General features: G+C 72.3%; 46 protein-coding genes and 2 pseudogenes (1 of these 48 running past the window's edge). 29 read left to right on the top strand and 19 right to left on the bottom strand.

What is annotated here, in order from left to right; all coding sequences use genetic code 11:
• Both ABZY12_RS25195 and ABZY12_RS25190 read left to right on the top strand, forming a co-directional pair.
• A protein-coding gene (locus tag ABZY12_RS25195) for a TetR/AcrR family transcriptional regulator (protein ID WP_356894047.1) crosses the window boundary here: on the top strand, positions 1–311 show its 3' portion. Its footprint begins 277 nt before the window's first position; the window shows 311 of its 588 coding nt (coding positions 278–588); its start codon lies off the left edge, out of view; the stop codon is at positions 309–311.
• Positions 312–382: 71 nt separating this feature from the next.
• Complete coding sequence (locus ABZY12_RS25190) at positions 383–1,165, top strand: phosphatase (protein WP_356894045.1); 783 nt, start codon at positions 383–385, stop codon at positions 1,163–1,165.
• A gap of 47 nt (positions 1,166–1,212) precedes the next feature.
• On the opposite strand, the gene ABZY12_RS25185 is transcribed toward ABZY12_RS25190, so the two are convergent.
• From ABZY12_RS25185 to ABZY12_RS25170, 4 genes are all read right to left on the bottom strand, one after another.
• Positions 1,213–2,136, bottom strand: a complete 924-nt coding sequence (locus tag ABZY12_RS25185) for a cation diffusion facilitator family transporter (RefSeq protein WP_356894043.1) — start codon at positions 2,134–2,136, stop codon at positions 1,213–1,215.
• A gap of 22 nt (positions 2,137–2,158) precedes the next feature.
• Positions 2,159–3,019 (bottom strand): acyl-CoA thioesterase II, encoded by an 861-nt coding sequence (locus ABZY12_RS25180; protein ID WP_356894041.1) that lies wholly within the window; start codon positions 3,017–3,019, stop codon positions 2,159–2,161.
• Entirely contained in the window at positions 3,020–4,177 is a 1,158-nt protein-coding gene (locus ABZY12_RS25175) for an acyl-CoA dehydrogenase family protein (RefSeq protein WP_356894039.1), read from the bottom strand.
• A gap of 78 nt (positions 4,178–4,255) precedes the next feature.
• Positions 4,256–5,440: a helix-turn-helix transcriptional regulator gene (locus ABZY12_RS25170; RefSeq protein ID WP_356894037.1), complete on the bottom strand. Its 1,185-nt coding sequence runs from the start codon at positions 5,438–5,440 to the stop codon at positions 4,256–4,258.
• 163 nt (positions 5,441–5,603) lie between these two features.
• Here ABZY12_RS25170 and ABZY12_RS25165 point away from each other — a divergent pair, with 163 nt between their 5' ends.
• Positions 5,604–6,209 (top strand): hypothetical protein, encoded by a 606-nt coding sequence (locus ABZY12_RS25165; protein WP_356894035.1) that lies wholly within the window; start codon positions 5,604–5,606, stop codon positions 6,207–6,209.
• Positions 6,210–6,226: 17 nt separating this feature from the next.
• Here the strand turns inward: ABZY12_RS25165 and ABZY12_RS25160 are convergent, their stop codons facing one another.
• Positions 6,227–7,672: a PucR family transcriptional regulator gene (locus tag ABZY12_RS25160; protein ID WP_356894033.1), complete on the bottom strand. Its 1,446-nt coding sequence runs from the start codon at positions 7,670–7,672 to the stop codon at positions 6,227–6,229.
• A 184-nt stretch (positions 7,673–7,856) separates the two neighbouring features.
• Here ABZY12_RS25160 and ABZY12_RS25155 point away from each other — a divergent pair, with 184 nt between their 5' ends.
• The 3 genes from ABZY12_RS25155 (at position 7,857) to ABZY12_RS25145 (ending at position 12,754) form a co-directional block, all read left to right on the top strand.
• Positions 7,857–9,338 carry a sodium:solute symporter gene (locus ABZY12_RS25155; RefSeq protein WP_356894031.1) on the top strand — a complete coding sequence of 494 codons (1,482 nt, stop codon included), beginning with the start codon at positions 7,857–7,859 and terminating at the stop codon, positions 9,336–9,338.
• Positions 9,339–9,541: 203 nt separating this feature from the next.
• A complete protein-coding gene (speB, locus tag ABZY12_RS25150; RefSeq protein ID WP_356894029.1) occupies positions 9,542–10,537 on the top strand; it encodes an agmatinase in 996 nt (331 codons plus the stop codon).
• A 534-nt stretch (positions 10,538–11,071) separates the two neighbouring features.
• Entirely contained in the window at positions 11,072–12,754 is a 1,683-nt protein-coding gene (locus ABZY12_RS25145; RefSeq protein WP_356894027.1) for a thiamine pyrophosphate-binding protein, read from the top strand.
• Positions 12,755–12,819: 65 nt separating this feature from the next.
• Here the strand turns inward: ABZY12_RS25145 and ABZY12_RS25140 are convergent, their stop codons facing one another.
• A complete protein-coding gene (locus ABZY12_RS25140) occupies positions 12,820–13,191 on the bottom strand; it encodes a hypothetical protein (RefSeq protein ID WP_356894025.1) in 372 nt (123 codons plus the stop codon).
• 233 nt (positions 13,192–13,424) lie between these two features.
• Here ABZY12_RS25140 and ABZY12_RS25135 point away from each other — a divergent pair, with 233 nt between their 5' ends.
• The 4 genes from ABZY12_RS25135 to ABZY12_RS25120 all read left to right on the top strand — a co-directional run bounded on the left by ABZY12_RS25135 (position 13,425) and on the right by ABZY12_RS25120 (position 19,678).
• Positions 13,425–17,159 carry an ABC transporter ATP-binding protein gene (locus tag ABZY12_RS25135; protein ID WP_356894023.1) on the top strand — a complete coding sequence of 1,245 codons (3,735 nt, stop codon included), beginning with the start codon at positions 13,425–13,427 and terminating at the stop codon, positions 17,157–17,159.
• Positions 17,160–17,231: 72 nt separating this feature from the next.
• Positions 17,232–17,651 (top strand): hypothetical protein, encoded by a 420-nt coding sequence (locus ABZY12_RS25130; RefSeq protein WP_356894021.1) that lies wholly within the window; start codon positions 17,232–17,234, stop codon positions 17,649–17,651.
• A gap of 65 nt (positions 17,652–17,716) precedes the next feature.
• On the top strand, positions 17,717–18,124 hold the full coding sequence (locus tag ABZY12_RS25125) for a hypothetical protein (RefSeq protein WP_356894019.1): 408 nt from the start codon (positions 17,717–17,719) through the stop codon (positions 18,122–18,124).
• 87 nt (positions 18,125–18,211) lie between these two features.
• The gene (locus ABZY12_RS25120) at positions 18,212–19,678 is read left to right on the top strand and encodes an aminopeptidase (protein WP_356894017.1); all 1,467 of its coding nucleotides are present in this window, start codon (positions 18,212–18,214) and stop codon (positions 19,676–19,678) included.
• Between the two features lie 61 nt (positions 19,679–19,739).
• Here ABZY12_RS25120 and ABZY12_RS25115 read toward each other — a convergent pair whose 3' ends face one another.
• A complete protein-coding gene (locus tag ABZY12_RS25115) occupies positions 19,740–21,554 on the bottom strand; it encodes a glycoside hydrolase family 3 protein (protein WP_356894015.1) in 1,815 nt (604 codons plus the stop codon).
• A gap of 127 nt (positions 21,555–21,681) precedes the next feature.
• Positions 21,682–21,807, bottom strand: a pseudogene (locus tag ABZY12_RS25110) (LysR family transcriptional regulator); the annotation flags it as partial.
• Positions 21,808–21,817: 10 nt separating this feature from the next.
• On the opposite strand from ABZY12_RS25110, the pseudogene ABZY12_RS25105 reads away from it, so the two are divergent.
• The 3 genes and pseudogenes from ABZY12_RS25105 to ABZY12_RS25095 form a co-directional block, all read left to right on the top strand.
• Positions 21,818–21,910, top strand: a pseudogene (locus ABZY12_RS25105) (EamA family transporter); the annotation flags it as partial.
• A gap of 380 nt (positions 21,911–22,290) precedes the next feature.
• Entirely contained in the window at positions 22,291–22,821 is a 531-nt protein-coding gene (locus ABZY12_RS25100; protein ID WP_356894013.1) for a hypothetical protein, read from the top strand.
• Positions 22,822–22,868: 47 nt separating this feature from the next.
• Positions 22,869–23,438: an AAA family ATPase gene (locus tag ABZY12_RS25095; protein WP_356894011.1), complete on the top strand. Its 570-nt coding sequence runs from the start codon at positions 22,869–22,871 to the stop codon at positions 23,436–23,438.
• Between the two features lie 221 nt (positions 23,439–23,659).
• Here ABZY12_RS25095 and ABZY12_RS25090 read toward each other — a convergent pair whose 3' ends face one another.
• Positions 23,660–24,715, bottom strand: coding sequence for a LacI family DNA-binding transcriptional regulator (locus ABZY12_RS25090; RefSeq protein WP_356894009.1), 1,056 nt, complete (start codon positions 24,713–24,715; stop codon positions 23,660–23,662).
• A gap of 123 nt (positions 24,716–24,838) precedes the next feature.
• Here ABZY12_RS25090 and ABZY12_RS25085 point away from each other — a divergent pair, with 123 nt between their 5' ends.
• The 5 genes from ABZY12_RS25085 (at position 24,839) to ABZY12_RS25065 (ending at position 31,742) form a co-directional block, all read left to right on the top strand.
• Positions 24,839–25,990, top strand: coding sequence for a Gfo/Idh/MocA family oxidoreductase (locus ABZY12_RS25085; RefSeq protein WP_356894007.1), 1,152 nt, complete (start codon positions 24,839–24,841; stop codon positions 25,988–25,990).
• Positions 25,987–27,144, top strand: a complete 1,158-nt coding sequence (locus tag ABZY12_RS25080; protein WP_356894005.1) for a dihydrodipicolinate synthase family protein — start codon at positions 25,987–25,989, stop codon at positions 27,142–27,144. The genes ABZY12_RS25085 and ABZY12_RS25080 overlap by 4 nt, the downstream gene beginning before the upstream one ends.
• A gap of 29 nt (positions 27,145–27,173) precedes the next feature.
• Positions 27,174–27,947 carry a sugar phosphate isomerase/epimerase family protein gene (locus ABZY12_RS25075; RefSeq protein ID WP_356894089.1) on the top strand — a complete coding sequence of 258 codons (774 nt, stop codon included), beginning with the start codon at positions 27,174–27,176 and terminating at the stop codon, positions 27,945–27,947.
• A 71-nt stretch (positions 27,948–28,018) separates the two neighbouring features.
• The gene (locus ABZY12_RS25070) at positions 28,019–30,238 is read left to right on the top strand and encodes an ATP-dependent RecD-like DNA helicase (RefSeq protein WP_356894003.1); all 2,220 of its coding nucleotides are present in this window, start codon (positions 28,019–28,021) and stop codon (positions 30,236–30,238) included.
• Positions 30,239–30,452: 214 nt separating this feature from the next.
• Entirely contained in the window at positions 30,453–31,742 is a 1,290-nt protein-coding gene (locus ABZY12_RS25065) for a citrate synthase (RefSeq protein WP_352190558.1), read from the top strand.
• 394 nt (positions 31,743–32,136) lie between these two features.
• On the opposite strand, the gene ABZY12_RS25060 is transcribed toward ABZY12_RS25065, so the two are convergent.
• The 3 genes from ABZY12_RS25060 to ABZY12_RS25050 all read right to left on the bottom strand — a co-directional run bounded on the left by ABZY12_RS25060 (position 32,137) and on the right by ABZY12_RS25050 (position 35,699).
• On the bottom strand, positions 32,137–34,398 hold the full coding sequence (locus ABZY12_RS25060) for a heavy metal translocating P-type ATPase (protein ID WP_356894000.1): 2,262 nt from the start codon (positions 34,396–34,398) through the stop codon (positions 32,137–32,139).
• Positions 34,399–34,471: 73 nt separating this feature from the next.
• Positions 34,472–34,783, bottom strand: a complete 312-nt coding sequence (locus ABZY12_RS25055; protein ID WP_356893998.1) for a heavy-metal-associated domain-containing protein — start codon at positions 34,781–34,783, stop codon at positions 34,472–34,474.
• Between the two features lie 109 nt (positions 34,784–34,892).
• A complete protein-coding gene (locus tag ABZY12_RS25050; protein WP_356893996.1) occupies positions 34,893–35,699 on the bottom strand; it encodes a TetR/AcrR family transcriptional regulator in 807 nt (268 codons plus the stop codon).
• 163 nt (positions 35,700–35,862) lie between these two features.
• On the opposite strand from ABZY12_RS25050, the gene ABZY12_RS25045 reads away from it, so the two are divergent.
• Positions 35,863–38,187 (top strand): MMPL family transporter, encoded by a 2,325-nt coding sequence (locus ABZY12_RS25045; protein WP_356893994.1) that lies wholly within the window; start codon positions 35,863–35,865, stop codon positions 38,185–38,187.
• Between the two features lie 52 nt (positions 38,188–38,239).
• On the top strand, positions 38,240–39,295 hold the full coding sequence (locus ABZY12_RS25040; protein WP_356893992.1) for a zinc-dependent alcohol dehydrogenase family protein: 1,056 nt from the start codon (positions 38,240–38,242) through the stop codon (positions 39,293–39,295).
• 103 nt (positions 39,296–39,398) lie between these two features.
• Here ABZY12_RS25040 and ABZY12_RS25035 read toward each other — a convergent pair whose 3' ends face one another.
• Together ABZY12_RS25035 and ABZY12_RS25030 are read right to left on the bottom strand one after the other, a co-directional pair.
• A complete protein-coding gene (locus tag ABZY12_RS25035) occupies positions 39,399–39,596 on the bottom strand; it encodes a MerR family transcriptional regulator (RefSeq protein ID WP_356893990.1) in 198 nt (65 codons plus the stop codon).
• A gap of 253 nt (positions 39,597–39,849) precedes the next feature.
• Positions 39,850–40,761 (bottom strand): sugar phosphate isomerase/epimerase, encoded by a 912-nt coding sequence (locus tag ABZY12_RS25030; protein ID WP_356893988.1) that lies wholly within the window; start codon positions 40,759–40,761, stop codon positions 39,850–39,852.
• Between the two features lie 128 nt (positions 40,762–40,889).
• Between ABZY12_RS25030 and iolC the strand changes: the two genes are divergently transcribed.
• From iolC to ABZY12_RS25000, 6 genes are all read left to right on the top strand, one after another.
• Positions 40,890–41,927, top strand: a complete 1,038-nt coding sequence (iolC, locus tag ABZY12_RS25025; protein WP_356893986.1) for a 5-dehydro-2-deoxygluconokinase — start codon at positions 40,890–40,892, stop codon at positions 41,925–41,927.
• Between the two features lie 377 nt (positions 41,928–42,304).
• Positions 42,305–43,189, top strand: a complete 885-nt coding sequence (locus ABZY12_RS25020; RefSeq protein ID WP_356894087.1) for a deoxyribose-phosphate aldolase — start codon at positions 42,305–42,307, stop codon at positions 43,187–43,189.
• Positions 43,186–43,992, top strand: a complete 807-nt coding sequence (gene iolB / locus ABZY12_RS25015; RefSeq protein WP_356893984.1) for a 5-deoxy-glucuronate isomerase — start codon at positions 43,186–43,188, stop codon at positions 43,990–43,992. The genes ABZY12_RS25020 and iolB overlap by 4 nt, the downstream gene beginning before the upstream one ends.
• Positions 43,983–45,845 carry a 3D-(3,5/4)-trihydroxycyclohexane-1,2-dione acylhydrolase (decyclizing) gene (gene iolD, locus ABZY12_RS25010; protein WP_356894085.1) on the top strand — a complete coding sequence of 621 codons (1,863 nt, stop codon included), beginning with the start codon at positions 43,983–43,985 and terminating at the stop codon, positions 45,843–45,845. Before iolB ends, iolD begins: the two co-directional genes overlap by 10 nt.
• A 22-nt stretch (positions 45,846–45,867) precedes the next feature.
• Positions 45,868–47,370 carry a CoA-acylating methylmalonate-semialdehyde dehydrogenase gene (gene mmsA, locus ABZY12_RS25005; RefSeq protein WP_356893982.1) on the top strand — a complete coding sequence of 501 codons (1,503 nt, stop codon included), beginning with the start codon at positions 45,868–45,870 and terminating at the stop codon, positions 47,368–47,370.
• A 66-nt stretch (positions 47,371–47,436) separates the two neighbouring features.
• Positions 47,437–48,033 carry a DUF4291 domain-containing protein gene (locus ABZY12_RS25000; RefSeq protein WP_356893980.1) on the top strand — a complete coding sequence of 199 codons (597 nt, stop codon included), beginning with the start codon at positions 47,437–47,439 and terminating at the stop codon, positions 48,031–48,033.
• Here the strand turns inward: ABZY12_RS25000 and ABZY12_RS24995 are convergent.
• On the bottom strand, positions 48,030–49,217 hold the full coding sequence (locus ABZY12_RS24995; protein ID WP_356893978.1) for a S8 family peptidase: 1,188 nt from the start codon (positions 49,215–49,217) through the stop codon (positions 48,030–48,032). The genes ABZY12_RS25000 and ABZY12_RS24995 overlap by 4 nt on opposite strands.
• Positions 49,218–49,348: 131 nt before the next feature.
• On the bottom strand, positions 49,349–49,774 hold the full coding sequence (locus ABZY12_RS24990) for a GNAT family N-acetyltransferase (protein WP_356893976.1): 426 nt from the start codon (positions 49,772–49,774) through the stop codon (positions 49,349–49,351).
• A gap of 136 nt (positions 49,775–49,910) precedes the next feature.
• On the opposite strand from ABZY12_RS24990, the gene ABZY12_RS24985 reads away from it, so the two are divergent.
• Both ABZY12_RS24985 and ABZY12_RS24980 read left to right on the top strand, forming a co-directional pair.
• The gene (locus tag ABZY12_RS24985) at positions 49,911–52,865 is read left to right on the top strand and encodes an alpha/beta fold hydrolase (RefSeq protein WP_356893974.1); all 2,955 of its coding nucleotides are present in this window, start codon (positions 49,911–49,913) and stop codon (positions 52,863–52,865) included.
• Positions 52,862–53,728, top strand: coding sequence for an ABC transporter permease (locus ABZY12_RS24980; protein ID WP_356893972.1), 867 nt, complete (start codon positions 52,862–52,864; stop codon positions 53,726–53,728). The genes ABZY12_RS24985 and ABZY12_RS24980 overlap by 4 nt, the downstream gene beginning before the upstream one ends.
• A 28-nt stretch (positions 53,729–53,756) precedes the next feature.
• Here ABZY12_RS24980 and ABZY12_RS24975 read toward each other — a convergent pair whose 3' ends face one another.
• A complete protein-coding gene (locus ABZY12_RS24975) occupies positions 53,757–54,467 on the bottom strand; it encodes a DNA-binding response regulator (RefSeq protein WP_356893970.1) in 711 nt (236 codons plus the stop codon).
• Positions 54,468–54,808: 341 nt separating this feature from the next.
• On the opposite strand from ABZY12_RS24975, the gene ABZY12_RS24970 reads away from it, so the two are divergent.
• Positions 54,809–55,276 carry an anthrone oxygenase family protein gene (locus ABZY12_RS24970; protein ID WP_356893968.1) on the top strand — a complete coding sequence of 156 codons (468 nt, stop codon included), beginning with the start codon at positions 54,809–54,811 and terminating at the stop codon, positions 55,274–55,276.
• 151 nt (positions 55,277–55,427) lie between these two features.
• On the opposite strand, the gene ABZY12_RS24965 is transcribed toward ABZY12_RS24970, so the two are convergent.
• Together ABZY12_RS24965 and ABZY12_RS24960 are read right to left on the bottom strand one after the other, a co-directional pair.
• Positions 55,428–56,681 carry a transposase gene (locus tag ABZY12_RS24965; RefSeq protein WP_356893966.1) on the bottom strand — a complete coding sequence of 418 codons (1,254 nt, stop codon included), beginning with the start codon at positions 56,679–56,681 and terminating at the stop codon, positions 55,428–55,430.
• Positions 56,682–56,993: 312 nt separating this feature from the next.
• A partial coding sequence (locus tag ABZY12_RS24960; RefSeq protein ID WP_356893964.1) for an LLM class flavin-dependent oxidoreductase occupies positions 56,994–57,671 on the bottom strand: 678 nt, incomplete at its 5' end.

Here is a 57,671-nt window from a genome sequence, read left to right as displayed (position 1 = left end):
TCGACGGGCACATCGACTTCGCGCTCGACGACCGGCCGCTGATCACCCTGCACGACCGGGAGCTGGACCGGCTCAAGGACGAGGACCGCAAGCGGGTGCGGCAGCTGCAGCGGCAGTACGTCGAGCTGTGGGTGGCGGTGGTACGCGAGCTGTACCCGGCGTCCTCCGAGAGCGAGGCGCGGGCGGCGGTGCACGCGGTGTTCGGCCTCCTCAACTCGACGCCGCACCTCGGCGCCCTCGGACGCATGGCCATGGAGGAGCTGCTCAGGCGCCTGGCGCACGGGGCTTTCGGGGCGCTGGCGACGGCGTAGGGGCGCGCCCGGCCGTTCCAGCCGGTGGGACCGGTCTGGCGCCCCCCGGTGAGCCCGGCACAATGAGCACCATGCCGATACTCAGCCGCCCCGCCCTTGTCGAGCACCTTGTCCGGACCCGGATCGCGGGAGACGTCGCCACCCCGCGCGACAACAACCTCTCCCACTACCGCAAGCTCGCCAACGGCGACCGGCACTACTGGCTGGGCCTGGAGCTGGGAGACCGGTGGACCGACGAGCAGGACGTGCTCGCCGTGATGGCCGAGCGGTGCGGCGTGAACGACGATCCCGCCCACCGGGCCGGACAGGACACCATCGACCCCGAGCTGACGGTCGACGGTCTCGACCGGATGGCCGCCCGCCTGCGCAAGGCGGCCGCGGGCAAGGAGCGGGTGCTGTTCGCGACCGGCCACCCGGGCGCGCTGATAGACGTCCACAGCCGGGTCGCCGCCGGGCTGCGGGCGGCGGGCTGCGAGATCGTGCGGATCCCCGGCGGGCTCACGGCCGACGAGGGGTACGTCGTGCAGTTCGCCGACGTCGCCGTCTTCGAGCGGGGCGCGACCCTCTGGCACACGCACTCGCCGGAACCCATGAACGCGGTCCTCGACGGCCTGGAGCTCATGGGCGAGCCGCGGCCGGATCTCGTGGTCGCCGACCACGGCTGGGCCGGCCGCGCGGCACAGCGCGGCATCGACTCCATCGGCTACGCGGACTGCAACGACCCGGCCCTCTTCCTCGGCGAGGCCGAGGGAACCATGCAGGTCACCGTCCCGCTCGACGACCACGTCATCGACCCCCGCTACTACGAGCCGCTGACGGCGTACGTCCTGGACGCGGCGGGCCTGATGGCCTGACGGCCGGCATCTCACCTTGCCCACAACGGTGACGGGGCGGAGGTCCCTCATGGGCGGCGGGTCGGCGTGGGGTCGAGGTACACCCGGCGGATCGCCGGGAAGCGTTCGCGCAGCTGCTGGTCCGCCTCCTCGCAGGCCCATTCGATCTGTTCCGCCGACGCCACGTCCCGGAAGTCGATCTTCGCCGCGATCATGACCTCGTCCGGCCCCTGGATCAGCGTCGTCAGATCGAGGACGTCCATGATGTGCGGCACGGACAGCAGCTCCTCGCGGACCTCTTCCCGCATCCGCCCCGGCAGCGGGCGGCCGATCAGCAGCTCCGCGTTCGAGCGGCCCAGCACCCACGCGACGTACACCAGCAGCGCGCCGATCAGGAGGGACGCGATGCCGTCCCAGACCCCCGAGCCGGTGATCTGGCCACCCAGCAGACCGGCGGCCGCCAGCATCAGCCCCGCCAGCGCGGCCGAGTCCTCCATCACCACGGCCTTGACGGTGGTGTCGGGGGTGAGCCGCAGATAGCGGCCGAAGGGCGCCCTCACCCGGGTCGCCTCGCCCTTGACCTGCCGGATCGCGGTCCGCAGCGAGAAGCTCTCCAGGACGAAGGCGATGCCGAGCACGACGTACGAGACGAGCGGGTCGCCCAGCTCCTCGCCGTGGGCGAGCGTGTGGACACCGTCGTAGACGGAGAACACGGCGCCGCCGACGAAGGTGGCGACGGCGGCGAGCATCGCCCAGACGTAGCGCTCGCCGCCGTACCCGAGCGGATGGTCCTCGTCGGCCGGTTTCCCGCTCCGCCTGAGCGCGGTCAGCAGCATGACCTCGGTGACCGTGTCGGCGATCGAGTGGGCGGCCTCGGAGAGCATCGCGCTCGAGCCGCTGATGACACCCGCGACGGCCTTGGCGGCGGCGATCCCGAGGTTCGCCGCCGCCGCCACGATCACCGTGAAAGTGCTTTCGCCGTTCTCGGCCACGCTTGGACGGTATGTCCGATCATCAGCGCGGGACGCGAACGACACCCTCCTGGATGACGGAGATCGCCAGCTGCCCGTCGCGGGTGTAGATCCGCGCCTGGCCCAGGCCGCGGCCGCCCGAGGCGGACGGCGACTCCTGGTCGTACAGCAGCCATTCGTCGGCCCGGAACGGACGGTGGAACCACATCGCGTGGTCCAGGGACGCACCGACCACGTCGCCTACCGCCCAGCCGCCCCGCCCGTGGGCGAGGAGCACCGAGTCGAGCAGCGTCATGTCGGAGACGTACGTCGCCAGACAGACGTGCAGCAGCGGATCGTCGGCGAGCTTGCCGTTGGTACGGAACCACACCTGGGAGCGCGGTTCGCGCGGCTCCCCGACGCTGCCCCACGGGGGCGTGTCGACGTACCGCAGGTCCACCGCCGCCCGCGCCTCGATCAGCCGCTCGGCGACCGGGCCCGGCAGATGGCGCGGCAGCGTCTCGGCCGCCGTCGGCAGGGTCTCCGGATCCGGCGCGGCCGGCATGCCCGCCTGGTGCTCCAGCCCCTCCTCGTACGTCTGGAAGGACGCGGAGAGGTGGAAGATCGGCTGCCCGTGCTGGACCGCGACGACCCGGCGGGTGGTGAAGGAGCGGCCGTCGCGGATGCGGTCGACCGTGTAGACGATCGGCGCGCCCGGGTCCCCGGCGCGCAGGAAGTACGCGTGCAGGGAGTGGGCGAGCCGGTCCTCGGGAACGGTCCGGCCCGCCGCGACCAGCGCCTGGGCGGCCACCTGGCCGCCGAAGACGCGGGGTACGACGGCCGAGCGGGACCGGCCCCGGAAGAAGTTCTGCTCGATCTGCTCCAGGTCGAGCAGATCGAGCAGAGCGTCCAGAGCTTCGGGCACTTACAGACCCATCGACTTGGCGATGATCGACTTCATGATCTCGCTGGTGCCGCCGTAGATGCGGTTGACGCGGTTGTCGGCGTACAGGCGGGCGATCGGGTACTCGTTCATGTAGCCGTAGCCGCCGTGCAGCTGGAGGCAGCGGTCGATGACGCGATGCGCGACCTCGGTGCAGAACAGCTTGGCGGAGGCGGCCTCGGCCGGCGTCAGCTCGCCCGCGTCCAGGGCCTCCAGGGCGCGGTCGGCGACGGCCTCGGCGGCGTCCACCTCGGCCTGGCAGGCGGCCAGCTCGAACTTGGTGTTCTGGAAGTGCGCGACCGGCTTGCCGAAGACCGTGCGCTCCTGCACGTACTGCTGCGCGAACCGGACGGCGGCCTTGGCCTGCGCGTACGCCCCGAAGGCGATGCCCCAGCGCTCGGAGGCGAGGTTGTGGCCGAGGTAGTAGAAGCCCTTGCCCTCCTCGCCGAGCAGGTCCTCGACCGGCACCTTGACGTCGACGAACGCCAGCTCGGCGGTGTCGGAGGTGCGCAGGCCGAGCTTGTCCAGCTTGCGGCCGATGGAGTAGCCCTCGGACTTGGTGTCCACGGCGAAGAGCGAGATGCCGAAGCGGCGGTCCTCGGCGGTGGGCGCGGAGGTGCGGGCGCAGACGATCACACGGTCGGCGTGCACACCGCCGGTGATGAAGGTCTTGGCGCCGTTGAGGACGTAGTGCGTGCCGTCCTCGGAGAGCTTGGCGGTGGTCTTCATGCCCGCGACGTCGGAGCCGGTGCCCGGCTCGGTCATCGCGAGGGCCCACATCTCCTCACCGGAGACGAACTTCGGGAGGTAACGCTTCTTCTGCTCGTCGGTGGCGAGCATCTTGAGGTACGGCAGGGCGAGCAGCACGTGCACGCCGGAGCCGCCGAACTGGACGCCCGCGCGCGCGGTCTCCTCGTAGAGGACGGCCTCGAACTTGTGCGTGTCCAGGCCCGCGCCGCCGAACTCCTCGGGGACGTTGATGCCGAAGATGCCCAGCTCGCCGAGCTTGTCGTAGAACTCGCGCGGCGCCTGGCCCGCGGCGAACCACTCGTCGTAGACGGGGACGACCTCGGCCTCGATGAAGGCGCGGATGGTCTCCCGGAACGCCTCGTGGTCCTCGTTGAATACGGTACGGCGCACGGTACGACTCCTCCGATGTGCGGGGCCCAGTTGTCTAAGCGCTTGCTCAGTAGCCTGAACAGCTAAGTTACCCAGCGGTCACCCACCCTGTCCAGACTCCTCAACTGTGATCCAGGCCCGCCCCACGGAGTCGTACGCGTACACGGGCCGCCCCTTCGCCCCGCTCGTCCGGAAGGGTGCGCCGTCCTCGTCCCCGATCCGGACCGTGCCCCGGCGCCCCTCCGAGCTCCACTCCAGCTCCAGGTACCAGCGGCAGTCGCACCCCGCCGCCCCCGCCGAGACCAGCAGCTCCTCCGGCTCGGCGGCGCTGACCGCGTACGGGAAGGAGACCGCCGGGAGCGTCCGGCCCTCCTGCCCGGAGGCGTCGTACCCGTCCAGCGCCCGCGCCACCGGCCGCGGCCGGTCCAGGTCCACCTCGAAACGGCGCGGCGTCACCGCCCCGCCGCACCCCTCGTCCATCCGGTACCCCGCCCACGGCAGCGGCGCGCCCCGCTCCACCACCCGCACGTGCAGCGCCTGGAGCACCACCGCCGCCGTGCCCTTCCCCTGCACCGACACCCGCACCAGCGTCTCCCCGCCGTCCACGGCCCCCTGCGCCGCCGCCCAGCTCCGCGCGTCGGCCGCCTCCGGCGGGGGAGGGGGCGTCCGCTCCATGAGGTAGGTGTGCCCGCACCCGTTCTTCCAGATGTGCGAGGCGATCGTCCACGTCAGCGGCGCCGGTGGTTCGGCGGCCCGCTCCCGGGTCTTCCCGGGCAGGAGTACGGCTCCGAGCGTCACCGTCCCCACGACCGCCAGCGCCCCGCCGACCAAGCCCACCCACCCCCACCGGCGCCTCCGCCGCTCGGACGGGAGGCCCGGCACGCGCGCGTGCACGGGTTTCAGCTCGGGCTCGGACGCAGGCTCCGGGGCCGGCTCGGGCTCTGGCGCCGGCTTCGGTTCCGGGCCGGGCCCGGGCTCCGCGTCGGGCTCCGGGGCCGGCTCGGGCTCCGCGTCGGGCTCCGGCACCGGAGGGCGACGGGTGCGGGCCGCGCGACTCCAGGCCACCTCCAGGGCCCGCCGCTCCTCCTCGTCCGCCCCGCACAGCAGGGCGAGGCGGTCGACCACGGCGAACTCCTCCGGGACGGTCGCGCCCGAGCAGTAGCGGTGGAGGGTGGACGCGCTGACGCTCAGGCGCCGGCCCAGCGCCTCGTAACTGCGCCCGTCCCGCGCCTTCAGCGCGCGCACGCGCCCCGCGAACTCCCCGACGGCGGCGTCCTTCGGCATTCCATCCCCCTCGACCCTGCGTCCCACCCTTTACATCCCTGCACGTCAGCGGGGGTGGAATGGTTCCGGGACGGAGGGTGGGCGCGTCACCGTTGCAGGCGGCGGGCGCCGGCCCGACGCTGGTCGAGCACTGACCGAACGACCCGACGGGGGATCCACCACCATGAACAAGCTCCGTACCGCACTCGCCACCGCCGCCGCTGCCGCCCTGGGCCTCGCGGCCCTCGCCACGGCCCCGGCGCAGGCCGCTGCCCAGCCCGCTTTCCTCGCCGCCTCCCAGATGCCGCCGTCGTCGACGCCGTGGACCGCCACCCAGGTCTTCACCGGCATCCCGGAGAACGGCGGCGCCCTCTGCGCCCCGTACAAGATCCCGGCGCAGAACACCCGCTACCGCGAGTTCAGCACCGAGCTCGACACCAACGGCGTCCAGATCACCACCGTCGCCCGCACCGAGGCCGACGCCGTGAAGCTGGTCGACACCCTCCGCAAAGCCCTCGCCGGCTGCGGGCCCCTGCTGGAGCGGCAGAACCCGGGCCTGAAGGCCGTCAGCGCCTCCCACGGCAAGCTCGCCGTCGAGGAGGGTGCCTGGGTCTACAGCCTGGACACCGCCGACCCGCAGATCGGCATCACCGACATCCACCTCTTCTCCGTCGGCCGCGACGGCCGCACCGTCACCCTCGTCCGCTGGGGTCAGATGGGCGACTTCAAGGACGCCCCGCTGACCGCCTTCCGCACCACGACGAAGACCGCCGTCAACAAGCTCCACTGATCCGCTGATCCACGGCCTCACCTGAGCGCGAACCACAGCTCCATCCGTACGTCCGCGTCGTCCAGGTCCCTGTCCAGGAGCGTGGCGCAGCGGGCGATGCGCTGGCGGACGGTGTTGCGATGGATGTCCAGGGCGACGGCCGTGCGGTCCCAGTTGCCGTGCAGGGAGAGCCAGGCGCGCAGGGTCTCCGTCAGCGGCTCGGAGAGGGGCGCGAGGAGGGTCCGGGCGTACGTCGCCGCCTCCCCCTGGTCCATCAGCCCGGCGAAACCGGCGGGCCGGTGGCGTACGAGCGCCGCGCGGGTCGCCTCCGCCCGCCGGAGCGCCCGCGCGGCCTGCGCGTCGGCGGCGGCGAGGTCCCCGGCCTCGACGGGGGCACTGGCCCCGAGGATCCAGTCCGGCTGGGGCTCGGCCTCCCGCCCGGCGGGGAGCAGGAGCCGTACCGCTCCCTCGGCCGGCGCGTCGACCAGCGGCGTGCCGAGGGCGGACGCCAGCGTGGCCGCGGCGAAGGGGGTGCCGTCGCCGCCGTGGGAGTCGCCGTGGGCGTGGGCGTGGACCACGGTCCAGGGGCCCGGGCCCAGGGCGGGGGCCGCCTCGGCCGGTGCCGCGCCGAGCAGCAGCCGGACCAGGGCCGCGTCCCGGGCCGAGACGTCGGCGCCCCGGTGGGGAGCGGTCAGCAGCGACAGCAGAACCACCGCCACCCCGGCGATCGTGTGGTCCGCCGCCTCCCGGCGCTCGGCCGCGAGGCCCAGGGCCAGCCCCTCGCCGCCGCCCAGCGCGTACGCCGCGAGCCGCAGCCCGCCCCCGTCGCCGCTCGCGGAGGCCGGTCCGCCCGGGCGCGGGCCCACCACCCCCACCAGATCCCGCAGCGCGTCACTCGCCTCCGGTGGCACCGCGCGGCCCGCCGCCGCGTACTCCGTGCCGTCCGCCGTGAAGAGCGCCGCCCGCCCGCCGAGCCGGGACGCCAGCGCGCCGAGCACCGCCGGGACGGGGGCGGGCCGCGCGGCCGCCGTCGCCAGCGACTGCTGCGCCTCGGTCACCCGGCGCAGCTCGTGGTGGCGGGCCTCCGCCATCAGCCGCCAGACCGCCCGGGCCACCGCCGTGAACGGCGTGTGCGGAGGCACTTCGAGCAGCGGCAGCCCATGGCGCTCGCACGCCTCGACGAGCGCCGCCGGGACCGTGTCGTACACCGGCGTGACGCCGAAACCGAGCGCCGCCGCCCCGGCCTCCACCACCCGCTCGACGTACCGCGCCGGGTCCGTGAGCTGCACGCCCGCCGTCATCAGCAGCTCGCCGCCGAGCAGATACGGATAGGGGTCGGCCATCTCCGAGGTGTGCACCCAGTGGACGGAGGCGTCCTCCGGCCCGGCGAGCAGGCGCAGGCCGAGGTCCCGCCGGCCGAGCAGCGCGGCCAGCGAGACCGGTGGCGCCGGGGGAGTGGAGGTGGGCTCCTGCGTAGCGGGCATCGCCATGGATCCTTCGTACATCCGGAGCGTGAACGATGGATGAAACGTACACTTCAGCGTCGCTTTCCGGCCACCTACTGTCGTGGCATCCAGCGGCCGCGGGTACGGGCGGATGTCCCCGCGATCAGTCACTGGAGTCACTCCACCCGCACGACACGCCACCGAAGCGAACGAGGGAGGGCCCATGGCCGTCGACTACACAGTGATCGTCCTGTACCTGGCCGGCATGCTCGCGATGGGCTGGTGGGGCATGCGCCGCGCCAAGTCCAAGAGCGAGTTCCTGGTCGCGGGCCGTCGGCTCGGGCCCTGGATGTACTCCGGGACCATGGCCGCCATCGTCCTCGGCGGCGCCTCCACCATCGGCGGCGTCGGCCTCGGCTACAAGTACGGCCTCTCCGGCGCCTGGATGGTCTTCACGATCGGCCTCGGCCTGCTGGCCCTCTCCGTCTTCTTCTCCGCCCGGATCGCCCGGCTGAAGGTCTACACCGTCTCCGAGATGCTCGACCTGCGCTACGGCGGCCGGGCCGGTGTCATCTCCGGTGTGGTCATGTGGGCGTACACGCTGATGCTCGCGGTCACCTCGACCATCGCGTACGCCACCATCTTCGACGTCCTGTTCGACCTGCCCCGCACGATCGCGATCGTCCTCGGCGGCGCCATCGTCGTCGCCTACTCGACGCTCGGCGGCATGTGGTCCATCACCCTCACCGACATGGTGCAGTTCGTGGTGAAGACCATCGGCGTGCTGATCCTGCTGCTCCCCATCGCGGTCATCAAGGCCGGCGGCTTCGCCGAGATGAAGGCGCAGCTGCCCACCGAGTACTTCGCGCCGCTCGGCATCGGCGGCGAGACGATCTTCACCTACGTGCTGATCTACACCTTCGGCATGCTCATCGGTCAGGACATCTGGCAGCGCGTCTTCACCGCCCGGACCGACAAGGTCGCCAAGTGGGGCGGCACCGTCGCCGGTACGTACTGTCTGGTGTACGCGCTCGCCGGCGCCGTCATCGGCACGGCCGCCAAGGTGCTGTACCCGAAGCTGCCCAGCGCCGACGACGCCTTCGCGACCATCGTGAAGCACGAACTGCCCATGGGCGTGCGCGGACTCGTGCTCGCGGCGGCGCTCGCCGCCGTCATGTCCACCTCCTCCGGCGCGCTCATCGCCTGTGCCACCGTCGCCAACAACGACATCTGGTCGCGGCTGCGCGGCGCGGTGTCGTCGAAGGGGGACGACCACGACGAGGTGAAGGGCAACCGCCTCTTCATCCTGATCATGGGCATCGCCGTCATCTGCATCGCCATCGCCCTCAACGACGTGGTGCAGGCCCTGACCGTCGCCTACAACCTGCTGGTCGGCGGATTGCTCGTGCCGATCCTGGGCGGCCTGCTGTGGCGCCGCGGCACCGTGCAGGGCGCACTGGCCGGGGTCACCGTCGGCGGCCTCTCCGTCATTGGCTTGATGGGGGCTTACGGAATCTTGGCAAATGAGCCTGTTTACTATGGTTTGTTGGCGTCGCTTGCCGCCTATGTGATCGTTTCCCTGGCGACCCGCCCGACGGACGCCGCCGTACTGGCGACATGGCGGGCGCGGCTCGCGGGGGAGTCCCCGACGGAGCCGGACGCCGACCCGGCGTCCGCGTCCCCGCCCGCGACCGTGACCAGCTGACGACGTCGGCCGGGCCCCGAACGGGCCCGGCCACGCCACCCGCCCGCCCCGGACCCGTCCGGGGCTACCGGACCCCGTCAGGGAGCCGGACCCGTCCGTGACCCGGACACCCCGGACCCCGTCAGGGAGCCGGACCCCGTCCGTGACCCGGACACCCGGACCCCGTCCGGCAGACCACCGATACACCCCAGGAGGACCCGACCATGAGCAGCAGCGACCAGAGCGCTTTCCGAGGCCCGATCGACTCGTCCCGCATCCCGCGGTACGCCGGTCCCGCGACGTTCGCCCGGCTGCCGCGGCTCGACGAGGTCGGCACCGCCGACATCGCCGTGGTCGGCATCCCCTTCGACAGCGGCGTCTCCTACCGGCCCGGCGCCCGCTTCGGCGGCAACGCGATCCGCGAGGCGTCCCGCCTGCTCCGCCCGTACAACCCGGCGCAGGACGCCTCGCCGTTCGCCCTCGCGCAGGTCGCCGACGCCGGTGACATCGCCGCCAACCCGTTCAACATCAACGAGGCCGTCGAGACCATCGAGGCCGCGGCCGACGACCTCCTCGGCACCGGCGCCCGCATGATGACCCTCGGCGGCGACCACACCGTCGCCCTGCCGCTGCTGCGCTCCGTCGCCAAGAAGCACGGCCCGGTCGCCCTGCTCCACTTCGACGCGCACCTCGACACCTGGGACACGTACTTCGGCGCCGAGTACACCCACGGCACGCCGTTCCGCCGCGCCGTCGAGGAGGGCATCCTCGACACCTCCGCCCTGTCGCACGTCGGCACGCGCGGCCCGCTGTACGGCAAGCAGGACCTCACCGACGACGAGAAGATGGGCTTCGGCATCGTCACGTCGGCCGACATCTACCGCCGCGGCGCCGACGAGGTCGCCGACCAGCTGCGCCAGCGCATCGGCGACCGCCCGCTGTACATCTCCATCGACATCGACTGCCTCGACCCGGCCCACGCGCCCGGCACCGGCACCCCCGAGGCGGGCGGCATGACCTCCCGCGAGCTCCTGGAGATCCTGCGCGGCCTGTCCTCCTGCAACCTGGTCGGCGCCGACGTCGTCGAGGTCGCCCCCGCCTACGACCACGCCGAGATCACCGCCGTCGCCGCCTCGCACACCGCGTACGAGCTGACGACGATCATGTCCCGCCAGATCGCGTCGACCCGCGCGGCGGGTGCGGAACAGCCGGCGAAGTAGACCCTCGCCAGGACGGACGGGGGCCGGCCCGGCCCGGACGGGCCTGGCTTGGACAGGCTTCGCCCGGACGAGCTTGGGCCGGCCTGGCCTGGCGTGGATCGGCCCTGGCTTGGGTCGGCCCTGGCTCGCGCCCGGCTCGGCTCGCGCCCGGCTCGGCGAGTGGCGCGCAGCGCTGGTCCCCGAGCCGGGAGGCCTGCCGGCCGTCGGCCGAGGGCCGGTGGCCCGTGGTCGGCGCCGGGCCGGTCCCCGCCGGGCCGGCCGCGGTGCCCGGACCGGACGCCATGGCCGGACCGGCCCACCCGGACCGCGGCCCCGAAGGCCGACAGGGCGCTCGCGCCCGCCCGTGGTCGCGCTCTCGGGCGTTCGCCCGAGAATCGACCGCGCCGGCGCGCGCGCCGACCCTCCGGGCCCGGGAGCCGACCACACCGTGCCCGCCGCGCACGCGCTCGCCGGGCCGGTCGAGAATCGACCGCACCCCGCCGTACCGCCGCCCCCTCGCGGACGGCGGGCGGTACGCGACGGAAGGGACACCTCATGACTCACGACCACGACCTGGTGCTGCGGCCGACGGCCGCGCAGACCGAGGCCGCGCTCAACCCGCCCGCCGGGCGCAACGGCGGCGACCTCGTCGTCGAGACCCTCTCCGGCCTCGGTGCGACCACCGTCTTCGGGCTGCCCGGCCAGCACGCGCTCGGCATGTTCGACGCGCTGCGCCGCTCCTCGCTCACGTACGTCGGGCTGCGCGTCGAGAACAACGCCGGCTTCGCGGCCGACGCCTACGGCCGGATGACCGGCGAGGCGGCCCCGCTCCTGCTTTCCACCGGCCCCGGCGCGCTGATGTCGCTCGCCGCGCTCCAGGAGGCGGCCGCGGCCTCCGCCCCCGTCCTCGCGATCGGCAGCCAGGTCCCGGTGGCCGGGCTCGGCGGCGGGCGGCACGGCTATCTGCACGAGCTGCGCGACCAGCAGGCGTCCTTCCGGGACATCGTGAAGTCCGTCCACACCGTCCGTACGCAGTCCCAGATCCCGTCCGCGATCGCGGCCGCCTGGGAGTCGGCACTGACCGCCCCGCACGGGCCGGTCTGGGTGGAGATCCCGCAGGACGTGCTGCTGGCCGAGACGTCGATCCCCGCCGTCACGGCGATGGACGCCACCCCCGAGGACGTCGTCCCGCGCCCCGAGCTGACGGCAGTCGCCGCGGACCTGCTGTCGAAGGCCGCCCGTCCGGCGATCATCGCCGGCGGCGGAGTCGTCCGCTCCGACGCGTCCGGCAAGCTGCTGGCGCTCGCCGAGCGGCTCGACGCCCCCGTCGTCACCACGTTCGGCGGCAAGGGCGCCTTCCCGTGGGAGCACCCCCTGTCGCTCCAGTCCTGGCTGGAGGACCGGCACACCACCGACTTCCTGGAGGACGCGGACGTCCTCCTCGTCGTCGGCTCCGGCCTCGGCGAGCTGTCCTCGAATTACCACACCTTCGCCCCGCGCGGCCGGGTGATCCAGATCGAGGCCGACGCCGGGAAGCTGGAGTCCAACCACCCCGCCCTCGGCATCCACGCGGACGCGCGCCTCGCCCTCCAGGCCCTCCTGGAGACGACGGAGGCACGCCGGGACCCGACCGCCCCCGAGCGGGTGCGGGCCGTCCTGACCAAGGTGAGGGACCGGATCGCGGCCCAGGACCTCGGCCTGGAGCAGCGGATCGTGGCGTCGGTCCGCGAGGCCCTCCCGGACACGTCCCCCAGCTTCTGGGACATGACGATCCTCGCCTACTGGGCCTGGTCGGCCTTCGACGCGCGCCACCCCAACACCATGCACTCGGCCCAGGGCGCCGGCGGCCTCGGCTACGGCTTCCCGGCGGCCCTCGGCGCGGCCGCGGCCGACCCGACCCGCCCGGTCCTCGCGGTCTCCGGCGACGGCGGCGCGATGTACTCGATCGCCGAGCTGGCGACGGCGAAGCAGTACGGCTCCGACGTCACCTGGCTGATCGTCGACGACGGCGGCTACGGCATCCTGCGCGAGTACATGACGGACGCCTTCGGCGAGGCGACGGCGACGGAGCTGTCCCGCCCGGACTTCGTCGCCCTGGCCGAGTCCTTCGGTGTCCCGGCGGTCCGCACGACCCCGGAGTCCCTCACCGCCGACCTCGCGAAGGCCCTGGCGACGCCCGGCCCGTCGGTGGTCGTCCTCCCGGCCCTCCTGCGCATGTTCGAGCCGACGCATCTGTGACCACGCATCTCTGACCCAAGCGTCCGGTCCCGGAGTGATCCGCTCCGGGACCCGGACGCCGCGTGTCACACGAACAGCGCGCCGTACTTCTCCTTGTACACGCTGAGCTGCTCGTTGTACCCGTCGCTGAACAGCGCGGATTCCCGGTTGTCGAGGGCGCCCGACGGTATGCCCTTCGCCGGGATGAACGCCGGTATGCCCTGGAAGACCTCCCGCGCCGCCGTCGCGTGCGCCCCACCCCGGGCCACGGCCGCCAGGATGTGTTCTCCCGCCGCCTTGAGGTGCTTTCGCAGTTCGTTCTGCGGCGACCGGGCCGCCTGGTAGAGCGAGTGCGCCTCCGCCAGTTTGTTGGTCCGCGCCCCGATGGTCTCCAGCGCGCGCAGCGCCGCGTGCAGCTGCCCGCACAGATACGCCGGCCTGTGTTCCGTCTCCGACACGCTCGCCCCTCCCGACGTTCCCCCCGGCCGTCGCACGGCGGCCCGTGACTTCCTACCCGCCTCGCGCGCGGCGGGAACCCCGGGCGAGGTGCGCCGGGGGCACACCCGGCGCAGGACGGCGCAGGGTCCTAGGACCATGGACCGGACCTGTGCGCGAATTCGTTGCGGCGGGATGAAATCCCACTTCACCCGTGTTGGGCCTTCCGGTAGAGCAGGACGACGGGAGGCACCACGTGGCGGCGGGGCGGAAACAGGCCGGACAGGCCGGGCAGGAGCAGCAGGGCTGGGCGCGCAGACTGGCCGGGTACGCGTGGCGGTACCGGGCGAACGTCGTGCTCGCGCTCGGATCCTCGCTCGCCGGGATGGCCGTTCTCGCCCTCGTCCCGCTCATCACCAAGGTGATCATCGACGACGTCATCGGGGCGGGCACGCGATCCCTCACCGTCTGGACCGGCCTCCTCATCGCGGCCGCCGTCGTCGTCTACGCCCTCACCTACATCCGCCGCTACTACGGCGGACGGCTCGCCCTCGACGTCCAGCACGACCTCCGTACCGAGATGTACGGCACCATCACCCGGCTCGACGGCCGGCGGCAGGACGAGCTGTCCACCGGTCAGGTCGTCGGACGGGCGACCAGCGACCTCCAGCTCATCCAAGGGCTCCTCTTCATGCTCCCTATGACGATAGGGAACATCCTGCTCTTCCTGATCTCGCTGGTCGTCATGGCCTGGCTGTCGATCCCCCTCACCCTCGTCGCCCTCGCCGTCGCCCCCGCCCTCTGGTACATCGCCAAGCTCAGCCGCACCCGCCTCCACCCCGCCACCTGGTACGCCCAGGCCCAGGCCGCCACCGTCGCCGGTGTCGTCGACGGGGCCGTGACCGGCGTCCGGGTCGTCAAGGGCTTCGGGCAGGAGGACCAGGAGACCGGCAAGATCCGTGACGCCAGCCGCAGGCTCTTCGCCGGGCGGATGCGTACGATCCGGCTGAACTCGAGGTACACCCCCGCCCTCCAGGCCGTTCCCGCCCTCGGCCAGGTCGCCGTCCTCGCGCTCGGCGGCTGGCTCGCCACCCGGGGCGAGATCACCCTCGGCACCTTCGTCGCCTTCTCCTCCTACCTCGCCTCGCTCGTCGGTCCCGTCCGCATGCTCGCCATGGTCCTCACCGTCGGTCAGCAGGCCCGCGCCGGCGTCGACCGCGTCCTGGAGCTGATCGACACCGAGCCGGTGATCGAGGACGGTACGAAGGAACTGCCCGCCGACGCCGACGCGACCGTCGAGTTCGACGACGTCGGCTTCGCCTACGAGGACGGCCGCCCCGTCCTCGACGGCTTCTCCCTGGAGATCCGCTCCGGCGAGACCGTCGCCGTCGTCGGTGCCTCCGGCAGCGGCAAGTCGACCGTCTCGCTCCTCCTGCCCCGCTTCTACGACGTGAGCCACGGCGCCGTCCTCGTCGGCGGCCACGATGTCCGGGAGCTCACCCTCGACTCGCTGCGCGCCGCCATCGGACTCGTACCGGAGGACAGCTTCCTCTTCTCCGACACCGTCCGCGCCAACATCGCGTACGGCCACCCGGACGCCACCCGGGAGCAGATCGAGACCGCCGCCCGCGCCGCCCAGGCGGACCGTTTCATCGCCGAACTGCCCGAGGGCTACGACACCAAGGTCGGGGAGCACGGCCTCACCCTCTCCGGCGGCCAGCGCCAGCGCATCGCGCTCGCCCGCGCGATCCTCACCGACCCCCGGCTGCTCCTCCTGGACGACGCCACCTCCGCCGTCGACGCGCGCGTGGAGCACGAGATCCACGAGGCCCTCGCCTCGGTGATGGCCGGCCGCACCACCCTCCTCATCGCCCACCGGCGCTCCACCCTCAACCTCGCGGACCGCATCGCGGTCCTCGACGACGGCCGGCTCTCCGACATCGGCACCCACGAGGAGCTGGAGGCGCGTTCCGCGCTCTACCGGAAGCTGCTCACCGACCCCGACGAACTCGGCGGCGTCTCGCCCGGTCACACCGTCGCGGTGGAGCTTCCCGAGGACCGCACGCTCCGCGCCGAGCTCGACGCCGAGTTCGACGCCGAGCGCGGCATCACCCCCACCCTGTGGGTACGGGACGAGGCGGACCCCGAGGAGTCACAGGCCCCAGGAGCCACCCCCGAACTGCTCGCCGCCGTCGAGGCGCTGCCGCCCGCCACCGACGCCCCCGACGTCGACGAGGCCCAGGCCGTCACCCCGGAGAAGTCGTACGGACTGCGCCGGCTGCTGCGCGGGTTCGGGGTGCCGCTGCTCATCAGCCTCGGCCTGGTCGCGGTCGACGCCGGCATGGGCCTGCTGCTGCCCGTCCTGATCCGTCACGGCATCGACGACGGCGTCAACCGGCTCGCCCTCGGCGCCGTCTGGGCCGCCTCCGGGCTCGCCCTGCTGACCGTGCTCGTGCAGTGGGTCGCGCAGACCGCCGAGATCCGGATGACCGGCCGCACCGGCGAGCGGGTGCTCTACGCCCTCCGTCTGAAGCTCTTCGCCCAGCTCCAGCGGCTCGGCCTCGACTACTACGAGCGCGAGCTGACCGGCCGGATCATGACCCGGATGACGACGGACGTGGACGCGCTGTCCACGTTCCTCCAGACCGGTCTCGTCACGGCCTTCGTCTCCGTCGTGACCTTCTTCGGCATCATGGTCGCGCTGCTCTTCCTCGACCTCCAGCTCGCCCTGGTCGTCTTCGCGACGCTCCCGGTCCTCGCGGTCGGCACGTACTTCTTCCGCCGCTCCAGCGTGAAGGCGTACGAGCTGGCCCGTGACCGGATCAGCGTCGTCAACGCCGACCTCCAGGAGTCCGTCTCCGGCCTGCGGATCGTCCAGGCGTTCCGCCGCGAGCACTCGGGAGCGGCCCGGTTCGCCGAGCGCAGCGACGCGTACCGCGCGGCCCGCGTCCGCGGACAGTGGCTGATCTCGATCTACTTCCCCTTCGTCACCCTGCTGTCCTCCGTGGCCGCCGCGGCCGTCATGATCGTCGGCGCGAACCGCATCGAGGCCGGCACGCTGACCACCGGCGCGCTCGTCGCCTACCTCCTCTACATCGACCTCTTCTTCGCCCCCGTGCAGCAGCTGTCCCAGGTCTTCGACGGCTACCAGCAGGCCACGGTGTCGCTGAAGCGGATGCAGGAGCTCCTCCAGGAGCCGACGTCGACGGCCGCCGCCGACGAGCCCCGGGACGTGCCGTCGCTGCGGGGCGAGATCGCCTTCGAGGACGTCTCCTTCGCCTACAACGCCGAGGAGGCCGCCCTCACCGGGGTCGACCTGCGCATCCCCGCCGGGCAGACCGTCGCCTTCGTCGGCGAGACGGGCGCGGGCAAGTCGACGCTGGTCAAGCTGGTCGCCCGGTTCTACGACCCGACGGGCGGCCGGGTCACGGCCGACGGCACCGACCTGCGGGACCTGGATCTCACGGCGTACCGCCACCGGCTCGGGGTCGTCCCGCAGGAGGCGTACCTCTTCGCCGGGACGATCCGCGACGCCATCGCGTACGGCCGCCCCGACGCGACCGATGCCGAGGTCGAGGCGGCCGCCCGCGCGGTCGGCGCCCACGACATGATCGCGACCCTGGAGGGCGGCTATCTCCACGAGGTCGCCGAACGCGGCCGCAACCTCTCGGCCGGTCAGCGCCAGCTGATCGCGCTGGCCCGCGCGGAGCTCGTCGACCCCGACGTCCTGCTGCTCGACGAGGCGACGGCCGCCCTCGACCTGGCCACCGAGGCCCAGGTCAACCAGGCCACCGACCGCCTCGCGGGCCGTCGTACCACCCTGGTCGTCGCCCACCGGCTCACCACCGCCGCCCGCGCGGACCGCGTGATCGTCATGGACCGCGGCCGGGTAGCGGAGGACGGCACCCATGACGAGCTGCTGGCCAGGGGCGGTCTGTACGCGGCGCTCTGGCGGACGTTCGTCGGCGAGGAGGAGCCGGAGCGGGTGTGAGTACACGGCACCCGTGGGGATGAGTACACCGGCGCATGCACCGGCCGGGCGGGGCGCGGTTGAATCGCACACATGAGCAACGACCAGCCCGGCCCGGCGCACCCGCCCGACGCCTCTCCCTCGGACGCCCTCGCCCCCGACGTCCGTGCCCGTGCCACGGCCGCCGTCGAGATCCGCCCGAACGAGGCCCGTCGCTTCCGCACCCGCGCCCTGTGGGCCGGGCTGCTGCTGATGCCCGCGACGATCGTGGCCGGGGTCCTGGGCCTCATGTCGGAGAACGCCGGCCGCTGCCTCGGTTACGGCGAGGGCTGCTCGGACACCCCGGGCTGGGTCCACCTCACCGCCCTCGCCGTCGCCGGCGCGGCCTGGATCCACGCCCTCTGCACCCCGGACGGGGAGTCCCAGCCCGCCCCCGCCCGGAAAGCCGCGTTCTGGACGATGATCGGCGCCGAGTGCGCCTTCCTGCTGCTCGTCCTGACCTACTTCGGCTGAACGCAACCGTCACGGCCTCCGCCGCGTCGTACGCATGTACGGCACAGAGGCGGGAGGGGAAGCGTATGTTCGGTGGGACCACGGGGAGAGCGCACGGCACGAGGCTGCTGGCGCACCTGCTCACGCTGCTGCTCGCCGCCGGCGCCCTCACCCTCGCCGGCCCCGGCACGGCATCCGCCGCCGCGGCCTCCCTCTGCGCCGGCCGTCCCACGAAGACGATCCCCTTCGCCACCGGCGAGCTGCGCCTCTACAAGAGCCGCCAGTACGTGTGCGCGCTCACCGTCGCCAAGTCTCCCGGCGTCCGCCGCCCGATGTCCGTCTCGCTCCAGCCCCGGGGCGGCCGCGCCGCCGTCGACAGCGGCCGCTTCACCCGCCAGGCCGGCCCCGTGACCGTCCACGCCCTCAACCGCTGCGTCCGTGCCTCCGGTTCCGTCGCCGGCCGGAGCGGATCGACGGGATGGATCCTGTGCTGACACAGAGGTAAGGGCCAACCAGGTCTGGCGGTACGCACGTTGCCCCCGCTAGGTTCGCGACACCGTTGTGAATCAAGGGGAGGGTGAATGCGCAAGTCGCTGAGATGGCTGCTGTCGCTCACGGTGCTCATAGGCACCGTCGGTGCGACCGGTGCGGCTACCGCCGCGGAGCCGGCCACCGGCACGTTCGGCGGAGCGTCGGCCGACCGTACGTCCGCCACCGCGAACAGTACGGACATCAAGGACCGGATCCTGGCGATCCCCGGGATGAGCCTGATCGAGGAGAAGCCGTACGCCGGGTACCGCTTCTTCGTCCTGGAGTACACCCAGCCGGTCGACCACCGACGCCCGTCGGCGGGCACCTTCAAGCAGCGGCTCTCCCTCCTCCACAAGGACACGAGCCGCCCCACCGTCTTCCACACCAGCGGATACGGCCTGAGCACCACCCCCAGCCGGCGCGAGCCCACCCGGATCATCGACGGCAACCAGGTCTCCATGGAGTACCGCTACTTCACGCCGTCCCGCCCGCAGCCCGCCGACTGGTCCAAGCTGGACATCTGGCAGGCCGCCAGCGATCAGCACCGCATCTTCACGGCCCTGAAGACGGTCTACGGGCAGAAGTGGCTCTCCACCGGTGCCTCCAAGGGCGGCATGACGGCCACGTACTACGAGCGCTTCTACCCGCGTGACATGGACGGCGTGGTCGCCTACGTGGCCCCCAACGACGTGGTCAACAAGGAGGACTCGGCGTACGACCGGTTCTTCGAGACCGTCGGCACGAAGGAGTGCCGCGACCGGCTCAACGCCATGCAGCGCGAGGCGCTGATCCGCCGGGAGCCGCTGCAGAAGAAGTACCAGGAGTGGGCCGCGTCCGAGGGCGCCACCTTCCGGACCGTCGGTTCGCTGGACAAGGCGTACGAGGCCGTCGTCCTCGACTTCGTCTGGGGCTTCTGGCAGTACTACGGCGAGGACGTCTGCGGCTCCGTCCCGGACGCGCGGACGGCGAGCGACGACGAGGTCTACGACACGATCGACGCCTACTCCGGCTGGTCCTTCTACACGGACCAGGGCCTGGCGCCGTACACCCCGTACTTCTACCAGGCGGCGACCGAACTGGGCTCGCCCACCATCAAGCAGCCGCACCTGGAGGGCCTGTCCCGGTACGGCTACCAGCCCGCCCGGAACTTCGTGCCGCGCGAGATCCCGATGAAGTTCAAGCCGTGGGTGATGCGCGACGTGGACGACTGGGTCCGCAAGAACGCCCACCAGATGATGTTCGTGAACGGCGGCAACGACCCCTGGAGCGCGGAACCGTTCCGCCTCGGCAAGGGCGCGCGTGACAGCTATGTCTACACCGCCCCGGGCGCCAACCACGGAGCCAACGTCGAGGCCCTCGTCGAGGACGAGCGCGCCAAGGCCACGGCACGCATCCTCGCCTGGGCCGGCGTCGACGCGCAGACCGCCCAGGCGGCGCGACCGCTGGCCCGCTTCGACGCCCGGCTCGACAAGCCGGCCGACGAGGAGCTGAGCCGGGAGCACGGCCTGCGCCCTTGACGCAGGCGGTGGGCCGCGCCCGGGGGCTGTGCAAGCTCCCGGGCGCGGCCCTTTCGCCGTACTACGTGTACGACAGGCCGTGACCGACGGGGTACAGCACCTTCGCCGGGTCGTCCGCCCGCTGTATGGCGACGGGCAGCCGGCCCTGGGGCCGGGCCGCGCCCGCGATGACCCGGACGGCGGCCCGCAGTTCGACATCGGTCCAGGAGTAGGCGGCGAGGGTGGCCCGCTGCCCGGTCAGCCGGGCGATGTCGTACGGGTTGCGGATCGCCACCGTCACGACCGGGACGCCCGTCGCCACCAGCCGGGAGACCAGCGTGCGCTGCGGGCTGGTCGCGCCGACGTTGTACGTGCCGACGACGACCACGTCCTTGCCGGCCGCCGCGGCCACCGCCTCGTCGATCTTCGCGGCGGTCGGTGTGATGCCGGTGGACAACGCCCTCGCGGTGAAGCCGAGTTCGTCGAACGCCTGGGCGAGGGTGGTGGTAGGCGGCCCGGTGGTGCCGGACGGTGAGGCCGGGTCGGCGCCGACGACCAGCACGTTGCCGTGGGTGCGCCGGCTGATCGGCAGGAATCCGCCCTCGTTGAGGAGGAGGGTGGTGGTCTCCTCGGCGATCCGGTCCGCGTGGGCCAGATGGGCGGGGATGCCGACCGTCCGGTCCACCCCGGCGTGTGTGACGTACGGATCCTTGAAGAGGCCCAGCTTCGCCTTGAGCCGCAGAATCCGCAGGATCGATTCGTCGAGCCGGTCCTCGGTCAGCTCACCGTTCTTGACGGCCCGGAGGACGGCGTTCCAGGCGATGTCCAGCTTCGGCGGGTTGAGCAGCTGGTCGACACCGGCCTTGAGCGCGAGGACGGGCACGCGTTCGTCGCCGTACTTCGTCCGGACTCCCTCCATGCCGAGCGAGTCCGTCACCACCACGCCGTCGTAACCCAGCTTCTCGCGCAGGATGCCGGTCAGGATGGGACGGGACAGGGTCGCCGGGTCCTCGCTCGGGTCGAGCGCGGGCACCACGATGTGCGCGGTCATGACCGAGTCGATCCCGGCGGCGATCGCGGAGCGGAACGGCGGCGCGTCCAGCTCCGCCCACTCCTCGGGGGTGTGGGTGATGGTCGGCAGGCCGTAGTGGCTGTCGACGGCCGTGTCGCCGTGGCCCGGGAAGTGCTTGGCGGTCGCCGCTACCCCGGCCCGCTGGTAGCCCTTGACCTGGGCGGCGACCAGAGCGGCGACGGCCCGCGGGTCGGAGCCGAAGGAGCGCACGCCGATGACGGGGTTGGCGGGGTTGACGTTCACGTCGGCGTCCGGGGCGTAGTTCTGCCGGATACCGACGGCGGCCAGTTCGGCGCCCGCGATCTGGGCGGCCTTGCGGGCGTCGGAGCGGGAGCCTCCGGCGCCGAGCGCCATCGCGCCGGGGAGGAGGGTGGCGGGTTCGCCGACCCGGCAGACGATGCCGTGCTCCTGGTCGGTGGAGATGAGCAGGGGGAGGGGCGTGGGCTGGGCCAGACCGGCCTTCTGGATGCCGTTGGAGAGATCGGCGATCTGGTGCGGGTCGCGGGTGTTGTGGGCCCAGGTGAAGTAGATGATCCCGCCGACGTGGTACCGCTCCACGAGCTCGGCGGCGGTACGGACGCCGATCTCCTTGAGGTTGGCGTCGATGTCGGCCTGGTCGGGGGAGGTGGCGGAGTGGCCGTAGACCCGCATGACGAAGAGCTGGCCGACCTTCTCCTCCAGCGACATGCGGGAGATGAGCCGGCGAAGGTCGCGGTCGTCGGTCCCCGCGTGTGCGAGCGGTGCTGTCGCTCCGGTGACGGCGGCGGCCGCGGCGGCGGCGGTGACGGTGAGGAGGGTGCGTCTGGAGGTGGCGCGGTGGTGCACTGATGCTCCTTCCGGCCGTGCAAGGTTGAAGGAAACTTCCAAGGAGTCACGGATAGCCCGAAAGTAACTGCCAGGTCAAGCACCTGCGCAGGATCCGCGTCGCGCACGCCGGTCGCGGGAGAGTGCGTCAGACGGCCTCGGAGGGGACCGCCGCCGCCACCGCCGGCCACAGCTCCTGGAGCGCGCGGACCGTCCCCGTGATCGCCGGGCGGCGGGCCGCGCCGCTCCTCGAGACGTACCTCCGCCGGGATGGACCTCGGTGCCCCGCCGGACTCTCCTCCCTGGTCCTGCGGATCCAGGCGGTCTTCACGCTCCTGTTCGCCTTCGTCGCGCTCGGCGAACGGCCCGGCCGGCTGAACGGAGCGGCGCTGACGTCCTACGGGCGGGGGCCGGGGAGGCCGGCGAGGCCCGGACGTGAGCATGGCGAACCTGCCGCTAAGGTGCTGGTTCCGACGACGAACGGGGACCCCGCACCATGACGTTTCCGCATCCGCAACAGCAACCGCACCCTTCCGCCCAGGGGTATCCGCAGCCGCACCCGTATCCGAACACGCATCCCTATCCGAGCGCGCAACCGTATCCGCAACCGCACGCGTACCAGGGACCGTACGGCTCCCCGGGGCAGTTCCCCGGGCAGCCGGGGCCGCCCGGCCCGGCCGGGCACGTCTGCCAGGTCTGCGGTGCTCAGCCCGCGGCCGGCGTGACCATCCGTTCCCATCAAGGCGTGGTCGTCATCATGCGCACGGTCACGCGGCGGGGCGTCTTCTGTCGTACGTGCGGGCTCTCCCTCTACCGGCAGATGACCTCCGACACGCTGGTGACCGGCTGGTGGGGCCTTCTCTCCTTCTTCGTCACGCCCTTCGTGGTCCTCGGGAACGTCCTCGGCGCCCGCGGCGCGCTGCGCCGGCTGCCCGAACCGTACGGAGCCTCCCGGCAGCCGCTCGACCCGGGCAAGCGAGTCCTGTTCCGCGGGCCGGCGATGCTGATCCTCACCCCCATCGCGCTGTTCCTGCTGGCGATTCCGGCGCTCGTGGTCATCGGCCTGGTCGTCGGGGACGGCGACAAGCCGGTCGCGCTGTCCGTGGGCGATTGCGTACGCAACTCGGCGGAGTGGCCCGAGCAGCGACTGGAGAAGGTGGGTTGCGGCTCTCCGCTGGCCGAGTACCGGGTGGCGGAGTCGGCGTCGTGCGGCCCGCGCGACTACCTGCTGCACGCCGAGTACATCGTCGACTCCCCGAATCCGGGCTCCTGCGTCAAGCGCCTGTAGCCGTACCCTGACGGCGTCCGCACCGACCTCGATCCCAAGGCCCCCGCATGTCCCTGGATCTCGTCCCGATCGACCGTGAGCCCGCTCCCGGGGTCGTCCTCCTGAGCGGTATCCCCGGCAGCGGCAAGTCGACGGTCGCGGCCGCGCTGGCGGCGCGGTTCGCGAGATCCGCGCACATCGAGGTCGACGAGCTCCAGGAGCTGATCGTGCGGGGCGGCCGCCGGCCGAGCCCCGAACACGACCCGGAGGCCGACCGGCAGATCTTCCTCCGCGCCCGCAACGCCTGTGCGCTCGCGGACAGTTTCACGGCGGCCGGCTTCCTCCCGGTCGTCGACGACGTCGTCGTGCGCCGCACCCATCTCGACTTCTACCGGTCCGCCCTGGGGTCCGGACCGCTCCACACGGTCTTCCTGGCCCCGGGCCCGGACACCGCCTGGGAGCGCAACAACGCCCGCGCCAAGCGCCTGACGACCAACTGGGCCTTCCTGGACGAGGCGATGCGTGCGGAACTGTCGGGCGACGGCGTCTGGATCGACAACGCGGCCCTCTCCGTCGACGAAACGGTCGACGCGGTCCTCAGGGCCACGGGCCTGACACCGCGGACCTCGCCGGCGTAGCCGGGGCACCGGGGTGGCCCGGGGTCCGGCATGCGGGCTCCCGAGCCCCCGGCCCTCCGGGGCCCGGCCGAGGGTCTCCTGGGCTCCTGGTCCCCGTGGCTCTCCGGGGCCCGGCCCAGGGCCTCCTGGGCTCCTGGTCTTCCCCGGCCCTCCAGAGTGCGGCCGAGGGTCTCCTGGGCTCCTGGTCCCCGGGGCCGCCGGGGTTCCCGCCCGGGCTCCCGTCACTCCCGTGGCGGCGCCGTCGAGTCCCGGACCATCAGCTCTCCCGCGATCGTCGCGATGCCGCCCGGCGGTGTCGCCTCCGTGCCCATCGCCAGGCGACCCGCCCGGGCACCCGCCTCGTGCAGCGGCAGCCGTACGGTCGTCAGCGCGGGCACCGCGTCCAGCGAGAAGGGCAGGTCGTCGAAGCCCGCCACCGAGACGTCGCCCGGGATGCTCAGGCCCCGGTCCCGCAGCGCGGCGCACGCGCCCAGCGCCACCGTGTCGTTCGCCGCGACGACCGCTGTCAGCGACGGTTCCCTGCGCAGGAGTTCGAGCGTCGCGTCGTAACCGGAACGCCGGTCGTACGACCCGTGGACCGTCAGCCCCTCCGCCCCCTCGTCCAGCTCCGCCGCGATCATCGCCTCCCGGTGCCCTTCCAGCCGCTCCCGGGTCGTCGTCCGGTCCGCCGGCCCCGCCACGTAACCGATCCGCCGGTGGCCGAGCCCCAGCAGGTGCTCGGTCAACCGCCTCGCCCCCGCCCGGTTGTCGAAGGTGAGCGCCGCCGCGCTGGCGTCCCCCGCCACCGGCGGCCGCCCGCACAGCACGACCCGGGTCCCCGCGTCCGCCAGCTTCGTCAGCTTGGCCGCCACCGCCGCCATGTGGTCGGGCAGCTCCAGCGATCCGCCGGTCAGGATGACGGCCGCGGCCCGCTGGCGCTGGAGCAGGGTCAGATAGGTGAGCTCGCGCTCGGGGGAGCCGCCGGTGTTGCAGACGACGGCCAGTTTCTCGCCACCGGCCCGGCCCGAGGCGCCCTCCCCGATCGCGCTCTGCGCCGCGCCGGCCATGATCCCGAAGAAGGGGTCGGCGATGTCGTTGACGAGGATGCCGACCAGGTCGGAGGTGGCGGCGGCGAGCGAACTCGCGGGCCCGTTCAGTACGTAGTCCAGTTCGTCCACCGCCCGCAGCACCCGTTCCCGCGTCGACGCGGCGACCGGGTAGTTGCCGTTCAGGACGCGGGAGACGGTCGCGGGGGACACCTGGGCCCGCGCGGCCACATCCGCGAGCGTGACGGTCATCGCGTACCTCCGAGGTGACGGGGGCCGACCCCTTGTCCGGCGTGTTGTCGGCAGGCTAGCGTCATCTCGTGTAGAAAGCGCTTTCTATCGCGCTGATCCATTCTGGTGTGGAGGGGAAACTTCGTGACACGCAGGACGGTCCGGATCGCCATGAACGGCGTCACCGGACGCATGGGCTACCGCCAGCACCTCGTCCGCTCGATCCTCGCCCTGCGCGAGCAGGGCGGTCTCGACCTCGGCAACGGCGAGACCCTCTGGCCCGAGCCCGTGCTCGTCGGCCGCCGCGAGCACGCGCTGCGCGCGCTCGCCGAGCGCCACGGCCTCACCGAGTGGTCGACCGACCTCGACGCCGTACTCGCCGACGACACGGTCGACCTCTACTTCGACGCCCAGGTGACCTCGGCCCGTGTCGAGGCCATCAAGAAGGCCATCGCCGCCGGCAAGCACGTCTACACCGAGAAGCCCACGGCCACGGACGTCGACGGCGCCCTGGAACTCGCCCGCCTCGCGCGCGACGCCGGAGTCCGGCACGGCGTCGTGCAGGACAAGATCTTCCTCCCCGGCCTGCTGAAGCTGAAGCGGCTCATCGACGGCGGGTTCTTCGGCGAGATCCTCTCCGTACGCGGCGAGTTCGGCTACTGGGTCTTCGAGGGTGACTGGCAGGAAGCCCAGCGCCCCAGCTGGAACTACCGCGCGGAGGACGGCGGCGGCATCGTCGTCGACATGTTCCCGCACTGGGAGTACGTCCTGCACGAGCTGTTCGGCCGGGTCACCAGCGTCACCGCGCACGTCGCCACGCACATCCCGCAGCGCTGGGACGAGCGGGGCAAGCCGTACCAGGCGACCGCCGACGACGCCGCGTACGGCATCTTCCAGCTGGAGGGCGGGGTGGTCGCCCAGATCAACTCCTCCTGGACGGTCCGCGTCAACCGCGACGAACTGGTCGAGTTCCAGGTCGACGGCACGCACGGCTCGGCCGTCGCCGGTCTGCGCAACTGCCGCGTCCAGCACCGCTCGGCCACCCCCAAGCCGGTCTGGAACCCGGACATCCCCGTCACCGAGTCCTTCCGCGACCAGTGGCAGGAGGTGCCGGACAACGCCGAGTTCGACAACGGCTTCAAGGCGCAGTGGGAGCTGTTCCTGCGCCATGTCGTCCTGGGGGAGCCGTACCACTGGGACCTGCTCGCGGGCGCGCGCGGTGTGCAGCTCGCGGAGCTGGGCCTGCGGTCGGCCGCCGAGGGCCGCCGCCTGGAGGTCCCGGAGATCGCGCTGTGATCCGCCTGCCGCGGCCGGGGGGAGGCGTACGGGAGTACACGCCGCGCCCCGCACAGGCGCCGGCCCCTGCCGGGACCGGGCCGCTGACCTCCCGTACCGTCTTCTCCGCCGCCCATGTCGTCGCCGACCCGTACGCCGACACCACCCCCGACTCGCCCGCCGCCGTCGACTGGGACGCCACCCTCGCCTTCCGCCGCCACCTGTGGGCCCAGGGCCTCGGCGTCGCGGAGGCGATGGACACCGCCCAGCGCGGGATGGGCCTGGACTGGGCCGGGGCCGCCGAGCTGATCCGCCGCTCGGCCGCCGAGGCCAAGGCGGTGGGCGGCCGGATCGCCTGCGGCGTCGGGACCGACCAGCTCGCCGCCGCCAGCGCCGACCTCGTGACGGTCCGCCAGGCGTACGAGGAGCAGCTCGCCCTCGTCGAGGAGACCGGCTCCCAGGCCATCCTCATGGCCTCGCGCGCCCTGGCGGCCGCCGCCGAGGACCCGGACGACTATCTGGACACGTACGCCCATCTGCTGCGACAGGCGTCGGAGCCGGTGATCCTGCACTGGCTGGGGCCGATGTTCGACCCGGCGCTCGACGGCTACTGGGGCTCGGCCGACCTCGACACCGCGACCGAGACCTTCCTGGAGGTCATCGCGGCCCACCCGGACAAGGTCGACGGCATCAAGGTCTCCCTCCTCGACGCCCAGCGCGAGATCGACCTGCGCCGCCGTCTCCCGGAGGGCGTGCGCTGCTACACGGGCGACGACTTCCACTACCCCGAGCTGATCGCCGGTGACGACCAGGGGTTCAGCCACGCCCTGCTCGGCATCTTCGACCCGCTGGGGCCGCTCGCGGCGCGGGCGGTACGCGTCCTGGACACCGGCGACGTGAAGGGCTTCCGGGAGATCCTGGACCCGACGGTCGAGCTGTCCCGCCACCTCTTCCAGGCCCCGACCCGCTTCTACAAGACGGGTGTGGTGTTCCTCGCCTGGCTGGCCGGCCACCAGGACCACTTCACGATGGTCGGCGGCCTGCAGTCCGCCCGCTCCCTTCCGCACCTCGCCCGCGCGTACGAACTGGCCGACGGCCTCGGCCTGTTCCCCGATCCGGAGCTGGCCGCATCCCGGATGGCGTCCCTGCTCACGGTGTACGGAGTTCCTCAGTGACCGACCTCTCCCGCTTCAGCGTCAACCAGATGACGGTGAAGCAACTGACCCTGCCCGAGCTGGTGGAGCAGTGCGTACGGCTCGGCGTCCCGGGCATCGGCCTGTGGCGCGAGCCGGTCCAGGCGTACGGAATCGAGGCCACGGCCAAGCTCGTACGGGACGCGGGGCTCGCCGTCACCACCCTGTGCCGGGGCGGCTTCTTCACGACCGCCGAGTCGCTGGACGACAACCGGGCGGCGATCGACGAGGCCGCGCTCCTCGGCACCGACACCCTGGTCCTGGTCTCCGGCGGGCTGCCCCCGGGCAGCCGCGACCTGCCGGGGGCCCGGGCCAGGATCGCCGACGCGATCGCCGAACTCGCCCCGTACGCGGGGGAACGGGGCGTCCGCCTCGCCATCGAGCCCCTGCACCCGATGTACGCGGCGGACCGCTGCGCGGTCTCGACCCTCGACCAGGCGCTGGAGATCGCCGAGCGCTTCCCGGCTGAGCAGGTCGGCGTGGCCGTCGACACGTACCACATCTGGTGGGACGACCGGGCCCCCGCGGCGGTGGCCCGGGCGGGCGCCTCGGGCCGTATCCACACCTTCCAACTCGCCGACTGGACCACCCCCCTCCCGGCGGGCGTCCTCACGGGCCGGGGCCAGCTGGGCGACGGCGCGATCGACCTTCGCTGGTGGTGCGACCTCGTCGACAAGGCGGGGTACGACGGCCCGATCGAGGTGGAACTCTTCAACGACGACCTGTGGGCCGGGGACGGGGTGGAGGTCCTGGAGGAGACGGCGAGGAGGTATCTGGCGATCTGACAAGGTCGGGGCGGGCGCTGCCCGCTCCTTCCCGAGGTCCCGTTGTCCGACCCGTTCGCTACCGTCGGCGCATGTCCCATCTGGCAGTGCTCGAAGGCGTTCTCGAGCGGATCACCTACGCCAACGAGGAGAACGGCTACACCGTCGCCCGGGTCGACACCGGCCGTGGCGCCGGGGATCTCCTCACGGTGGTCGGCTCGCTGCTCGGCGCGCAGCCGGGCGAGTCGCTGCGGATGGAGGGCCGTTGGGGCTCCCATCCGCAGTACGGCAAGCAGTTCACGGTCGAGAACTACACGACCGTTCTGCCCGCCACCATCCAGGGCATCCGCCGCTATCTCGGTTCCGGTCTCATCAAGGGCATCGGGCCGAAGATCGCCGAGCGGATCGTCGAGCACTTCGGCACCGACACCCTCGACGTCATCGAGCGGGAGCCGAAGCGGCTCATCGAGGTGCCCGGGCTGGGTCCCAAGCGGACGAAGCTGATCGGGGCGGCCTGGGAGGAACAGAAGGCGATCAAGGAGGTGATGGTCTTCCTCCAGGGTGTCGGGGTCTCCACCTCCATCGCCGTGCGGATCTACAAGAAGTACGAGGACGCCTCGATCTCCGTCGTGCGGAACCAGCCCTACCGGCTGGCCGCCGACGTCTGGGGCATCGGCTTCCTGACCGCCGACAAGATCGCCCAGTCCGTCGGCATCCCGCACGACAGCCCCGACCGGGTCAAGGCCGGGCTGCAGTACGCCCTGTCGCAGTCCACGGACCAGGGGCACTGCTTCCTGCCCGAGGAGCAGTTGATCGCCGACGCCGTGAAGCTGCTCCAGGTCGACACCGGCCTGGTCATCGAGTGCCTCGCCGCGCTCGCGGAGGACCCCGAGGGGGTGGTGCGCGAGCCGGTGCCCGGCCCCGAGGGGCGGCCGGTCACAGCCGTCTATCTGGTTCCGTTCCACCGCGCCGAGATCTCGCTGGCCGCCCAGATCGGCAGGCTGCTGCGGACCGAGGAGGACCGGATGCCGGCCTTCCGTGACGTGGCCTGGGACAAGGCCCTGGCGTGGCTGGCCGACCGCACCGGGGCCTCTCTGGCGCCCGAGCAGGAGGAGGCGGTCCGGCTCGCGCTGACCCGCAAGGTCGCCGTCCTGACGGGCGGGCCGGGGTGCGGCAAGTCGTTCACCGTCCGGTCGATCGTGGAGCTGGCCCGGGCGAAGCGGGCGAAGGTGGTCCTGGCCGCGCCCACCGGCCGGGCCGCGAAGCGGCTCGCCGAGCTGACCGGCGCCGAGGCGTCCACCGTCCACCGGCTTCTGGAGCTGAAGCCGGGCGGCGACGCGGCCTTCGACCGGGACCGCCCCCTGGACGCCGATCTGGTCGTGGTGGACGAGGCGTCCATGCTCGATCTGCTCCTCGCCAACAAGCTCGTGAAGGCCGTGGCACCCGGTGCCCACCTCCTCCTGGTCGGGGACGTCGACCAGCTGCCCTCGGTGGGCGCGGGGGAGGTCCTCGGCGATCTGCTGGCCCCGGACAGCCCGGTGCCGGCGGTCCGGCTGACCCGGATCTTCCGTCAGGCCCAGCAGTCGGGTGTGGTCACCAACGCCCACCGGATCAACGCCGGGCTTCCGCCCGTCACGAACGGCCTGCCGGACTTCTTCCTCTTCGCGGAGGACGAGACGGAGGACGCGGCGCGGGTCGCCGTCGAGGTCGCGGCACGACGAATTCCCGCCAAGTTCGGCCTCGACCCCCGCCGGGACGTGCAGGTTCTCGCCCCGATGCACCGGGGCCCGGCAGGCGCCGGCGCGCTCAACGGACTCCTCCAGCAGGCCGTCACCCCGGCCCGCCCGGACCTCCCCGAGAAGCGTTTCGGCGGCCGTGTCTTCCGCGTGGGCGACAAGGTCACGCAGATCCGCAACAACTACGAGAAGGGCGCCAACGGCGTCTTCAACGGCACCGTCGGCGTCGTGACCTCGCTCGACACCGTGGAGCAACGGCTGACCGTGCGCACGGACGAGGACGAGGAGGTGCCGTACGACTTCGACGAGCTGGACGAACTCGCCCACGCCTACGCCGTCACCATCCACCGATCGCAGGGCAGCGAGTACCCGGCGGTCGTGATCCCCGTCACCACCAGCGCCTGGATGATGCTCCAGCGGAATCTGCTCTACACCGCTGTCACTCGCGCCAGGAAGCTGGTGGTCCTGGTCGGCTCCCGGAAGGCGATCGGCCAGGCCGTCCGTACGGTTTCCGCGGGCCGACGCTGTACGGCGCTGGCCCATCGGCTCGCCGGCGCCGGCTCCGCCGCCCGGTGACGCGAAGGGGCGTTCTCGGGCCTCCGGTCGTGTGAAAGGGCACCCCGGACTACCGGAAGCGGGGCGAAGGGGGCAAGATGAGCAGGTTGGCGGCACTGAGTGCCGCCAAATGGCCCAATGGTCGACCCCGAGTGCACTCTCCTGAGCCAAATGGGGGATGGTAGAGACAGTCAGGGCACCTCGAAGAAGAGGCACTACGTCGGTGAGGGATGACGTGAGCGACAACTCTGTAGTACTGCGGTACGCGGACGGTGAATACACCTACCCGGTGGTCGAAAGCACCGTCGGCGACAAGGGCTTCGACATCGGGAAGCTCCGAGCCCAGACCGGTCTGGTGACCCTGGACAGCGGATACGGCAACACCGCCGCCTATAAATCCGCGATCACCTACCTCGATGGCGAGCAGGGCATTCTGCGGTACCGCGGCTACCCCATCGAGCAGCTGGCCGAGCGCTCCACCTTCCTCGAGGTGGCGTACCTGCTGATCAACGGTGAGCTGCCCAAGGTCGACGAGCTCGCGACCTTCAAGAACGAGATCACCCAGCACACGCTGCTGCACGAGGACGTCAAGCGCTTCTTCGACGGCTTCCCGCGCGACGCCCACCCGATGGCGATGCTGTCCTCGGTGGTCTCGGCGCTGTCCACGTTCTACCAGGACAGCCACAACCCGTTCGACGAGAAGCAGCGCCACCTCTCCACGATCCGGCTGCTGGCCAAGCTGCCGACCATCGCGGCGTACGCGTACAAGAAGTCGATCGGCCACCCCTTCGTCTACCCGCGCAACGACCTCGGGTACGTCGAGAACTTCCTGCGCATGACCTTCTCGGTCCCGGCACAGGAGTACGAGCTGGACCCGGTCGTGGTCTCCGCGCTCGACAAGCTGCTGATCCTGCACGCGGACCACGAGCAGAACTGCTCGACGTCGACCGTCCGTCTGGTCGGTTCGAGCCAGGCGAACATGTTCGCCTCGATCTCCGCCGGCATCTCCGCCCTGTGGGGCCCCCTGCACGGTGGCGCCAACCAGTCGGTCCTGGAGATGCTCGAGGGCATCCAGGCCAACGGCGGCGATGTCGACTCCTTCATCAACAAGGTGAAGAACAAGGAGGACGGCGTCCGCCTGATGGGCTTCGGCCACCGGGTGTACAAGTCCTTCGACCCGCGCGCCAAGATCATCAAGGCGGCGGCGCACGACGTCCTCTCGGCCCTCGGCAAGTCCGACGAGCTGCTGGACATCGCGCTCAAGCTGGAGGAGCACGCGCTCTCCGACGACTACTTCGTCTCGCGCAACCTCTACCCGAACGTGGACTTCTACACGGGTCTGATCTACCGCGCGATGGGCTTCCCGACCGAGATGTTCACCGTGCTCTTCGCGCTCGGCCGTCTCCCGGGCTGGATCGCCCAGTGGCACGAGATGATCAAGGAGCCGGGTTCCCGCATCGGCCGCCCGCGCCAGATCTACACGGGCGAGGTCCTGCGCGACTTCGTTCCGGTCGAGGGCCGCTGACCTTCGGGCCCGCCGCGCCTCGGGCCCCGGGCCTCTCGGGCGACGAAAAGCGCCCCGCCACCGATCCCCCCACGGGTCGGTGAGCGGGGCGCTTCCCATATCCCCGGTGCGGATTCCCCCCACGGGATCCGGGCCGGGCGTCTGCCGGGTTCAGCAGAAGCTACGCGGGTCGGCGCGGTCCGCCGGGGTACGTACGGGAGGGCCGCTCAAAGCTCCCCGTGCACGTGCCCCGGCCAACGCTTGCCTGGGACATCCCCCAAGACGTCCCATGAACGTCCCCCAAGACGTTCTTGGCATCGCCCACTTAGACTCGCGAACAGCCCGAATGGTTACCCCTAAATATCTGTGATCTAGGTCTCTTTGTGAAGGTCCTGTGCGTCACGTGTAGGTGAATTCACGTGAACCGCCGCAGACGAAGGCTGTTCGTCACGACGAAAACGGACGAGAACGCCATCGCCAGTCCCGCGATCATGGGGTTGAGCAATCCGGCGGCTGCCAGGGGCAGGGCCGCGACGTTGTAGCCGAAGGCCCATCCAAGGTTGCCCTTGATCGTCGCCAGGGTGCGACGGGAGAGGCGGATGGCGTCCGCCGCGACCCGCAGGTCCCCTCGTACGAGAGTGAGGTCACCGGCCTCGATGGCGGCGTCCGTGCCCGTGCCCAGCGCCAGGCCCAGATCGGCGGTGGCGAGCGCGGCGGCGTCGTTCACGCCGTCGCCGACCATCGCGACCGTCCGGCCCTCCGCCTGGAGACGCCGGATCACGTCGACCTTGTCCTGCGGCAGCACCTCGGCGAAGACCCGGTCCGCGGGGATGCCCACCTCGGCCGCCACCGTCTCGGCGACCGACCGGTCGTCCCCGGTCAGCAGGACCGGTGCCAGGCCGAGGGCGCGCAGCCGGGCCACCGCCTCGGCGCTGGTGTCCTTGACCGCGTCGGCGACCGTCAGGAAGCCGCGGGCCCGCCCGTCCCAGGCGACATGCACGGCACCCGGCGCCGACGGCCCGGGCACCTCGATCTCCGCGGCCTCCAGGAGGGCCGCGCGGCCCACCAGGACCTCGTGTCCGTCGACGGAGCCGCGCACGCCGAGACCGGGCACGCTCTCGAACGACTTCGGTACGGGCAGTTCTCCCACCGGCAGCCCCAGCCGCTCGGCGGCGCCGGACGCGACCGCGCGGGCGACCGGGTGCTCGGAGGAGTGCTCCAGCGCGCCGGCGAGACGCAGCACGTCGGCCTCGTCCTCACCCGCGTAGCCGTACACCTTTCGCAGTGCCATCCGGCCGGTGGTGACCGTCCCGGTCTTGTCGAGGACGACGGTGTCGACGCGCCGCGTGGACTCCAGCACCTCCGGGCCCTTGATCAGGATGCCGAGCTGCGCGCCGCGGCCGGTGCCGACCATGAGGGCGGTCGGGGTGGCCAGGCCCAGGGCGCACGGGCAGGCGATGATCAGGACGGCCACGGCGGCTGTGAACGCCGCCGTGCTGTCGCCGGTCACCAGCAGCCAGGTCGCCAGGGTGCCGAGCGCGAGGAGCAGTACCACGGGCACGAAGACCGCGGAGATCCGGTCGGCGAGCCGCTGGACCTGGGCTTTGCCGTTCTGCGCGTCCTCGACCAGCTTCGCCATCCGGGCCAGCTGGGTGTCCGCGCCGACGCGGGTGGCCTCCACGACCAGCCGGCCGGTGGTGTTGAGGCAGCCGCCCGTCACGGGGTCCCCGGCCGTCACGTCGACCGGGAGGGACTCGCCGGTGAGCAGGGAGGCGTCGACGGCGGACAGCCCCTCGGTGACGGTCCCGTCGGTGGCGATCTTCTCGCCGGGCCGTACGACGAAGAGGTCACCGACGCGCAGGGCGGCCACCGGTACGCGTACTTCCGTACCGCCCCGCAGGACGGCCACGTCCTTGGCGCCCAGCTCCATCAGCGCGCGCAGTGCCGAGCCGGCTCTCCGCTTGGCGCGCGCCTCCAGATAGCGGCCGAGCAGGAGGGAGGTGATGACGCCGGCCGCCACCTCCAGGTAGAGGGTGGCGGCGCCGTCCGCGCGGCCGACGGTGAGGTCGAAGGTGTGACGCATGCCGGGCATGCCCGCGTGACCGAAGAACAGCGCCCAGAGCGACCAGCCGAAGGCGGCGAGGGTGCCGACCGAGACGAGCGTGTCCATGGTGGCGGCGCCGTGCCGGAGGTTGGTCCAGGCGGCCCGGTGGAAGGGGAGCCCGCCCCAGACGACGACCGGGGCGGCGAGGGTGAGCGAGAGCCACTGCCAGTTGTCGAACTGGAGGGCCGGGACCATCGCGAGCAGGACGACGGGGGCGGAGAGGACCGCCGAGACGGTCAGGCGCGTACGCAGCGCGTCGAGCTCCGGGGCCGGCTCCCGCTTCGGTTCCGGCACCGGTCGGGGTGTGGGCTCCGGTTCGGGTGCGGGCTCCGGCGGCGGGGGCTCCTCGGCGGTGTAGCCGGTCCTGACGACCGTCGCGATCAGTTCGGCGACCTCCACCTCGGCCGCGTGCTCGATCCTCGCCTTCTCCGTCGCGTAGTTGACGGTCGCCGCGACGCCCTCCATGCGGTTGAGCTTCTTCTCGACGCGGGCCGCGCAGGAGGCGCAGGTCATCCCGCCGATGATCAGCTCGGTGGAGAGGGCGGGGGTGGCGGAGGCGGAGCTGGAGGTCATGTGCGGTTCCAAAAGGGAGCAGGGCCGTACTGTCGTAACGGTACGGCCCTGCCGGGTATGCCGGAGGCGGGCCTCAGGCCTGGCCGACCAGTTCGTAGCCGGCCTCGTCGACGGCGGCGCGGACGGCGTCCTCGTCGAGCGGGGCCTCGGAGACCACGGTGACCCGGCCGGTCGCGGCCACGGCCGTGACGGAGGAGACGCCGGCGATCTCGGAGATCTCGCTGGAGACCGCGCCCTCGCAGTGGCCGCAGGTCATGCCCTTGACCTGGTAGACGGTGGTGACACCGCCCGCCGGGATCTCGGCCGCGCCGTCGTGACACGAGCCGGTCGACGAGCAGCAGCCGCTGGCGACCTGGGGAAGTTCGGTCTTCGTCTCGGCGGTCATGACGTTCTCCTCTTCGAGGCTGGTTCTGGTTCTGGTGCTGGTTCTGGTGCTGGTTCTGGCTCTGGCTCTGGCTCTGGCTCTGGGTCGTACCCTTGCACAGCCTATACCCCTAGGGGGTATGAATCCACTCAGTGTGTCCGGTGCGGTTCTCGGGTGGCGGGCCGGTCGTTGTCGCGTCGCCGATGACCGGGTCGAGATAGCGCAGGAGGACCCGCTTCAGCTCGACGACCGTGGCGTCCCGCTCGGGCCCCTCGGGCGCGGCGAGCACCAGCGCGAGACCGCCCTTGAAGACCGCGAAGGTCATATCCGCGATCCGGGCGCTCTCCGCGGCGGGGAGGTCCGGGAGGTAGTGGCCGAGCAGGTCCCTGATGCGGGCGAGCAGGGAGGCGTGCAGGGCGTCGTGCTCCTCCGCGATCCGGCCCGGGATCTCCGAGCCGTGCATCAGGGCGAGGAAGACCGGGTTCCGGCAGTTGAACTCGATCAGTGGGTCGACGACCGCGTCGAGCAGCGCGGGCAGCGGCAGTGCGAGGTTCTCCGGCGTGAACGCCTGGCCGTGGGCCTCTCGCATCCGGTGCAGGAGGCGGTCGCCGAGCTCGACGGCGATGGCTTCCTTGTTGGGGAAGTACTGGTAGAGCGTGCCGGGCGAGACGCCCGCCTCCCGGGCGATCGCGTTGGTGCTGGTCGCCGTGTATCCCTGCGCGCAGAAGACGTTCGCGGCGGCCTGGAGCAGCTCGGCGATGCGGCGCTCGCCGCGCGCCTGCCGCCGGCGCGGTTTGGGGTCGCCGGGCGCCGTGGATGTGGTGCTCCCGGACGGGCTGGTTGCGGAGAGGTTGCTTCCGGACCCGCTGCTTCCGGACGGGCCGGTCTCGGGGGGGCTGCTCCGGGGTGGGCTGGTCTCGGGTGGGCTCTCGGACATGACTGTCCCCAGCTTTCATGAACGCGTTGACAAACGCGAGTACTCGCTCGCATTCTTGAGAAACGCGAGCGACCGCTCGTGTTTGCCAGTCTATGGCAAGGGGCGACCCGTGCGACCTGCCAGGAAGCGAGCGCGCGGGTCCCGGTGAAGGGGACACCGCGTCATGGTCGAAGTCAAGAACGCAGCGCCCGCCCGAAGTGGGGGGTGGACCCGCTTCGCCACGGCCCGGCCACGGCTCTCCCTCCTGGTGGCCCTGGTGATCACCGCCCTCGCCGTCTTCGCGGGAAGCGGCGTCGCCGACCGGATGGGCAGCGGCGGCTGGGAGGACCCGGACGCCGAATCCGCGTACGCCCTGCGGGTCCTGGAGCGCGAGTTCCCCGCCTCACAGCCGAATCTGCTGCTCCTCCTCGACGCCGGCCCGGCAGGGGTCGACGACCCCGCCGTCGCCGCCGAGGCCCGGCGGATCGCCGAACGGCTCGACGCCGAGCCGGGCGTGAGCGGCATCGGTTCCTACTGGGGGACGGGTTCCCCCGCCCTGCGCTCCGAGGACGGCCGACAGGCGGTGATAGCCGCCCGGATCGACGGCGAGGAGAAGGCGGCCGGCGAGATCCTCCAGCGGATCGCACCCGAGTACCGGGGCGCGCGGGGTCCGGTCGAGGTGTCCGTCGGCGGACCCCTCGCCGTACGGCACGAGATGCAGACGATCATCCAGGAGGACCTGCTGCGCGCCGAGCTGATCGCCCTGCCGGTGACGCTCGTCCTGCTGGTCATGGTCTTCGGCAGCGCGGTCGCCGCCCTGCTGCCGCTGGGCATCGGCATCGTGGCCATCCTCGGCACCAACGCCGTACTGCGCGGGATCACCGAACTCACCGACGTCTCGGTCTTCGCCCAGAACCTCACCACCGCGCTCGGTCTCGGACTCGCCATCGACTACGCCCTGTTCGTGGTCCGCAGATTCCGGGAGGAGCTGGCCGCCGGGGCCGACCCGCGCAGCGCCGTCGGCACCACCCTGCGCACGGCCGGGCGGACCGTGCTCTTCTCCGCGCTGACCGTGGCCGTCTCGCTCGCCGCCATGCTCGTCTTCCCGCAGTACTTCCTGCGCTCCTTCGCCTACGCCGGGATCGCGGTGGTGCTGCTGGCCGCGGCGGCCGCGCTGATCCTGCTGCCCGCGGCCCTGATGCTGCTCGGTGACCGGGTCAACGCCCTGGACCTGAGGCGGGTGTTCGGGCGCCGCGGGTCCACGGCGGCTGGTGCCGGTGCCGGTGCCGGTGCTGGCGCCTTTGTCGAGCCGGAGGCCGGGGGCGGAGCGGGCACGCGGGCCGAGACCGGGGCGAGGGCCGGCGCCCGGAGGGGGCCCGGGGCCGGATGGGCCCGGACGGCCGCCCTGGTGATGCGGCGGGCACCCGTCTTCGCCGCGGCCACGACCGCGGGACTCGTGCTCCTGGGGCTGCCCTTCCTGGGCGTGAGATTCGGTACGGCCGACGACCGCCAGCTGCCGGCCGCCGCCGAGTCCCGCCAGGTCCAGGACCACCTGCGGGACGGCTTCCCCGGCGACCCAGGCGGCGGGCTCACGGTGCTCGCCGAGGGCCGGGCCACACCCGCCCAGTACGCCGACTACCGCCGGCGGATCGAGGACATCGCCGGCGTCGAACGGGTCGAGGGGCCGATGACCTCCGGGACCGGCGAGGTCACCCGCGGCCTCTTCACCGTCGTGCCGGAGGGCGAGGCCGTCGGCGAGAACGCCCAGCGTGTCGTCGCGGAGCTGCGCTCCCGAGAAGCACCGTTCGACACCTCCGTGACCGGGGCGGCGGCCGTCCTCGTCGACTCCAAGGACGCCATAGCCGACCGGCTGCCCTGGGCGGTGGCGATCATCGTCGTCGTCACCCTGCTCCTGGTCTTCCTGCTCACCGGCAGCGTGCTGATCCCGGTCCAGGCCGTCGTCCTCAACGCCCTCAGCCTCACGGCCATGTTCGGGGCGGTGGTCTGGGTCTTCCAGGAAGGGCACCTCTCGGGGCTGCTCGGCTTCACCCCCACGGGCGACATCGAGACGACCCTGCCGGTGCTGATGTTCTGCGTCGCCTTCGGACTCTCCATGGACTACGGCGTCTTCCTCCTCTCCCGCGTCAAGGAGGAGTACGACAGCACCGGCGACCACGAACACTCCGTACGGTTCGGCCTCCGGCACACGGGCGGGCTGATCACCGCGGCCGCCGTGATCCTGGCCGTCGTGATGGTGGCCATCGGCACCTCCCGGGTCACCAACACCAAGATGCTGGGACTCGGCGTCGCCCTCGCCGTGCTCATGGACGCGATGGTGGTGCGCAGCCTGCTGGTCCCGGCCGTCATGAAGCTGACCGGCCGCCTGACCTGGTGGGCCCCGGCACCGCTGCGCCGCTTCCACGACCGGTTCGGCATCAGCGAGAGCGGCATACCGACGCCGGCCGTGCTGCCGGAACCCACCCGGGACAAGGAGCCCGTGGGGAGCTAGGTTCGGAACTCGGCGTTCCGGCGCGGATCGTGAAGGGTCGAAGGGCGGGCTCGTGAAGGCAGTGGTGTTCGAACGGTACGGAGAGGACGCGACGGTCCGGGAGGTGCCGGACCCCTCGCCCTCAGGCCACGGCGTGGTCGTGCGCGTGGAGGCGACCGGACTGTGCCGCAGCGACTGGCACGGCTGGATGGGCCACGACCCCGACATCGTCCTGCCCCACGTCCCCGGCCACGAACTGGCCGGCCTGGTCGAGGCGGTGGGCGGGGACGTGACCCGCTGGAAGCCCGGCGACCGGGTCACGGTGCCGTTCGTGTGCGCCTGCGGGCGCTGCCCGGCCTGTGCCGCCGGGGACCAGCAGGTGTGCGAGCGGCAGACCCAGCCGGGCTTCACTCACTGGGGCTCCTTCGCCCAGTACGTGGCCCTGGAGCACGCGGACGTGAACCTGGTGGTCGTCCCGGAGGAGCTGTCCTTCGCGACGGCGGCCGGGCTCGGATGCAGGTTCGCCACCGCCTTCCGGGCCGTGGTGGCCCAGGGGCGGCTCGCGGCCGGTGAGTTCGTCGCCGTGCACGGCTGCGGCGGCGTCGGACTCTCGGCCGTGATGATCGCGGCGGCCTGCGGGGCGCGGGTGATCGCGGTCGACGTGTCGCCGAAGGCCCTGGAGCTGGCGAGGGCGTTCGGTGCGGCGGAGTGCGTCGACGCCTCGGCCCTGGCGGCCGTGCCCGGCGGGACGGCCGCGGCGGTACGCGAACTGACCGGCGGCGGCGCCCATCTGTCGATCGACGCCCTCGGGTCCCCGGCCACCTGCGCCGCCTCGGTGGAGAGCCTTCGCCGCAGGGGCCGGCACGTCCAGGTCGGACTGCTGCCGTCGGCCGCGGGGGACCCGGTGGTTCCCATGGCCCGGGTCATCGGCCTCGAACTGGAGATCCTCGGCAGCCACGGCATGGCCGCGCACGCCTACGGCCCGATGATGGAGATGGTCCGGGCGGGCACGCTGCGCCCCGACCGGCTCGTCACCTCCCTCATCCCGCTGGACGAGGCCCCGGCCGCGCTCGCGGCGATGGGCTCGGCGCCAGGATCCGGAGTCACGGTCATCCGCCCGTGGTCGTGATTCCGTGCCCCGGACTCGCCGGCCAAGGCCCAGGGCGGGCCGAAGGCCTTGCACCGGGCCGGTGTGCGGGGCCTTCTCGGTCGCCAGGGCGGGGCGCGCGGGGTCAGTCGCGGCGGCTCCGGTTGCTCGGGCGGTTGGCGACCCAGGTGTGGATGGTCTCCGCGTACCAGTAGGGCTTGCCCGACTCCACCCGGTCGGGCGGCGGCAGCAGTCCGTGCTTCCGATAGGAGCGGACCGTGTCCGGCTGCACCCTGATGTGGGCGGCGATGTCCTTGTACGACCAGAGTCTTCTGTCCGTCATGTGTGGCACCTCCCTGCACGCCAGGCAGCGGCGGCGGGGGTGCCGTTCGGGGGAGCTGCCGTGGCGGGCGCTGGCGATCACTGAGCCTGTGCCCGTTGAACGACATCCCTTGACCGGAGGGGAGCGGCTGTCGAACGGCTGTGACGGAAACCTCGCGTAATGGAGATATGTGTGACGACAGGGGGATGGATGTGACACAAGTGGCGCATCGTCACATCGGCGTGTCACTCCGGCATTTCACGGACGACAGGACTCAGGCCCCGCAGGAGCGCAGAAAGCGGCGGGTGCGGACCGCGATCGGGTACGGCCGGTCCGGCTCGCACGGGTACATGTCCTGCTCCACGATCGCGAAGAGGTCCACGTCCAGGGCCTGGGCCGCCGCGAGGACCGGTTCCAGGGCGGGCACTCCGGAGGGCGGTTCGCACATCACGCCGCGGGCCACGGCAGGCCCGAACGGAATCCCGTCCGCCACGACCTCGGACAGGATCTCCGGGTCGACCTGCTTGAGGTGGAGATAGCCGATGCGCTCGCCGTAGGTCTCGATCAGTTTGACGCTGTCGCCGCCGCAGTAGGCGTAATGGCCGGTGTCCAGGCAGAGCGAGACCAGGTCGGGGTCGGTGGCGTCCAGGAAGCGGGCCACGTTCTCCTCGCTGTCGATGTGCGTGTCGGCATGCGGATGGACGACGATCCGCAGCCCGTAACGCTCCCGGACCTCCTGCCCGAGGCGCTCGGTCAGGGACGTCAGATGACGCCACTGCTCGGCGTCGAGGGTGCGGTCCTCCAGGACCTCGCCGGTCTTGTCGTCCCGCCAGAAGGAGGGGATGACCACCAGATGTTCCGCCCCCATGGCCTGGGCGAGGGCCGCGTTGTCGGCGACGTGCGCCCAGGTCCTCTCCCAGACGGCCGGGCCGTGGTGCAGTCCGGTGAAGACCGTCCCGGCGGAGACCCGCAGGCCGCGGCGGCCCGTCTCCTCGGCGAGGATCGCGGGGTCGGTGGGCAGATAGCCGTACGGGCCCAGCTCGATCCACTCGTAACCGGCGCCGGCGACCTCGTCGAGGAAGCGCTGCCAGGGAACCTGCCGGGGATCGTCGGGGAACCAGACACCCCAGGAGTCCGGGGCGGAGCCGATACGGATACGGGACAGTGGCGTCGCCGGCTTCGTCATGCAAGCCACCTTGGCCGGGGCCGAGGAGGAGCGTCAAGACGGTCGTCCGAATGTAAGGACATAGCGTTGACAGGGTTCCCGGCGGGCGGCTAGACCTGGGTGCGGGGCCGAGGCGAGAGGTGACGTACATGCGGACGGAGCCGTACGACCTGATCACGATGGGGCGCATCGGCGTGGATCTGTATCCCCTTCAGGTCGGGGTGCCGCTGGCCCGGGTGGAGAGCTTCGGGAAGTTCCTGGGCGGTTCGCCGTCGAACGTGGCGGTCGCCGCGGCGCGGCTGGGCCGGCGCACCGCTCTCATCACCCGGACGGGCGCCGACCCCTTCGGCGCCTACCTGCACCAGGAGCTACGGGCGTTCGGCGTCGACGACCGATGGGTGACGGCGGTGGAGGCCTACCCGACGCCGGTGACCTTCTGCGAGATCTTCCCGCCCGACGACTTCCCCATCTACTTCTACCGTCAGCCCAAGGCCCCCGACCTGGAGATCCATCCGCACGAGCTGGACCTCGCGGCGATCCGCTCGGCGCGCGCGTTCTGGGTGACGGGGACGGGCCTGAGCGCCGAGCCCAGCCGGACGGCGACGCTCACGGCGCTGCGGGAGCGAGGCCGCGAGGGCTTGACCGTCCTCGACCTGGACTGGCGCCCGGCGCTCTGGCCCGAACCCGGCGAGGCCCCCGCGCTCTACCGGGCCGCTCTGGGCGCGGCGACGGTCGCCGTCGGCAACCTCGACGAGTGCGAGGTCGCGACCGGGGAGCGCGAGCCGCACGCCGCCGCCCGTGCCCTGCTCGACGCGGGGGTGCGGCTCGCGGTCGTCAAGCAGGGACCGAAGGGGGTTCTCGCGATGGGCGCCGACGGGGAGTACGCGGAGGCGGAGCCGCTGCCGGTCGAGGTCGTCAACGGTCTCGGCGCGGGCGACGCGTTCGGCGGGGCGCTCGCGCACGGCCTGCTGGCCGGCTGGGACCTGGAACGCGTGATCCGCCACGCCAACGCGGCCGGCGCGATCGTCGCCGGCCGCCTCGCCTGCTCGCCCGCGATGCCGTACGCGGACGAGATCGCCCACGCCCTCGCCACGGGCACCGGCTCCATCCCCGCCCACCGTTCCCACCCGGCGCCGGAGCCCCCGCAGCCTCCGGGACTCCCGGCGCCACCGGAGCCCGCGCCATGACCGGCGACGGACTCGGCGCAGCCGACGTCCCGGGCCGGTCGGACGTGCCTCCCGCCCCCGCTCCCGATCAGTCGGACGGCCCCCGCGCCGCCGAGGCCCCGGGCCCCTCGGACCGACCATCCGCCGCCACCACCCCGGCTCCGTCGGACGGGCCGTACCACCTGGCCGCCGCTCCGCGCCTGGGCGGGGCAGGGCGGCCGACAGAGGCGCGGCGGCCGGCAGCGGCGGCGGGGCGCGTTCGTCCCGCACCGCGGCCACCCGGTGAACCCGCCGGCTCGCAACCCGCGCGCCGCTCCGGGGCGACCGCCGCCCGCCCGGTCCCACCGACCACCGCCGCCCGCCCCACCCCACCGGTCGACGTCGACCGGCTCGTCACCCTGCGCGCGCGGCATCCCGAGGCCGTCGAGGAAGCCGCCGCCCGGCGCCGGACCCGGCCGCTGCTTCCAGAGCGCGGTCGGCTGCTGATCGTCGCCGCCGACCACCCCGCCCGCGGGGCGCTCGGCGTCGCGGGCCGGCCGTACGCCATGGCCGACCGCGCCGACCTGCTCGGGCGGCTCTGTCTCGCGCTGTCCCGGCCCGGAGTCGACGGGGTCCTCGCCTCCGCCGACATCCTCGACGACCTGCTGCTCCTCGGCGCCCTGGAGGACCGGCTCGCCGTCGGCTCCATGAACCGCGGCGGCCTCGCCGGCGCCGCCTTCGAACTCGACGACCGCTTCACCGGACACCGCCCCCAGGACCTCGCCCGCCTCGGCTTCGACGCCGGCAAGCTCCTGCTGCGCATCGACCCCGACGACCCCGGCTCCCTCACCACCCTCCACTCCGCCGCCCGCGCCGTCGACGAGATGGCCGCTCTGCGCCTGCCCGTCTTCGTCGAACCCTTCCTCTGCCGCCGCGACGCCGCCGGCCGCCTCCACACCGACCTCTCCGCCGAGGCCGTCACCACCTCCCTCGCCATCGCCTCCGGACTCGGCGGCACCTCCGCCTACACCTGGCTCAAGGTCCCCGTCACCGGCCACCCCGACGAGATGGCCCGTGTCATGGGAGCCACCACCCTCCCCGCGGTCCTCCTCGGCGGAGACCCCGGCGCCGACCCGGCCGCGCAGGAGGTCACGTACGAGAAATGGCGCACCGCGCTGCGCCTGCCGACCGTCCGCGGCCTCGTCGTCGGCCGCTCGCTCCTCTATCCGCCGGACGGCGATGTGGCCCAAGCCGTCGACAAGGCGGCGAGTCTGCTGGAGGAAGGGGTAGGCACCCGACCATGAACTCCTTGCATCTGCCCGCTGGAACCGCCTCGCGCGGGTCCTACGCCCTCCACGTCGACCCCGAACGGGCCGGCTGGGACCACTGCTCCCTCCGAGTTCTCGAACTGGGCCCCGGCGAGAGCCATCTCCTGGACACTGGGGACAGTGAATGGATCGTGCTTCCGCTCACCGGCGGCTGTACGGTGCACGTGGACGGCGAGACCCTCCAACTGCAGGGCCGCGAGAGCGTGTTCGGCGGGGTCTCCGACTTCGCGTACGTGCCCCGCGACGCCCGAGCCCAGATCGCCTCCGGTGCGGGAGGCCGCTTCGCTTTGGCAGGAGCGAAGTGCGAGCGACGACTCCCCGCTCGCTACGGCCCCGCGCCGGAGGTTCCCGTCGAGGCCCGCGGCAGCGGCGCCCAGGCGCGACACGTGCGGAACTTCGCCGCCGCCGGCGTCTTCCCGTGCGACCGGCTGATCGCCGTCGAGGTGATCACCCCCGGCGGCAACTGGTCCTCCTACCCGCCCCACAAGCACGACGAGCACCGCCCCGGCTTCGAGTCCGAGCTGGAGGAGATCTACTACTACGAGATCGACGGCGCCGGCCTCGGATACCAGCGGATCTCCCCCTCCCGCCCCGGCGGCGCCGATCTCCTCGCCGAGGTCGGGAGCGGTGACGTCGTCCTCGTACCGAACGGCTGGCACGGCCCGTCCATCGCCCAGCCGGGCCATGACATGTACTACCTCAACGTCATGGCGGGGCCGGGAGCCGAACGGGAGTGGAAGATCTGCTTCCACCCCGACCACACGGAGGGATACACGTGAGGACTCTGACCGTCGCCCAGGCCCTGGTGCGCTTCCTCGCCGCCCAGTACACCGAACGCGACGGGGTGCGGCGGCGGCTGATCTCCGCGACCTGGGGCATCTTCGGGCACGGCAACGTCGCCGGCGTCGGCCAGGCACTGCTCGAGTACGCCGACTCCATGCCGTACCACCAGGGGCGCAACGAGCAGGCGATGGTGCACGCGGCCGTCGGCTACGCACGCCAGTCGAACCGGCTCTCCGCCCACGCGGTCACGACCTCCATCGGCCCCGGCGCCACGAACCTGGTCACGGGCGCCGCCCTCGCCACCGTCAACCATCTGCCGGTGCTGCTGCTGCCCGGCGACACCTTCGCCACCCGCCCCGCCGACCCCGTGCTCCAGCAGCTCGAAGTCCCGTACGCCGGCGACGTCTCCGTCAACGACTGCCTGCGGCCGGTCTCGAAGTACTTCGACCGGATCACCCGCCCCGAGGCGCTCGTCCCGGCCGCGCTCGCCGCCGCGCGGGTCCTCGCCGACCCCGTCGAGACCGGCGCCGTGACGCTCGCGCTGCCGCAGGACGTCCAGGCGGAGGCGTACGACTGGCCGGAGGAGTTCTTCGCCGAGCGCGTCTGGACGGTGCGCCGCCCGCGCCCGGACCAGGCCGAACTCGACGCGGCGGTACGGGCCGTCAGGGCGGCCGCCAGGCCGCTGATCGTCGCGGGCGGCGGGGTGAAGCACAGCGGCGCCGAGGACGCGCTGCGCACCTTCGCCGAACGCGCCCGTATCCCCGTCGCCTCCACCCAGGCCGGCAAGGGAGCACTGCCGTACGACCACCCCTGCGACGTCGGCGGCATCGGGCACACGGGCACCGCCACCGCCGACTCGCTCGCGGCGACCAGCGACCTGGTCATCGGGGTCGGCACCCGCTACACCGACTTCACCACCGCGTCCGCCACCCTCTTCCCCGACGGCGTCCGGTTCGTGAACCTCAACATCGCCGGCTTCGACGCCCACAAACTCGGCGCCCAGCCGCTCGTCGCCGACGCCCGTGAGGGCCTCACCGCGCTGACCGAGGCACTCGACGGACACCGCACGGACAACCTCTCCTGGACGTTCTCCAAGGACGACTGGCAGCGGCGGACCGACGCCGCCTACGCCGTCCCGGACGAGGACGCCCGCCCCACCCAGACGCAGGTCCTCGGCGTGCTCGACACTCTGGTCACCGGGGACGACATCCTGATCAACGCCGCCGGTTCGCTCCCGGGCGACCTCCACAAGCTGTGGCGGGCCCGTTCCTCGGACCAGTACCACGTCGAATACGGCTACTCCTGCATGGGCTACGAGATCCCGGCCGCGATCGGCGTCGCGCTCGCCGCGCCCGGCCGGCCCGTCTGGGCCCTCGTCGGTGACGGGACGTATCTGATGAATCCCACCGAAATCGTCACGGCGGTGCAGGAAGGACTGCCCATCAAGGTGGTCATCCTGCAGAACCACGGGTACGCCTCCATCGGCGGGCTCTCGGAGGCCGTCGGCGGCGAGGGATACGGCACCGCCTACCGCCACCGCGCCCCGGACGGCACCTTCACCGGGCCGCCGCTCCCCGTCGACCTGGCCGCCAACGCCGCCTCCCTCGGCATGCGGGTGCTGCGCGCCCGCACCGTGCGTGACCTGCGAGAAGCCCTCGACGAAGCCCGGGCGTCGACCGTTCCCACATGTGTCTACACCGAGACCGAAACGGCAGACACAGTGTCGGGCGCGCCCCCCGCCCAGGCGTGGTGGGATGTGCCCGTGGCCGAGACCGCGACCCGCTCGTCGGCGGTCAAGGCCCGGGAGGAGTACGACCGGCACGTCACCGCCCGACGCCGCCACCTGTAACAGCCAGAAGGAGCATTCCGTCATGACGAAGACCGTCAACCACTGGATCGGTGGCAAGGCCGTCGAGGGCACGTCGGGCAACTGGGGCCCGGTCACCGACCCGGCCACCGGTGCCGTGACCACGCGGGTGGCCCTGGCCTCGGTCGAGGAGGTCGACGCCGCCGTCGCCGCCGCGAAGGCCGCGTTCGAGACCTGGGGCACGGCGTCGCTGGCGCAGCGCACCACGATCCTGTTCAAGTTCCGGGCGCTGCTCGACGCCAACCGCGACGCGATCGCCGAGCTGATCGTCGCCGAGCACGGCAAGGTCCACTCCGACGCGCTGGGCGAGGTCGCCCGCGGTCTGGAGATCGTCGACCTGGCCTGCGGCATCACCACTCAGCTCAAGGGCGAGCTGTCCACCCAGGTGTCGAACCGCGTGGACGTCGCCGCGATCCGGCAGCCGGTCGGTGTCGTCGCCGGCATCACGCCGTTCAACTTCCCGGCCATGGTGCCGATGTGGATGTTCCCGATCGCCATCGCGTGCGGCAACACCTTCATCCTCAAGCCGAGCGAGAAGGACCCCTCCCCGTCACTGAAGATCGCCGAGCTGCTCGCCGAGGCGGGTCTGCCGGACGGTGTCTTCAACGTCGTCCACGGTGACAAGGTCGCCGTCGACCGTCTCCTGGAGCACCCGGACGTCTCCGCGGTCTCCTTCGTCGGCTCGACGCCGATCGCGAAGTACATCCACACGACGGCCTCGGCGGCCGGCAAGCGCGTGCAGGCGCTCGGCGGCGCGAAGAACCACATGCTGGTACTGCCCGACGCGGACCTGGACGCGGCCGCGGACGCGGCGGTCTCGGCGGCGTACGGCTCCGCCGGCGAACGCTGCATGGCGATCTCCGCCGTCGTCGCGGTCGGCGCCATCGCCGACGAGCTGGTGGACAAGATCCGCGAGCGCGCCGAGAAGATCAAGATCGGCCCCGGAAACGACCCGGCCTCCGAGATGGGCCCGCTCATCACGGCCGTCCACCGCGACAAGGTCGCCTCCTACGTGAAGGGCGCGGCGGACGAGGGCTGCGAGGTCGTCCTGGACGGCACCGGCTACACCGTCGAGGGGTACGAGGACGGCCACTGGATCGGCCTCTCGCTCCTGGACAAGGTGCCCACCACGGCCAAGGCGTACCAGGACGAGATCTTCGGCCCGGTGCTGTGCGTGCTGCGTACCGACACGTACGAGGAGGGCGTCGCCCTCATCAACGCCTCCCGGTTCGGCAACGGCACCGCGATCTTCACCCGCGACGGCGGCGCGGCCCGCCGCTTCCAGCTGGAGATCCAGGCCGGCATGGTCGGTGTGAACGTGCCGATTCCGGTGCCCGTGGGCTACCACTCCTTCGGCGGGTGGAAGGACTCGCTCTTCGGTGACCACCACGTCTACGGCAACGACGGCGTGCACTTCTACACTCGCGGCAAGGTCGTCACCACCCGCTGGCCGGACCCGTCCGAGACCCCGGCCGGCGTGGACCTCGGTTTCCCGCGCAACCACTGACCCGACCCCGGCCCGTCCGGCAAAACGACTGGCCCCCGGGGCGCGCGCTGACGCACCCTTGGGGCCATGTCCGTTCCACCGAAGTATCAGATCCGCGCCCGCTACACCGACTCGACGGTGACCGTCTATCAGGCGTACGACCCGTCCATCGGTCTGCCCGCCGCGCGGGACGGGCGATTCCCGGCCGTGTGGAAGCGGGACCGGATGACCTGGATCAAGCCGTCGTTCCTGTGGATGATGTACCGCTCCGGCTGGGGCCTGAAGGAGGGCCAGCAGACGGTCCTCGCCGTCGACATCACCCGTGAGGGCTTCATATGGGCCCTGAGCCACGCGTGCCTTTCGCACTACGCCCCGGGCCTCCACGCCGATCAGGCGGCCTGGAAGCGGGAGTTGCGGCAGTCCCCGGCCCGGATCCAGTGGGACCCGGAGCGAGATCTGCGCCTTGAGGCGCTCCCGTACCGCTCGCTGCAGCTCGGCCTGACGGGCGAGGCCGCACGCGCCTACGCGGACGAGTGGATCGTCGCCATTCGCGATGTCACTCCGCTCGCCCACCGGGTCCATGCCCTCGTGCGCGCCGGTGAGCTCGACGCCGCCCGCGCGGAACTGCCCGAGGCGCGTCCGTTCCCCTTGGGTGCGGAGCTCCTCGGGCGGCTCGGCGACTAGAAGATCGAGTGCAGCAGCTTGTTGGGGGAGCCCGTCCTCGGGTCCTGCACCTTGCCGCTCGTGGCGTTGTTCACCAGAGCGTCACGGACCTGGGCGGGGGTCGCCGTCGGGTTGTTCGCGAGGTAGAGCGCCGCGACGCCCGCCGTGTGCGGGGTGGCCATCGAGGTGCCCGAGATCGTGTTCGTCGCCGCGTCGTTGTCCTTCCACGCCGACGTGATGGAGACACCCGGCGCGAACAGGTCCAGGCACGTGCCGTAGTTGGAGAAGGACGCGCGCTTGTCGGCGGAGTCCGTCGCGCCGACCGTGATCGCCTCGGGGACGCGGGCGGGGGAGTAGTTGCACGCGTTCGCGGGCCAGCCGAGGATGTTGCCGTTGCCGGCCGCCACCGCGTAGCTGACGCCGGAGGCGATGGAGCGCTTCACCGCGTCGTCGAGCGAGGCGTTCGTGCCGCCGCCCAGGCTCATGTTGGCGACCGCCGGCTTGACCGCGTTGGCCGTCACCCAGTCCACGCCCGCGATGACCCCGGCTGTCGTACCGGACCCGGTGCAGTTCAGGACGCGTACCGCCACCAGCTTCGCGGCCTTGGCCACGCCGTACTTCGCGCCGCCGACCGTGCCCGCCACATGGGTGCCGTGCCCCTGGCAGTCCTGGCCGTTCTGGCCGTCGCCGACCGTGTCCGTACCGACCCGCGCCCGGCCGCCGAACTCGCTGTGCGAGGTGCGGATTCCGGTGTCGATGATGTACGCGGTGACGTTCGACGCGCTGGTGTTGTAGGTGTACGTCGTCGACAGCGGCAGGTTCCGCTGGTCGACCCGGTCCAGGCCCCAGGTGGCGCCGTTCTGCGTGTCGGTCATCCGGACGGTCGCGTTCTGCTCGACGTACGCCACCCGCGGGTCGGCGGCCAGGGACGCGGCCTTCGCCTGCGACATCGTGCTCGAGAAGCCCTTGAGGGCGGTGCGGTACACGTGCTGCGGCGTGACGCCGAGATCGGCGGCCTTGGTCGAGCCGTCCTTGAGGACGACGATCCAGCTGTTCTCGACGGCGACGGAGGCCGGGGCGAGCCGGAGGTCGCCGAGCGGAGCGGTGGGGGCGCCCTGCGCGGTGGGTGAGGCGACGAACTGGAGGCCGGCGGCGAGCGCGAGGACGGGGACGAGCGCTCCGACGCGGCGGGATATGGAGGTCATGTGGTGGGGCACCTGGACCTTTCGCAGGGGGATGAGGGCACGCGCGACACACCCGGTACGTGTGTACGGGTGTGCGTGACGCGTGGATGTCCCACAGGGTCTCGTGCTGTCATGCCTCGCACAAGGGTGCGTCAGGTGCTGTTTTCGTCGAAGTGCCAGGTCCGCATGGTGAAGAACCCGTCGTCCGCCCCGCCCGCCGACCGGTAGGTCGCCAACGCCGCGTCGTTGTCGGTGTCGACCCCCACCCACAGGTCGTAACAGCCGCGCCGCCGCGCCACCGCCACCAGCGCCTCGGTCAGCGCCCGCCCGACGCCCCGCCGCCGGTGCCCCTCGTCCACCGACAGCTCGTACAGGCACATCTCCACGCCCTTGTCCGGGTGGAGCATCTCGATCCCGGAGACGAGGCCCGCCGGGAACCCGTCCTCCGTGTACGCGATCAGCATCAGATGCCCGGGGGCGGCGAGGAACCGCTCGGCCCACTCGGGCCGCGGCGGACCGTCGTAGAGGTGCTCCGCCGCGAGCAGCTCGGCCACCGTGGTCGCCTGCCGGATCTCCATGATCAGCCCCCCGGTCGCCCGGGCGCGCATACCGCGCCTGGTGTACGGCGACGGTACTGCGTACGACTCCGGGAGGCCGCCGAATTCCCCCTGGGGGCAGCCGTGCCGCACAGGATGCCCGCCTAGGCTCAGACGCATGAAGCTCCGACTTCCCCGGTGGGCCGCGATCACCGCGGCCCTCGCCGTGCTCGCGGGCGCCGGCACCTGGACCGCCGTCGCCTCCGACGAACCACCTCCCGTGGACCGCGCGGACCAGGTGATCGACGTGCCCGGGGCACGCCTCGACACCTCGTACTTCACCGCCGGCTCCCCGTCCGGTCGCAGACCGGCCGTCCTGCTCGGGCACGGCTTCGGCGGCTCCAAGGCCGACGTCCGCGCCCAGGCCGAGAAGCTCGCCCGTGACGGTTACGCCGTCCTCACCTGGTCGGCGCGCGGATTCGGCGCCTCCACCGGGCAGATCGGGCTCAACGACCCCGACCACGAGGTCAAGGACGTCCAGAAGCTCGTCGACTGGCTCGCGCGACGGCCCGAGGTACGGCTCGACGAGGACGGCGACCCGCGCGTCGGCGTCACCGGCGCCTCCTACGGCGGCGCGATCTCGCTGCTCGCCGCCGGGTACGACGAGCGGGTCGACGCGATCGCTCCGCAGATCACGTACTGGAACCTCGCCGACGCGCTGTTCCCTCAGGGCGTCTTCAAGAAGCTCTGGGCCGGGATCTTCTTCACGTCGGGAGCGGCCGGCCCGTCGGGCCTGCCGGGGACGGGCACGGAAGGCGAGACGCCGGGCGCGACGGTGCCGGGCGGGAGCGCGCCGGACGGTGCGACGTCGGGCGGTGCGACCGCCGGCGCCGGGTCTGCCGGCGCTGGGTCCTCCGGGGCCGGGTCGTCCGAGGCAGGGTCCTCCGGGGCCGGGTCCGCCGACGCAGCGACCGCCGGCGCTGGGTCCTCCAGGGCCGGGTCGTCCGAGGCCGGGGCCATGGGTGCCGCTTCCTCCGGCACCGCTTCGTCCGGGGCCGCGACCCGTGGCACCGCGTCCTCCGCCGACGCCGCCTCCGCGCAGCCCTCGGCCTGCGGGCGGTTCACCCCCGAGCTCTGCTCCCTCTACGAACGCGTCGCCGTCGCCGGGAAACCCGACGCCGCCGCCCGTACCCTCCTCGAAGCCCGCAGCCCCTCCGCCGTCGGCGACCGCATCAAGGTGCCCGCCCTGATCGTGCAGGGTCAGTCCGACTCGCTCTTCCCGCTCTCGCACGCCGACGCCATGGCGAAGACGATCGCCGGCAACGGCGCTCCCGTCGCCGTCGACTGGATCGCGGGCGGCCACGACGGCGGCAACCGCGAGACCGACCGCGTCGAGGCACGGATCGGCAGCTGGTTCGACCGCTATCTGAAGGACGACAAGGGAGCCGACACGGGTCCGGCCTTCCGCGTCAGCCGCGCCGGAGGGGTCGACTCCACCGACGGTCAGGCACTGCTGCGCGGAGCGACCGCCGGCGCCTACCCGGGGCTGTCGGCCGGTACCACCTCCGTCCCGCTCGACGCCGCCCGCCCGCGAACCTTCCACAACCCGGCCGGTGCCAACCCGCCCGCCATCTCCGCCGTTCCCGGCATCGGCGGCGGGCTCTCCCAGCTCTCCTCCCTCGGCGTCGGACTCTCCCTCGACTTCCCCGGCCAGTACGCCCGGTTCGATTCCGAGCCCCGGTCCGCACCGCTGCGGATCACCGGCGCGCCGACCGTCCGCGTCAAGGTCACCTCGGACAGCGACGACGGCTCCGCCGTCCTGTTCGCGAAGGTGTACGACGTCGGGCCCGACGGGCGACAGCAGGTGCTCCCCGCCCAGCTCGTCGCCCCCGTCCGGATCGAGGGCGCCCGCCAGGGCAGGAGCGTGGAGCTGACCCTGCCCGCGATCGACCACGAGGTCGAGGCCGGACACCGGCTGCGGCTCGTGCTCTCCGCCACCGACCTCGGCTACGCCTCCCCGGCCACGCCCGCCGCCTACACGGTCGCCGTCGAGAGCGCACTGACCGTGCCGACCGCGCCCGCCGTGGCCACCCAGGCGACCGGGACGCCCTGGTGGGTGTGGGGCCTGCCGCTGATCGGTCTAGCGACCGCCGCGGGCCTTCTGCTCACCTCCCGCCGCCGGGCCGCGGCGCCGGCCCCGGACCCCGAACTCGCCGCCGTACCGCTGCAGATCACCGGGCTGACGAAGAAGTACGCCAAGTCCTCCGACCGGTATGCCGTACGGGATCTGTCCTTCCGGGTCGAACAGGGCCAGGTCCTCGGGCTCCTCGGGCCCAATGGCGCCGGGAAGACCACCACCCTGCGCATGCTGATGGGCCTGATCACCCCCGACGACGGCGAGATCCGGGTCTTTGGGCAGGCGATCCGCCCCGGCGCCCCGGTCCTCTCCCGGGTCGGCGCCTTCGTGGAGGGCGCGGGCTTCCTGCCGCACCTGTCCGGCCGGGACAACCTGGAGCTGTACTGGAAGGCCACCGGCCGCCCTGCCGAGGACGCGCACATCGAGGACGCCCTGCGGATCGCGGGCCTCGGCGACGCGCTCGCCCGTGCCGTACGGACGTACTCCCAGGGCATGCGGCAGCGGCTCGCCATCGCCCAGGCCATGCTCGGGCTGCCGGACCTGCTGATCCTGGACGAGCCGACCAACGGACTCGACCCGCCGCAGATCCGCGAGATGCGCGACGTGATGATCCGGTACGCGGCCGGGGGCCGGACCGTCATCGTCTCCAGCCACCTCCTCTCGGAGGTGGAGCAGTCCTGCACCCATCTCGTGGTCATGGACCGCGGGCAGTTGGTGCAGGCGGGGCCGGTCGCCGAGATCACCGGAGAGGGTTCCGCCCTCCTGGTCACCCTGGGCGAGCCCGTATCGGACCCGCTGGTCGACAAGGTCGCCGCGCTGCCCGGGATCGCCTCGGTGGTACGGGCGGACGACGGGCTGCTGGTCCGGCTGGACGGCGCGACCGCCACCGCCCTGATCGGCGAACTCGTCCGCCTGGACGTGCCCGTGACCGGTGTGGGACCGCATCGGCGCCTTGAGGACGCGTTCCTGACCCTGATTGGAGGAGGATCCGCATGAGCACCACCGCGGAACTGGTGGAGACCGCTCCCGGCTACCGGGCGCGGCACACTCTGCCGCTGCGCGTCGAGGCCGTACGGCAGCTCAAGCGGCGCCGCACCCTGGTCATGGGTGTGGTGCTCGCGGCCCTGCCGTTCGTCCTGATCGCCGCCTTCGCGATCGGCGGCGGCCCGGACGGCAACGGCAACGGCCGGATCACCCTGATGGACACGGCGACGGCGTCCGCCGCGAACTTCGCGGCGACGTGCCTCTTCGTCTCGGCGGGCTTCCTCCTCGTCATTCCCGTGGCGCTGTTCTGCGGGGACACGGTGGCCTCCGAGGCCAGCTGGTCCTCGCTGCGCTATCTCCTGGCCGCTCCGGTGCCCCGGGCCAGGCTGCTGTGGTCCAAGCTCGCCGTGGCCCTGGGCTTCAGCGCGGCCGCGATGGTCCTGCTGCCCCTGGTCGCCCTCGCGGCGGGCGCGATCGCCTACGGCTGGGGCCCGCTGCGGCTCCCCACCGGCGGCTCCCTGCCGGCCGAGGAGACCCTGCCCCGGCTCGCCCTCGCCGTCGCCTTCGTCTTCGTCTCCCAACTGGTCACGGCGGGCCTCGCATTCTGGCTCTCCACCCGCACCGACGCCCCGCTGGGCGCGGTCGGGGGCGCGGTCGGCCTGACGATCATCGGCAACGTCCTGGACGCGGTGACGGCGCTCGGCTCCTGGCGCGAATTCCTCCCGGCCCACTGGCAATTCGCCTGGGCGGACGCCCTCCAGCCCCAGCTGGAATGGGTCGGCATGGCAAAGGGTGCCGCGGTCTCGGTGACCTACGCCCTGATCCTCTTCGCCCTCGCCTTCCGGGGCTTCTCCCGCAAGGACATCGTCTCCTAGGCCGTATCCGCGAAGTCTCGCCGGCCTGTCACAACCACCCCCTTCGAGCCGCTTCCGCGCCCGCGCGGAAGCGGCTCGTCGTGCCCAGGGCGTGCATCAGCTCGCCGACCCGGCGGCTGTACGTGCGGGGCGACATGCCGAGGCGGGTCGCGGCCGCCTCGTCCGTGAGGCCGGAGAGGAGGGCGTCGAGGACCGGGCGGAGCTGCGGCGGCAGTTCGCGCGGTGGCGCGCCGGCGGCGGACAGTTCCTCGCCCGTGTCCCAGCTGGTGTGGTGGGCGCGCACCAGGGCCTGGACGACGACGGGGTCCCGGATCAGGAGCAGGCCGTTGTAGAGCAGCTCCAGATCGAGGGGGACGGCCGCGACCGTGCGGTCGACGAGGATCATCTTGAAGGGGATCGCGTCCGTCAGCCGGGCCCGGCCCGGGACGTCGACCGTGCCCGCCACCTGGGGGAGGGCGTGACGGGGCACGATCCGTCTGACCTCGCAGGCCCGCTCCGTCGCGGCCCGCATGCACGCTCCCGCCAGCTCCAGGAACGGCTCGGGGATCGCCCGGCCCGCGGAGGCGGCCGGGTCGTCGAAGGTCAGCAACTCGTGCCGCGTCGACGCCGCGAGGCCGGCCAGCGCGGCGCTGATCCGGCGCATTCCGCGCACCGACCGCCCCGCCGGCCGCTGCGCCTCGGGCGCGGCGCGGCTCATCGCCGCCCGGGCGAGCATCACGGAGCCCGCAGTCTCTGACACCGCTGACCACCCCCGCCCGATCGGTGTGCCACTCCATGTACGCATGCAAATGCACACCGTGACAACCCCTGTTGAAAAGGATGGCGACTCCATGCCACAGCCGCCCAGCCCGGTCGTCGTCGCCGCAGATCGCCGCCGGGATCCTGACCGCCGGGCTTTTGCCGACCGAGGCGATCCGGCAGCGGACCGGCTCAAGGGCGACAAGGGCGAGTCGGAATCGGCGTCGGGCTCGCGGTCGGGGCCGGCGTCGGAATCACGACAGGGACCGGAATCCTGGGATCCGTACAGCGGTTGTCCACAGGCGCTGCGCGTCGGCCGTGGGCCCCGCCATGATGGGGCCCATGGCCACCCTGCTGCTCGCTCTCGCCGTCGCTTCCACCGGCCTCTACGCCGGCTTCATGCTGATCTTCCGCACCGGGATCATGCCCGCGCTCGCCCGGCTCGACGACGCGGAGTTCGTCACCGCCATGCGCCGGATCAACGAGTACGTTCCCCGGGCGGTGTTCCTGATCGTCTTCCTGGCGGTCGTGGCCTTCCCCGCCGCCGCGTTCTTCGTGCCCGTCGACGGGCGTACGGACACTCAGAGGTGGCTGGTCCTCGCCGGACTGGTCTGCGCCGTCCTCAACCATCTGGTCACCATCGGCGGCAACATCCCGCTGAACACGGCCCTGGCCGCCTCGGAGAGCACGGGCGAGGCCCCAACGGCGGTCCGGGCGGCCTTCGAGAAGCGGTGGAACGGCTTCCATCTGATCCGTACGGTACTGATCACCGCCGCGTTCGGGCTGCTGATCGCCGGGGCCCTGGCCTGAGCCGAGGGGACGGATCACTGGCCTGAGCCGCAGGGGCGGATCACTGGCCTGAGCCGCGGGGGCGGGGCACTGGCCTGAGCCGAGGGGTCGGGGCACCGCCCCCGCCCCCTGGCCCGTCCGTCCGGCACAGACCCTGGCCGGTCCGCCCCGCTCAGCCCGCCGAGCGGCCCGACCGGTACACCGCGTCCCAGTCCGTCGCCAGGACGGTCGCCGCGTGGGCGGCCGACGCCAGGGTGATGTGACGGTGCCAGCCGCGGAACGAACGGCCCACGAAGTCCCGCAGGCCCGCGCCCTCGCCGACCTGGGTGAAGTCGCGCTCCACCCGCCGCGTCAGCTTGGTCAGACGCAGCAGCGTGCCGACCGTCGACCCGGTCAGGTCGGTGAGCCACAGCCGGCTCACCGGCTGCTGGGGGTCGTCCCACTCGCCGAGCAGCAGCAAGGGCCGCATCCGCTCACCGGGGGGCGCCGGCAGCGCGACCCGTACCCCCGTCGCGAGCGAGGTGCGCGACGTCCTGGTGGGGGCCGCGGTGTCCAGCCAGCCCACCGGTCGGCGCAGGCCCTTGAGCGATTCCAGGATCTGCTGCGCCGGCAGCGGTCCGGCGCCGAAGCCGGGCATGGCCCGGTCCACGACCGACAGTCGGCAGGACGCGCCGATCCGGGCGATCACGGGCATCCGGGCCGCGCCCAGGCGGTTCAGCGCCGGCCGTACCGCCCCACCGCGGAGGTCGATCAGCAGCGGCTTGCGGATGACGCCCCGCCAGCGCGCGGTGTCGAGCGCCGCCGCGACCGCGCACTCCTCGAGCGTCTCCTCGCCCGCCCCCTCCGGAACGTCCGCGCGGTCGCGTCGCGTCCGGTCCTTGACCCAGGGATCGGGCAGGAAGAGGCGCCAGTTGACCGGCACGCTCAGCTCCTCGGCGGCGAACCACACCCCGAACGCCTGCTGCCCCTGGACGACCTGCCCCCGCTCCGGGTCGAACCTGCGGTCCACGCCCACCGAGTGCTCGCCGGCCTTCGGTATCGGCATCGACCGGACCACCCACGCCTGCGGGCAGCTGTTCCGCTCCAGGACGCCGGCGAGCGCGGACCGCATAGGCCGCCAGTCCCAGGTGGAGCTGGAAATGAAATGGTGCAGACTCTGCTCGGCGGCGGCGCCACCGATCTGCGCGGCGATGTTACGGATCGACTTTCGGCCCTGTGCGGTCAGCAGTCCCCGAAGGTACTGCTCTGCCTTCAGACGCTGATCGCGCCGGGGAAACCCCGAGAAGAGCGCGGCACAGAGCTCGTCGTAGACATCGTCGGTCACCACGTTCCGGTACGGCGCCGCGTACGGCCCCTGCTCGGTGCGGTGCTGGATCCCCAGTGATTCGAGAACGGTCCTGCGCTTGGTTGCGACGGAAGTACTCACGACACTCCTGCCCGACGGTTTCGCAGCTCCCTCCAGCTGCCCCTCCACCGTCGCTCCTCGGGTGCCCCGCGGACGAGGTGTACCCGGCACCGCTCTGGGCCCCGGAATGGTGGCCGGACCACCAGGGGTGCGGTCCGGCCACGAACGTGTCACCCGGGACATCCGTTCGCCGCCCGGCGCGGAATGGATCTGACAGACTCCGCGGCCCCGCTTTGACGCGGGTGCGGGACGGGCCGACCATCGCAGGACGAGGCGGCACGGGCCGGCCCCTGGTTAATGCCCCAGGCCAGGGGCCGCGCCTGTCCGCCTCGCTCAGTCGTCGCCCGGCGCGTCGGCCACCACCCCCCTTTCGGCGCCCACTTCCGCTTTCGCTTCCGCTTTCGCGCCCGCTCCCGCGTCACGCAGGGCCACCCGGGCAGCATGGGTCGGACCCTCGGGAACGCCCGCCGGCCGCAGGCTCTCCATCTCCTTGCGCAGCACCGGGATCACTTCCTCGCCGAGCAGGTCGAGCTGTTCCAGGACCGTCTTCAGAGGCAGACCGCCGCTGTCCACCAGGAACAACTGCCGCTGGTAGTCGCCCACGTACTCCCGGAACGACAGGGTCCGTTCGATGACCTCCTGGGGCGATCCGACGGTCAGCGGCGTCTCCCGGCTGAACTCCTCCAGGGAGGGACCGTGGCCGTAGACGGGGGCGTTGTCGAAGTACGGACGGAACTCCCGTACCGCGTCCTGGGAGTTCTTGCGCAGGAACACATGCCCACCGAGACCGACGATCGCCTGCTCCGGCGTGCCGTGGCCGTAGTGCGCGAAGCGCCGACGGTAGAGCCCGACCATCTTGGCCGTGTGCTCCTTGGGCCAGAAGATGTGGTTGGCGAAGAATCCGTCGCCGTAGTACGCGGCCTGCTCGGCGATCTCGGGGGAGCGGATCGAGCCGTGCCAGACGAACGGCGGTACGCCGTCCAGCGGGCGGGGTGTCGAGGTGAAGCCCTG

The organism is Streptomyces sp. NPDC006551 (assembly GCF_040611675.1).
Lineage (GTDB): Bacteria > Actinomycetota > Actinomycetes > Streptomycetales > Streptomycetaceae > Streptomyces.
This window is presented reverse-complemented; position numbering and strand designations above follow the sequence as displayed.

Excerpts from the sequence above, each read along its gene's own strand:
- ABZY12_RS25190 (WP_356894045.1), top strand. The coding sequence starts at position 383 with ATGCCGATACTCAGCCGCCCCGCCCTTGTCGAGCACCTTGTCCGGACC.
- ABZY12_RS25170 (WP_356894037.1), bottom strand. The coding sequence starts at position 5,440 with ATGCCGAAGGACGCCGCCGTCGGGGAGTTCGCGGGGCGCGTGCGCGCG.
- ABZY12_RS25165 (WP_356894035.1), top strand. The coding sequence starts at position 5,604 with ATGAACAAGCTCCGTACCGCACTCGCCACCGCCGCCGCTGCCGCCCTG.
- ABZY12_RS25160 (WP_356894033.1), bottom strand. The coding sequence starts at position 7,672 with ATGCCCGCTACGCAGGAGCCCACCTCCACTCCCCCGGCGCCACCGGTC.
- ABZY12_RS25155 (WP_356894031.1), top strand. The coding sequence starts at position 7,857 with ATGGCCGTCGACTACACAGTGATCGTCCTGTACCTGGCCGGCATGCTC.
- speB (WP_356894029.1), top strand. The coding sequence starts at position 9,542 with ATGAGCAGCAGCGACCAGAGCGCTTTCCGAGGCCCGATCGACTCGTCC.
- ABZY12_RS25145 (WP_356894027.1), top strand. The coding sequence starts at position 11,072 with ATGACTCACGACCACGACCTGGTGCTGCGGCCGACGGCCGCGCAGACC.
- ABZY12_RS25130 (WP_356894021.1), top strand. The coding sequence starts at position 17,232 with ATGAGCAACGACCAGCCCGGCCCGGCGCACCCGCCCGACGCCTCTCCC.
- ABZY12_RS25125 (WP_356894019.1), top strand. The coding sequence starts at position 17,717 with ATGTTCGGTGGGACCACGGGGAGAGCGCACGGCACGAGGCTGCTGGCG.
- ABZY12_RS25120 (WP_356894017.1), top strand. The coding sequence starts at position 18,212 with ATGCGCAAGTCGCTGAGATGGCTGCTGTCGCTCACGGTGCTCATAGGC.
- ABZY12_RS25100 (WP_356894013.1), top strand. The coding sequence starts at position 22,291 with ATGCGCACGGTCACGCGGCGGGGCGTCTTCTGTCGTACGTGCGGGCTC.
- ABZY12_RS25095 (WP_356894011.1), top strand. The coding sequence starts at position 22,869 with ATGTCCCTGGATCTCGTCCCGATCGACCGTGAGCCCGCTCCCGGGGTC.
- ABZY12_RS25090 (WP_356894009.1), bottom strand. The coding sequence starts at position 24,715 with ATGACCGTCACGCTCGCGGATGTGGCCGCGCGGGCCCAGGTGTCCCCC.
- ABZY12_RS25075 (WP_356894089.1), top strand. The coding sequence starts at position 27,174 with ATGACGGTGAAGCAACTGACCCTGCCCGAGCTGGTGGAGCAGTGCGTA.
- ABZY12_RS25070 (WP_356894003.1), top strand. The coding sequence starts at position 28,019 with ATGTCCCATCTGGCAGTGCTCGAAGGCGTTCTCGAGCGGATCACCTAC.
- ABZY12_RS25060 (WP_356894000.1), bottom strand. The coding sequence starts at position 34,398 with ATGACCTCCAGCTCCGCCTCCGCCACCCCCGCCCTCTCCACCGAGCTG.
- ABZY12_RS25055 (WP_356893998.1), bottom strand. The coding sequence starts at position 34,783 with ATGACCGCCGAGACGAAGACCGAACTTCCCCAGGTCGCCAGCGGCTGC.
- ABZY12_RS25050 (WP_356893996.1), bottom strand. The coding sequence starts at position 35,699 with ATGTCCGAGAGCCCACCCGAGACCAGCCCACCCCGGAGCAGCCCCCCC.
- ABZY12_RS25045 (WP_356893994.1), top strand. The coding sequence starts at position 35,863 with ATGGTCGAAGTCAAGAACGCAGCGCCCGCCCGAAGTGGGGGGTGGACC.
- ABZY12_RS25035 (WP_356893990.1), bottom strand. The coding sequence starts at position 39,596 with ATGACGGACAGAAGACTCTGGTCGTACAAGGACATCGCCGCCCACATC.
- ABZY12_RS25030 (WP_356893988.1), bottom strand. The coding sequence starts at position 40,761 with ATGACGAAGCCGGCGACGCCACTGTCCCGTATCCGTATCGGCTCCGCC.
- iolC (WP_356893986.1), top strand. The coding sequence starts at position 40,890 with ATGCGGACGGAGCCGTACGACCTGATCACGATGGGGCGCATCGGCGTG.
- iolB (WP_356893984.1), top strand. The coding sequence starts at position 43,186 with ATGAACTCCTTGCATCTGCCCGCTGGAACCGCCTCGCGCGGGTCCTAC.
- mmsA (WP_356893982.1), top strand. The coding sequence starts at position 45,868 with ATGACGAAGACCGTCAACCACTGGATCGGTGGCAAGGCCGTCGAGGGC.
- ABZY12_RS25000 (WP_356893980.1), top strand. The coding sequence starts at position 47,437 with ATGTCCGTTCCACCGAAGTATCAGATCCGCGCCCGCTACACCGACTCG.
- ABZY12_RS24995 (WP_356893978.1), bottom strand. The coding sequence starts at position 49,217 with ATGACCTCCATATCCCGCCGCGTCGGAGCGCTCGTCCCCGTCCTCGCG.
- ABZY12_RS24990 (WP_356893976.1), bottom strand. The coding sequence starts at position 49,774 with ATGGAGATCCGGCAGGCGACCACGGTGGCCGAGCTGCTCGCGGCGGAG.
- ABZY12_RS24985 (WP_356893974.1), top strand. The coding sequence starts at position 49,911 with ATGAAGCTCCGACTTCCCCGGTGGGCCGCGATCACCGCGGCCCTCGCC.
- ABZY12_RS24980 (WP_356893972.1), top strand. The coding sequence starts at position 52,862 with ATGAGCACCACCGCGGAACTGGTGGAGACCGCTCCCGGCTACCGGGCG.
- ABZY12_RS24970 (WP_356893968.1), top strand. The coding sequence starts at position 54,809 with ATGGCCACCCTGCTGCTCGCTCTCGCCGTCGCTTCCACCGGCCTCTAC.